Annotated in this window: 51 protein-coding genes, 1 tRNA gene and 2 pseudogenes (2 of these 54 running past the window's edge); 18 read left to right on the top strand and 36 right to left on the bottom strand. The window is 71.1% G+C overall.

The annotated features are described in order from the left end of the window. Together ACZ4TO_RS26130 and ACZ4TO_RS26125 are read left to right on the top strand one after the other, a co-directional pair. Window positions 1-1,235, top strand: the 3' portion of a protein-coding gene (locus tag ACZ4TO_RS26130; protein WP_468025355.1) for a hypothetical protein. The gene continues 400 nt to the left of window position 1, outside the view; only the last 1,235 of its 1,635 coding nucleotides appear in the window; the start codon falls outside the window, past its left edge; the stop codon is at window positions 1,233-1,235. 332 nt (window positions 1,236-1,567) lie between these two features. Next, entirely contained in the window at window positions 1,568-2,095 is a 528-nt protein-coding gene (locus ACZ4TO_RS26125; RefSeq protein ID WP_468025354.1) for a hypothetical protein, read from the top strand. Window positions 2,096-2,110: 15 nt separating this feature from the next. Here ACZ4TO_RS26125 and ACZ4TO_RS26120 read toward each other — a convergent pair. From ACZ4TO_RS26120 to ACZ4TO_RS26110, 3 genes and pseudogenes are all read right to left on the bottom strand, one after another. Next, window positions 2,111-2,586, bottom strand: a pseudogene (locus tag ACZ4TO_RS26120) (IS5 family transposase); the annotation flags it as partial. 992 nt (window positions 2,587-3,578) lie between these two features. Continuing rightward, a complete protein-coding gene (locus ACZ4TO_RS26115; RefSeq protein WP_468025353.1) occupies window positions 3,579-3,887 on the bottom strand; it encodes a hypothetical protein in 309 nt (102 codons plus the stop codon). Between the two features lie 398 nt (window positions 3,888-4,285). Next, a tRNA-Thr gene (locus ACZ4TO_RS26110) sits at window positions 4,286-4,359 on the bottom strand. A 239-nt stretch (window positions 4,360-4,598) separates the two neighbouring features. On the opposite strand from ACZ4TO_RS26110, the gene ACZ4TO_RS26105 reads away from it, so the two are divergent. From ACZ4TO_RS26105 to ACZ4TO_RS26095, 3 genes are all read left to right on the top strand, one after another. Beyond that, on the top strand, window positions 4,599-5,735 hold the full coding sequence (locus tag ACZ4TO_RS26105) for an ABC transporter ATP-binding protein (protein ID WP_382792388.1): 1,137 nt from the start codon (window positions 4,599-4,601) through the stop codon (window positions 5,733-5,735). Between the two features lie 246 nt (window positions 5,736-5,981). After that, window positions 5,982-6,431 carry a hypothetical protein gene (locus tag ACZ4TO_RS26100; protein ID WP_382792386.1) on the top strand — a complete coding sequence of 150 codons (450 nt, stop codon included), beginning with the start codon at window positions 5,982-5,984 and terminating at the stop codon, window positions 6,429-6,431. Window positions 6,432-6,574: 143 nt separating this feature from the next. Beyond that, on the top strand, window positions 6,575-7,306 hold the full coding sequence (locus tag ACZ4TO_RS26095; protein ID WP_261702030.1) for a nucleotidyltransferase family protein: 732 nt from the start codon (window positions 6,575-6,577) through the stop codon (window positions 7,304-7,306). A 273-nt stretch (window positions 7,307-7,579) separates the two neighbouring features. Here the strand turns inward: ACZ4TO_RS26095 and ACZ4TO_RS26090 are convergent, their stop codons facing one another. From ACZ4TO_RS26090 to ACZ4TO_RS26065, 6 genes are all read right to left on the bottom strand, one after another. Further along, window positions 7,580-9,307 carry a DoxX family protein gene (locus ACZ4TO_RS26090; protein WP_468025352.1) on the bottom strand — a complete coding sequence of 576 codons (1,728 nt, stop codon included), beginning with the start codon at window positions 9,305-9,307 and terminating at the stop codon, window positions 7,580-7,582. A 117-nt stretch (window positions 9,308-9,424) separates the two neighbouring features. Then, window positions 9,425-10,366, bottom strand: coding sequence for a 23S rRNA (guanosine(2251)-2'-O)-methyltransferase RlmB (rlmB, locus tag ACZ4TO_RS26085; protein ID WP_382792379.1), 942 nt, complete (start codon window positions 10,364-10,366; stop codon window positions 9,425-9,427). Between the two features lie 120 nt (window positions 10,367-10,486). Beyond that, window positions 10,487-11,887, bottom strand: a complete 1,401-nt coding sequence (gene cysS / locus ACZ4TO_RS26080; protein WP_385042341.1) for a cysteine--tRNA ligase — start codon at window positions 11,885-11,887, stop codon at window positions 10,487-10,489. A gap of 313 nt (window positions 11,888-12,200) precedes the next feature. Further along, window positions 12,201-12,737: a 2-C-methyl-D-erythritol 2,4-cyclodiphosphate synthase gene (gene ispF, locus ACZ4TO_RS26075; RefSeq protein WP_468025552.1), complete on the bottom strand. Its 537-nt coding sequence runs from the start codon at window positions 12,735-12,737 to the stop codon at window positions 12,201-12,203. A 13-nt stretch (window positions 12,738-12,750) separates the two neighbouring features. Then, a complete protein-coding gene (gene ispD, locus ACZ4TO_RS26070; RefSeq protein ID WP_385042339.1) occupies window positions 12,751-13,503 on the bottom strand; it encodes a 2-C-methyl-D-erythritol 4-phosphate cytidylyltransferase in 753 nt (250 codons plus the stop codon). A gap of 355 nt (window positions 13,504-13,858) precedes the next feature. After that, window positions 13,859-14,341: a CarD family transcriptional regulator gene (locus ACZ4TO_RS26065; RefSeq protein ID WP_003953493.1), complete on the bottom strand. Its 483-nt coding sequence runs from the start codon at window positions 14,339-14,341 to the stop codon at window positions 13,859-13,861. A 938-nt stretch (window positions 14,342-15,279) separates the two neighbouring features. Between ACZ4TO_RS26065 and ACZ4TO_RS26060 the strand changes: the two genes are divergently transcribed. Continuing rightward, window positions 15,280-15,951 (top strand): copper chaperone PCu(A)C domain-containing protein, encoded by a 672-nt coding sequence (locus tag ACZ4TO_RS26060; protein WP_382792368.1) that lies wholly within the window; start codon window positions 15,280-15,282, stop codon window positions 15,949-15,951. 186 nt (window positions 15,952-16,137) lie between these two features. On the opposite strand, the gene phoP is transcribed toward ACZ4TO_RS26060, so the two are convergent. Further along, window positions 16,138-16,809 (bottom strand): two-component system response regulator PhoP, encoded by a 672-nt coding sequence (gene phoP, locus ACZ4TO_RS26055; protein WP_466162299.1) that lies wholly within the window; start codon window positions 16,807-16,809, stop codon window positions 16,138-16,140. 5 nt (window positions 16,810-16,814) lie between these two features. After that, on the bottom strand, window positions 16,815-18,095 hold the full coding sequence (gene phoR / locus ACZ4TO_RS26050; protein WP_355759776.1) for a two-component system sensor histidine kinase PhoR: 1,281 nt from the start codon (window positions 18,093-18,095) through the stop codon (window positions 16,815-16,817). Between the two features lie 243 nt (window positions 18,096-18,338). On the opposite strand from phoR, the gene phoU reads away from it, so the two are divergent. From phoU to ACZ4TO_RS26030, 4 genes are all read left to right on the top strand, one after another. After that, a complete protein-coding gene (gene phoU, locus ACZ4TO_RS26045; RefSeq protein WP_382792364.1) occupies window positions 18,339-19,028 on the top strand; it encodes a phosphate signaling complex protein PhoU in 690 nt (229 codons plus the stop codon). Between the two features lie 624 nt (window positions 19,029-19,652). Next, window positions 19,653-19,805 (top strand): hypothetical protein, encoded by a 153-nt coding sequence (locus ACZ4TO_RS26040; protein WP_328451008.1) that lies wholly within the window; start codon window positions 19,653-19,655, stop codon window positions 19,803-19,805. Window positions 19,806-20,105: 300 nt separating this feature from the next. After that, complete coding sequence (locus ACZ4TO_RS26035) at window positions 20,106-23,951, top strand: AAA family ATPase (RefSeq protein WP_468025351.1); 3,846 nt, start codon at window positions 20,106-20,108, stop codon at window positions 23,949-23,951. 90 nt (window positions 23,952-24,041) lie between these two features. Then, window positions 24,042-24,560: an HAD domain-containing protein gene (locus ACZ4TO_RS26030; RefSeq protein ID WP_468025350.1), complete on the top strand. Its 519-nt coding sequence runs from the start codon at window positions 24,042-24,044 to the stop codon at window positions 24,558-24,560. A 58-nt stretch (window positions 24,561-24,618) separates the two neighbouring features. On the opposite strand, the gene ACZ4TO_RS26025 is transcribed toward ACZ4TO_RS26030, so the two are convergent. Both ACZ4TO_RS26025 and ACZ4TO_RS26020 read right to left on the bottom strand, forming a co-directional pair. Further along, on the bottom strand, window positions 24,619-25,191 hold the full coding sequence (locus ACZ4TO_RS26025) for a suppressor of fused domain protein (protein ID WP_468025349.1): 573 nt from the start codon (window positions 25,189-25,191) through the stop codon (window positions 24,619-24,621). 166 nt (window positions 25,192-25,357) lie between these two features. After that, window positions 25,358-26,119, bottom strand: coding sequence for a phosphoglyceromutase (locus tag ACZ4TO_RS26020; protein WP_339130172.1), 762 nt, complete (start codon window positions 26,117-26,119; stop codon window positions 25,358-25,360). A gap of 195 nt (window positions 26,120-26,314) precedes the next feature. On the opposite strand from ACZ4TO_RS26020, the gene ACZ4TO_RS26015 reads away from it, so the two are divergent. Further along, the gene (locus ACZ4TO_RS26015; protein ID WP_468025348.1) at window positions 26,315-27,667 is read left to right on the top strand and encodes an MDR family MFS transporter; all 1,353 of its coding nucleotides are present in this window, start codon (window positions 26,315-26,317) and stop codon (window positions 27,665-27,667) included. A 262-nt stretch (window positions 27,668-27,929) separates the two neighbouring features. Here ACZ4TO_RS26015 and ACZ4TO_RS26010 read toward each other — a convergent pair whose 3' ends face one another. After that, window positions 27,930-28,436, bottom strand: a complete 507-nt coding sequence (locus ACZ4TO_RS26010) for a DUF2000 family protein (RefSeq protein WP_468025551.1) — start codon at window positions 28,434-28,436, stop codon at window positions 27,930-27,932. A 115-nt stretch (window positions 28,437-28,551) separates the two neighbouring features. Between ACZ4TO_RS26010 and ACZ4TO_RS26005 the strand changes: the two genes are divergently transcribed. Next, window positions 28,552-29,343, top strand: a complete 792-nt coding sequence (locus ACZ4TO_RS26005; RefSeq protein ID WP_468025347.1) for a helix-turn-helix transcriptional regulator — start codon at window positions 28,552-28,554, stop codon at window positions 29,341-29,343. Between the two features lie 83 nt (window positions 29,344-29,426). Here ACZ4TO_RS26005 and ACZ4TO_RS26000 read toward each other — a convergent pair whose 3' ends face one another. The 3 genes from ACZ4TO_RS26000 to mshA all read right to left on the bottom strand — a co-directional run bounded on the left by ACZ4TO_RS26000 (window position 29,427) and on the right by mshA (window position 33,315). Next, complete coding sequence (locus ACZ4TO_RS26000; RefSeq protein ID WP_468025346.1) at window positions 29,427-31,154, bottom strand: glycosyl hydrolase family 28-related protein; 1,728 nt, start codon at window positions 31,152-31,154, stop codon at window positions 29,427-29,429. A 199-nt stretch (window positions 31,155-31,353) separates the two neighbouring features. Then, entirely contained in the window at window positions 31,354-31,845 is a 492-nt protein-coding gene (locus ACZ4TO_RS25995) for a type III secretion system chaperone family protein (protein ID WP_467845219.1), read from the bottom strand. Between the two features lie 132 nt (window positions 31,846-31,977). Beyond that, the gene (mshA, locus tag ACZ4TO_RS25990) at window positions 31,978-33,315 is read right to left on the bottom strand and encodes a D-inositol-3-phosphate glycosyltransferase (RefSeq protein ID WP_385042485.1); all 1,338 of its coding nucleotides are present in this window, start codon (window positions 33,313-33,315) and stop codon (window positions 31,978-31,980) included. A 422-nt stretch (window positions 33,316-33,737) separates the two neighbouring features. Between mshA and ACZ4TO_RS25985 the strand changes: the two genes are divergently transcribed. The 3 genes from ACZ4TO_RS25985 to ACZ4TO_RS25975 all read left to right on the top strand — a co-directional run bounded on the left by ACZ4TO_RS25985 (window position 33,738) and on the right by ACZ4TO_RS25975 (window position 37,585). Continuing rightward, a complete protein-coding gene (locus ACZ4TO_RS25985) occupies window positions 33,738-34,523 on the top strand; it encodes a class I SAM-dependent methyltransferase (protein ID WP_385042328.1) in 786 nt (261 codons plus the stop codon). 253 nt (window positions 34,524-34,776) lie between these two features. Then, window positions 34,777-35,919, top strand: a complete 1,143-nt coding sequence (locus ACZ4TO_RS25980) for a C40 family peptidase (RefSeq protein ID WP_468025345.1) — start codon at window positions 34,777-34,779, stop codon at window positions 35,917-35,919. 337 nt (window positions 35,920-36,256) lie between these two features. Then, window positions 36,257-37,585, top strand: a complete 1,329-nt coding sequence (locus ACZ4TO_RS25975; protein ID WP_468025344.1) for a PP2C family protein-serine/threonine phosphatase — start codon at window positions 36,257-36,259, stop codon at window positions 37,583-37,585. A gap of 108 nt (window positions 37,586-37,693) precedes the next feature. Here ACZ4TO_RS25975 and ACZ4TO_RS25970 read toward each other — a convergent pair whose 3' ends face one another. The 8 genes and pseudogenes from ACZ4TO_RS25970 to ACZ4TO_RS25935 all read right to left on the bottom strand — a co-directional run bounded on the left by ACZ4TO_RS25970 (window position 37,694) and on the right by ACZ4TO_RS25935 (window position 45,242). After that, entirely contained in the window at window positions 37,694-38,026 is a 333-nt protein-coding gene (locus ACZ4TO_RS25970; RefSeq protein WP_468025343.1) for a DUF2516 family protein, read from the bottom strand. Window positions 38,027-38,142: 116 nt separating this feature from the next. Then, window positions 38,143-38,730, bottom strand: a complete 588-nt coding sequence (locus tag ACZ4TO_RS25965) for a hypothetical protein (RefSeq protein WP_382792285.1) — start codon at window positions 38,728-38,730, stop codon at window positions 38,143-38,145. A gap of 56 nt (window positions 38,731-38,786) precedes the next feature. Then, entirely contained in the window at window positions 38,787-39,299 is a 513-nt protein-coding gene (locus ACZ4TO_RS25960; protein WP_382792282.1) for a helix-turn-helix domain-containing protein, read from the bottom strand. A gap of 114 nt (window positions 39,300-39,413) precedes the next feature. Continuing rightward, window positions 39,414-41,545 (bottom strand): annotated as a pseudogene (locus tag ACZ4TO_RS25955) (HelD family protein). Window positions 41,546-41,611: 66 nt separating this feature from the next. Next, window positions 41,612-42,265, bottom strand: coding sequence for a TetR/AcrR family transcriptional regulator (locus ACZ4TO_RS25950; protein ID WP_468025342.1), 654 nt, complete (start codon window positions 42,263-42,265; stop codon window positions 41,612-41,614). 39 nt (window positions 42,266-42,304) lie between these two features. Then, window positions 42,305-43,348, bottom strand: coding sequence for a phosphotransferase (locus ACZ4TO_RS25945; protein ID WP_468025341.1), 1,044 nt, complete (start codon window positions 43,346-43,348; stop codon window positions 42,305-42,307). A gap of 272 nt (window positions 43,349-43,620) precedes the next feature. After that, window positions 43,621-44,358, bottom strand: coding sequence for an HAD family hydrolase (locus ACZ4TO_RS25940; RefSeq protein ID WP_382792270.1), 738 nt, complete (start codon window positions 44,356-44,358; stop codon window positions 43,621-43,623). Beyond that, window positions 44,358-45,242: a GntR family transcriptional regulator gene (locus tag ACZ4TO_RS25935; protein WP_382792266.1), complete on the bottom strand. Its 885-nt coding sequence runs from the start codon at window positions 45,240-45,242 to the stop codon at window positions 44,358-44,360. Before ACZ4TO_RS25935 ends, ACZ4TO_RS25940 begins: the two co-directional genes overlap by 1 nt. A gap of 188 nt (window positions 45,243-45,430) precedes the next feature. Here ACZ4TO_RS25935 and ACZ4TO_RS25930 point away from each other — a divergent pair, with 188 nt between their 5' ends. After that, a complete protein-coding gene (locus ACZ4TO_RS25930; protein ID WP_382792264.1) occupies window positions 45,431-45,625 on the top strand; it encodes a hypothetical protein in 195 nt (64 codons plus the stop codon). Here the strand turns inward: ACZ4TO_RS25930 and ACZ4TO_RS25925 are convergent. Further along, entirely contained in the window at window positions 45,615-46,544 is a 930-nt protein-coding gene (locus ACZ4TO_RS25925) for a FadR/GntR family transcriptional regulator (RefSeq protein ID WP_451074986.1), read from the bottom strand. The two genes, ACZ4TO_RS25930 and ACZ4TO_RS25925, sit on opposite strands and share 11 nt — an antisense overlap. A 195-nt stretch (window positions 46,545-46,739) precedes the next feature. On the opposite strand from ACZ4TO_RS25925, the gene ACZ4TO_RS25920 reads away from it, so the two are divergent. Then, window positions 46,740-46,925: a hypothetical protein gene (locus ACZ4TO_RS25920; protein ID WP_037622368.1), complete on the top strand. Its 186-nt coding sequence runs from the start codon at window positions 46,740-46,742 to the stop codon at window positions 46,923-46,925. A gap of 154 nt (window positions 46,926-47,079) precedes the next feature. Here ACZ4TO_RS25920 and ACZ4TO_RS25915 read toward each other — a convergent pair whose 3' ends face one another. The 3 genes from ACZ4TO_RS25915 to ACZ4TO_RS25905 form a co-directional block, all read right to left on the bottom strand. Beyond that, window positions 47,080-48,435: a GNAT family N-acetyltransferase gene (locus ACZ4TO_RS25915; protein WP_385042320.1), complete on the bottom strand. Its 1,356-nt coding sequence runs from the start codon at window positions 48,433-48,435 to the stop codon at window positions 47,080-47,082. Between the two features lie 385 nt (window positions 48,436-48,820). After that, window positions 48,821-49,942, bottom strand: a complete 1,122-nt coding sequence (locus tag ACZ4TO_RS25910) for an asparaginase (protein ID WP_468025340.1) — start codon at window positions 49,940-49,942, stop codon at window positions 48,821-48,823. 146 nt (window positions 49,943-50,088) lie between these two features. Beyond that, window positions 50,089-50,742, bottom strand: coding sequence for an RsiG family protein (locus ACZ4TO_RS25905; RefSeq protein ID WP_382792251.1), 654 nt, complete (start codon window positions 50,740-50,742; stop codon window positions 50,089-50,091). Window positions 50,743-50,936: 194 nt separating this feature from the next. Here ACZ4TO_RS25905 and dtd point away from each other — a divergent pair, with 194 nt between their 5' ends. Continuing rightward, window positions 50,937-51,362, top strand: a complete 426-nt coding sequence (gene dtd / locus ACZ4TO_RS25900) for a D-aminoacyl-tRNA deacylase (RefSeq protein WP_382792248.1) — start codon at window positions 50,937-50,939, stop codon at window positions 51,360-51,362. Between the two features lie 3 nt (window positions 51,363-51,365). On the opposite strand, the gene ygfZ is transcribed toward dtd, so the two are convergent. The 7 genes from ygfZ to ACZ4TO_RS25865 all read right to left on the bottom strand — a co-directional run. Beyond that, complete coding sequence (gene ygfZ, locus ACZ4TO_RS25895; protein ID WP_385042318.1) at window positions 51,366-52,331, bottom strand: CAF17-like 4Fe-4S cluster assembly/insertion protein YgfZ; 966 nt, start codon at window positions 52,329-52,331, stop codon at window positions 51,366-51,368. Between the two features lie 43 nt (window positions 52,332-52,374). Beyond that, a complete protein-coding gene (locus ACZ4TO_RS25890; protein ID WP_355759844.1) occupies window positions 52,375-52,800 on the bottom strand; it encodes a Fur family transcriptional regulator in 426 nt (141 codons plus the stop codon). Window positions 52,801-52,876: 76 nt separating this feature from the next. Next, entirely contained in the window at window positions 52,877-53,452 is a 576-nt protein-coding gene (locus ACZ4TO_RS25885; protein ID WP_037622373.1) for a heme-binding beta-barrel domain-containing protein, read from the bottom strand. A gap of 25 nt (window positions 53,453-53,477) precedes the next feature. After that, on the bottom strand, window positions 53,478-53,618 hold the full coding sequence (locus ACZ4TO_RS25880) for a hypothetical protein (RefSeq protein ID WP_382792901.1): 141 nt from the start codon (window positions 53,616-53,618) through the stop codon (window positions 53,478-53,480). Window positions 53,619-53,714: 96 nt separating this feature from the next. Then, window positions 53,715-54,500, bottom strand: a complete 786-nt coding sequence (locus tag ACZ4TO_RS25875; RefSeq protein ID WP_468025339.1) for a hypothetical protein — start codon at window positions 54,498-54,500, stop codon at window positions 53,715-53,717. 242 nt (window positions 54,501-54,742) lie between these two features. Then, a complete protein-coding gene (locus ACZ4TO_RS25870) occupies window positions 54,743-55,804 on the bottom strand; it encodes a hypothetical protein (protein WP_468025338.1) in 1,062 nt (353 codons plus the stop codon). Continuing rightward, a protein-coding gene (locus ACZ4TO_RS25865; protein WP_382792238.1) for a hypothetical protein crosses the window boundary here: on the bottom strand, window positions 55,801-56,105 show its 3' portion. The gene runs 355 nt beyond the window's last position; 305 of the gene's 660 nt are visible here — the last part of the coding sequence; its start codon lies off the right edge, out of view — the gene reads right to left on this strand; the stop codon is at window positions 55,801-55,803. Before ACZ4TO_RS25865 ends, ACZ4TO_RS25870 begins: the two co-directional genes overlap by 4 nt.

Below are 56,105 nucleotides of genomic sequence, written 5' to 3'. Positions count from 1 at the left end.
AGAACGCCCTCGCGTACGACGCGTACGCCGAGGACGAGGACGAGAACCGCGACAACCGCGAGGACGACGACGAGGACGAGGACGAGGACGACGACGACTTCGACGTGGAGGCGTACACGCTGGAGCAGCAGCGCCGACGGGAGTCGCTGACACCGCCCCCGCCCCCACCCCCGCTCCCCGCCTCGGACCGGGAGGCGGACGCGGACCCGGAGCCGCCCACGGACGCGGGCTCGGACCTGGACCTGGACCTGGACCCTGCCGGCGAGGCCCCCGGATTCGCCGCGGCCTCGAACCGGGAGGCCGGATTCGGCACACCCGCCTCGCGGCTCGTCCGCCGGGCCGGGTCGCGCCAGTCGGACGACGAGTACCGGGGCCCGGGCCTGCTGCACAGACCGCTGGTCGTCGGGCCGGTGGCCCTCGTGGCGGCCGCGCTCGTCATCGTCCCGCTGGTGATGCTGGGCAGCGGCGGGTCGGACGACGGCGGGGGCCGTACCGAAGCCGCCCGGTCGACCGGCGAGACGAGCGCGAGCCCGCAGGCGGAGAGGTCGGGGCCGGTCTCCACCTCGACGGCGAGCGTCCCGCCGCCGAGCCCCTCGACGTCACCGTCGCCCGGACCGAAGGAGTCGAAGGGCGCGAAGAAAGGATCCAAGGGGTCCGGCGGCACGAAGGACGAGGGGAAGGGCGCCGGGCCCGTCGTCACGGTGACCGCCAGGCCGCCGCGGGCCACGGTGACCGCGCGGCCCGCGCAGGACACCGCCGCCACCGCCGTGAACCGGCTCGCCCGCAACGATCCCTCGGGACGGCACATCTGCTATCGCGCCTACGTCTCCGGGCAGGGCTGGCAGAAGCCCGTGTGCGACGGCACGATGGCCGGCACCTCGGGCCGGAACAACCCGATCAAGGCGCTGAACATCGCGGTGTCCGGGGGCGGCGGCTCGGCCGCCAACGCCTTCGTCCACGACCTCGCCTCGACCGACGGCCGGGGCACGTGGGAGCCGCGGTGGACGGCCGTGATCGCCGACGGCAGGAACAACTACATCGGCAGCACGAAGAAGAGCGCGCCCCGGATGTCGGGTTTCGCCATCAACATCGGCAGCGGCCGCGTCTGCCAGACGGCCAAGGTCCACGGCTTCGACTGGGGCGCCCAGGGCTGCGCCGACGCCCGCCCCGGCTACGTCTTCGGCGGCGCCCTGGAGAACGACCGCTGGCTGGAAGCGGTCAAGTTCACCCTCTGACCCCGGCCCCACCCACCCGGAACCCACCCAGGACATCGGGGACCCACCGGGCCCCAGGCCCCTGGAACGCGAAAGCCCAGCTCGGACAAGATCCGAGCTGGGCTTCCCACTGAGCCCCCTGTCGGATCTTGGACCAGGAACGTCCACACGTATCCGCAGAACGATTGACGGGAAGGAACGCCCAGGCCTGAATGCGGAAGCCGTCGGAGACGGTTGCCGCAGCCGCGCCCGCGACCGCCCGCTCTGCGCCGACCCGACACAGCGGCGCCGACGAGCAGCGGCTTGAAGAAAAGGGGCGGCGGGGCTCGGACGGGTGTGCGACCCTCCGGGGCGTGAGTGGATCTTTCAGGGTGCACAGCATCTTCGCGGCGGCGCTCGCCCTCACCCTGCTGCTGTTCGTCGCAGTCACCTGGCTGCCGGGCCCGTCACCGGTGGACGGCATGGGGTGGGCGGCGGCGGTCTTGGTCGGGGTCGTCGTCCTCGTACCGGTGGCCATCGTCGTGCGGCTGCAGCTGAACGACGTGGAGGACGATCTGTGGTCGGTCTTCCGGGACGAGCTGCCGCGGCCCCTGCGTCGGGTGCTCCTCGGGCTGGTGCTGACGGCCGTCGCCTCGTTCGTCCTGTCGTTGGCCCACGGCGACCCGGACCTGTCCAGCCCGAAGTCTTATGGCGACCGGTACTGGGCCGAGTACGGCCGCAACCATCATTCCAGGGAAGTCGCGTTGACCAAGGCCCAGTACGAGGTGGCCGTCGAGGACTCGCAGCGTGACCTGCTCTCGTTCGCGAGCTGCGTCGCCTCCGTCGGTGCCTGTGTGGCGTTCACGGCCCGCGAGAACTTCCGGGTGGATCGGTGGTCCTAGGCCGTTTCTTTCGGATCATCTGTCCGACCGGATGACGATGGCGGCGATGTGGAGTCCAGCGAGGTAGATGGTGGCGGTCTTGTCGTAGCGGATGGCCAGGCCGCGCCACTGCTTGAGCTTGTTGACCCACCGCTCGACGGTGTTGCGCTGCTTGTAGACGTCTCGGTCGAAGGCTGGTGGGCGACCGCCGGAACGGCCTCACTTCTTGCGGTTGGCGATCTGGTCGGAGGGCTGTGGGATCACCGCCCGGATCCCGCGACGGCGAAGGTGGGTCCGGATCGCGCGGGAGGCGTACGCCTCGTCGGCCGAGACCGCTTCCGGCGTGGTCTTGGGCCTGCCGGTCGGCCGGGGCACCCACAAGCGGGCCATGACCTCAGGAAATGTGGGTGCGTCGCCGGCCTGGCCGGGCGGGAGGACGAAGGCAAGCGGTCGGCAGCGGCTGTCCGCGGCAGGTGGATCTTCGTAGTCAGGCCGCCGCGGGACCGTCCGAGGGCATGATGCTCCGGCTCGCCGAGCGGGGCCCCTTTTGACGGGCCCCAGCAGCGTGCTGGTGAGCGCGGACGATGGCTTCCGCAGGCGATTGTGGGCGCCCTTCCAGGAACCGAAGTGCTCCGGCAGATCCATCCACGGCGTGCCGGGCCGATCCGGCAGCAGCGGCTCGATCCTCGCCCACTGGGCGTCAGTCAACGACACACCTGGCAAACGATCGGATGATCCGAAGGCTACTGCTCAACTTCCTTGGCACTGCTGACGATCTCGAAGTCGCTTCACATGCCGGGCGTATTGCCCAGCACGAGACCTCTGGGCGCGATCAATCGAAAGCACCTGGGGATCTGCAGCGTGCTCGTACAGCTCAACCTCGAAAGAGTCTGCGTCCACCTCGACAAGCCGGGCCAGGGCGTCCCGATCCTGCTCAGCTGTCGGACGCGCTCGGACCTCGTCCCTCCACACCTGACCGCTCGCCTCGGCTTCGTCCATCTCGCCAATATATGTGCGGGCAACAGCTTCGAAGTCCGTCCGAACCATGATCCGGAAGAAGCGCCCTACGGGGCGGCGCCCTCGCGGCCGGCATCGGCTACGGCGTAGGCGAGATCGTCAGCGCCGCCGCCGGAATCAGCGGCAGAGCACTCGTCTGGATCGCCGTCATCGTCCTCGCCCTGCGCACCCCGGCCCGCGCGATCAGCGGCGGCAAGGGCAGCACGGTCAACATCCGAAAGGCCGTCATCAAGCAGCCAGTTCCACGGCTGACCGGGACGAGAGCAACGCTCCCTAACCACGACCGCCGGGAGCCCGCCGCCCGATTCGGGAAAGCAACAAGCCCCGGGCCGTCCCTACGACTGCGAGGGCGACGAACTCCATGCCGAAGGCTTTCCCTGCTGCGCTCCAGGTCGGCGCCTGAGCGAGCAGCATCCACCCCAGTGCACCCAGCACGGACAAGATGAAGCCACCCACCACGTTTTGCAGCACGATCCTGCCCACGCCGCTAACCCTGGGCTCCCAGGTCTGCGCCCGCGGGACGCTTGCTCGACCGGATCAGGCTGATGCTGAGAGCCAGGAACAGGACGCCGACTGTTCGTACCGCCTGATGCATCAGATCGTGGGACGCCAGCTCGCCGAACGCCATCAAGGACAGGCCGACGGCAAACACCAGCGTTCCCACGCCGTAGGCGCGCTTGTACCGCACGCCCGGCCGGACGTTGGGAAGCACCCAGCCAAAAGCGAGCGCCGCGATGCCGCCGACGGCGGCCACCAGAGCACACAGGGCAAAGAGTGCTGCGAGGTAGATGGCCATGGGTCCTCTCCGAGTGCCGCATCCAGGACGGACGCCCGCGTGATCTTTACAGCCTCCGCGCCCTACGTCCACACCTGCCCACAGTCCGCCGCCACCCCCTCCGAGCAGCGACTCCCACCTACGCCAAGGGCGGCCCCCGCCTCGCCTTCCTCTCCCCCGAACCGGGGTCCGGGAAATCCCGGGCGCTGGACGTCGTCGAAACGCTCGTGCCGCGTTCCATGGCCGTTGAGATCTTTGACATTGACAAGGCGCGGCGCCGGACTGGCGACACCTGCGGGCCCGCAATGCGTCCCCACTGAGGCCACAACTGAGACCCTCGGTCAACCACGCGACCCACACGGCACCGTCACTGCACGCAAAAGCCCAGCTCAGACGCGTCTGAGCTGGGCCTTCCACTGAGCCCCCTGTCGGATTCGAACCGACGACCTACGCATTACAAGTGCGTTGCTCTGGCCATCTGAGCTAAGGAGGCCTGACGCGCGCCCGGGGCGTGCGTGCCCGTGCAGTGTACCCAGGTCGCCGCGGGGGGCTGTCGAGAGTTTCCGCGAACTTCATCGGCGTCCAGGTGCTGACAGAACACATGAACGCCAGGTAGCGTCCTGACCCGGTTCACTCATCTGGACTACACCACTATGGGCGTTTCCATAGTGGATCACCACCTTTACAACGGATCGTCCGGCACGTTCCTGCCGGTGAAGGGGGCCCATCACCATGGCCACTGTCTCGTTCGACAAGGCGACCCGGATCTACCCGGGTTCCGAGAAGCCCGCCGTCGACGGCCTGGACATCGAGATCGCCGACGGCGAGTTCCTCGTCCTCGTCGGTCCGTCCGGCTGCGGCAAGTCCACCTCGCTCCGCATGCTCGCGGGGCTCGAGGACGTCAACGGCGGCGCCATCCGCATCGGCGACCGCGACGTCACGCACCTGCCGCCCAAGGACCGGGACATCGCGATGGTGTTCCAGAACTACGCGCTGTACCCGCACATGACCGTCGCCGACAACATGGGCTTCGCGCTCAAGATCGCCGGCGTCAACAAGGCCGAGATCCGCCAGAAGGTCGAGGACGCGGCGAAGATCCTCGACCTCACCGAGTACCTCGGCCGCAAGCCGAAGGCCCTCTCCGGCGGTCAGCGCCAGCGTGTCGCCATGGGCCGCGCCATCGTGCGCGAGCCCCAGGTCTTCCTCATGGACGAGCCGCTGTCGAACCTCGACGCCAAGCTCCGCGTCTCCACCCGTACGCAGATCGCCTCGCTGCAGCGCCGCCTCGGCATCACCACGGTGTACGTCACCCACGACCAGGTCGAGGCCATGACCATGGGCGACCGCGTGGCCGTGCTCAAGGACGGTCTGCTCCAGCAGGTCGACTCGCCGCGCAACATGTACGACCGCCCGGCCAACCTCTTCGTCGCCGGCTTCATCGGCTCCCCGGCCATGAACCTGGTCGAGGTCCCGATCACCGACGGCGGCGTGAAGTTCGGCAACAGCGTCGTCCCGGTCAACCGTGAGGCCCTCCAGGCCGCCGCGGACAAGGGCGACCGCACGGTCACCGTCGGCGTGCGCCCCGAGCACTTCGACGTCGTCGAGCACAACGGCGAGGCCGCCAAGTCGCTCTCCAAGGACACCGAGGACGCCCCGGCCGGTCTCGCCGTCTCCGTGAACGTCGTCGAGGAGCTCGGCGCCGACGGCTACGTCTACGGCTCCGCCAAGGTCGGCGACGAGCACAAGGACCTCGTCGTCCGCGTCAGCGGCCGCGCCGTCCCGGACAAGGGCGCCACGCTGCACGTCGTGCCGCGTCCGGGCGAGATCCACGTGTTCTCCACCTCGACGGGCGAGCGCCTGTCCGACTGACGTCCGCGTCATCCGGGCGGAAGAACTCACCCCCGTAAGGGTTGAATTCACCCAAGTTGACGAAGAGGGCCCCGCGGCCGACCGCGGGGCCCTCTTCGTTGTCGACAAATACCCCGGCAGACCGGGCATTTCGATCGCCGTACGGTAGCCGTCCGTCAACCCGCTACCCCGAAATACCAACTTCCTCGTCCCCCGAACCGGTGACTAAATGTCGCCAAATCATCACCCCGCGCTACCCTCACTCGCGTGAAGCACTCCACCACTAACCAGCGGCCCCGGCGTGGCCGTGGCCCCGCCCGCCAGATCGGCCGGACCCTCGCCCTCGTTCTGCCCGTAGTCCTGGTGCTCTCCGGGACGCTCGCGGTCACCCAAGTCAACTGGTCGGGGAACCCTTCGAGCTCGGTGCTCACCGCGTCCTCCGAGGAGGTCTCGACGCGAGCCGTCTCCCGCGCCCCGCAGGACGTCCTGCGCGACAAGCTGCTCCTGGAACTCCAGGAGAAGGACCCGGGCGTGGCCCTCACCCACCTCCAGCAGGCGGTGAACGGCCGCCCGTCGCTCGCGAAGCACTGCGTCTCCATCGCCCGCGCCCTCGGCCGTGCCGCCGTCCGCGCGTACGGGCCGACGCGCGCCCAGTCCTTCGCCCGGCCCGTGTGCGACACGGCGTTCGCCTCGGGGGTCGCGGCCGGCCATCTCTAGCAAGCACAGGCCGGGACACACCGGCCGCCACGCACCGGTTCCGGACCGGCCGGCACGCACCGGTTCGGGGCCGCCCGGTAACAGCCTGTTAAGGAACGGTTGCCGCGGGAAAGCGCGTGCGGGGCGCCACGTACAGTTCGGACATGACCGATCCGAACGCCGCGTCGCGCCCCGTGCAAGCCGTCGTCCTGGCCGGCGGCCAGGGTTCCCGGCTGCGTCCCTACACCGACGACCGGCCCAAGCCGATGGTCGAGATTCCCGGCACCGGGACACCGATCATCGGCCATCAGCTCACCTGGCTCGCCGAAGAGGGCGTCACCGACGTCGTCGTCTCGTGCGGTCACCTCGCCGACGTCCTCCAGAAGTGGCTGGACTCGGCCGACCTCCCGCTCAACGTCACGACCGTCGTCGAGACGGAGCCCCTGGGCCGCGGTGGCGGCCTCAAGTACGCGGCCGCGCACCTGCCGCACCCCGACCTGCCCTGGTACGCGACGAACGGTGACATCTGGACCCGTTTCTCGCTGCGCGACATGGCGGACTTCCACGCCGAGCGCGACGCCGTCGCCACCCTCGCGCTGGCCCGTCCGCGCATCCCGTGGGGCGCCGTCAAGACGGACGGCTTCGGTCACATCACCGACTTCATCGAGGCGCCGCCCTCCACGTTCGAGATCAACGCGGGCGTCTACGTCTTCTCGCCCGAGTTCACCGACATGCTCCCCGAGCGCGGCGACCACGAGCGCACCACCTTCCCCCGCCTGGCCCGCGAGCGCCGGCTGTCGGGCTTCCCGATCCCGCAGGGCGCCTACTGGCGCGCCATCGACACCGCCAAGGACCTCACGGAGGCGGCGAAGGAACTCGCGGCCCTGGGCCGCTAGAAGCCCCCGCACGGCTCCACGAGGCAGGCACCGGGCCCTGCGCACGGCTCCACGAGGCAGGCACTGGGCCCCGCGCACGGCGCCACGAGGCGGAGCCCGGCGCACGCGCACGGTCCCGCGAGACCGTCCTGGCACGCCCGCACGACGACACCACGCACGCCCTCACGACGGCACCACCCCGACAACGCACGACGGCAGGGCCCCGCACATCCCTGTGCGGGGCCCTGCCGTCGTCGCGCCCGGTCGTGCGGGCGGCGTGGGGGCGGTGGGGCGTCAGCCCAGCAGGCCGCCCACCAGACCCGGCTGGCCCGTGGACGAGCTGCCGCCGGTGGAGGTGCCGCTCCCGGTGCCCGTGCCTCCCGTGCCGCCGGTGCCGCCGCCGCCACCGGTCGCCGTGCCGCCGCTGCTGGAAGGACCGGCGCTGGTGCTCGGCGCCCGGTCGACCGGCGAGGACTGCTCGGGCGGGGCCTGGCCGCTGCCCTGGGTCTGACTGGGCTGCTGCCCGCCGCCGGCCGGGTCGGTCTGCCGGGTGGCGCCCGGCGTGCCGGCCGACTGCGACGGGGTCGCGGAGCTGCTGTGGGTCGGCGGCTCGGAGGCCGAGGGGGTGGCCTTCCGGTGCCGTTCACCGGGCGTCTCGGGGAGCGGGGAGCCGGGCAGTTCGTTGCGCGGGGCCTCGCCGGGACCGGGAACCACGATCCGGCTGGAGTCGCGGACGGCACCGCCGAGGAGCGAACCGATGAGCAGGGTCAGGCCGACGACGACGGCCGTGAGCAGCGCGCCCCGCCGCAGCACACGGGCGCGCAGGTCCCAGATGTCGGCGCGCGGACCGAGCGTCCGCCAGGCCTCGCCGGCGAGCCGTCCGTCGGCGGAGTAGACCGGGGCACCCGCGATGATCAGCGGGGACCAGGCGGCGAGGTAGATGATGTCCGGCGTGTCGTACACGGGCACCGTCTTCCAGCTCACGGTGACGATGAGCGCCGCCGACAGCATGGCGCCGACCACGGCCGCCACCCGCTGCCACAGCCCGAGGACGGTCAGGACGCCGACGATGACCTGGAAGAAGGCGATGACGAGTCCGGAGCCGATGGGGTGATGCAGCGCGAACTGCCGCAGCGGCTCGGCGACTTCCCACGGATGCAGCGTGTTGAGCCACTTCACCATGGAGCCGCGCTTGCCGCCGTCGAAGTAGACGGGGTCGCAGAGCTTGCCCATGCCGGCGTAGACGGAGATGAATCCGAGGAAGACGCGCAGCGGGAGCAGCACGACGCCGAGGTTCATCCGGCGCCCGGGATGATAGGCGTGCCGGACCGAGTCGGAGCCGCGCCGCCTGCCGGAGGCCGGGCGGGTCGTCTCCTCGAAGCGTTCCTCGTCCTCGAAGCCGTCCTCGTCCCCGAAGTCGCCGTCCCCGAAGTCGCCGTCCGTGTAAGCGTGTTCGCCGTAGGGCGGGCCGCCGTACCGGGGTTCGTCGTAGGCGCTGCCCACGCTGCGCATCTGGGGCAGCAGTCGCTGCTCCTCGCCGAGGGGGGAGCGCTGGCTGCCGACGAGGGGCGTCTCGACCGTGTCGACGGTCAGATCGCCCGCGTAGCCGGGCTGTTCGCCGATGCGCGGGATGACCTGCGTCGAACCGGCGTCCGCAGTCGGCCCGGTGGAGCCGTGGGGGACGCCCGCGCTCCGTACGGCCTGGAGCAGGCGGTGGGCGCCGGTGTCGTCCGGCGCGGACTTCCCGCTCCAGACGACGGGCGCGCGGCGGCGGGCCCCGCCGGCCGGACCGGCCCCGCCCGCTCGGCCCGGCGCCCCGGCGCCGGGAGAGCCCAAGTGCCGCGCGATGCGCGGGGACTGGCCCCGTGACGCACCCGCCAACTGGACGCGGAAGCTCGCATGGTTGACGATGACCTGCGCCGGATCGCTCGGCACCTTCACCATGCTCAGCGCGGGAACGTCGTCGAATCCCGACGAGCGGTCCCCCGTGGGTGTGCGGGGTGTTCTGGTGTCCACACTCATCTAACCGAGTGACGTGTGGTTAGGACACTGCTTTGACCACGCGGAACTGTCCGGACCGCGTCAAGATCGTTCAGGACACCCCGATCACCCCGCGAGGGTGACCACCCGGACGTCCGTTCAGGCGCGGCGGCGCGCCGCCTCGTACAGCACAACTCCCGCCGCCACACCGGCGTTCAGCGACTCCGCGCCACCGGGCATCGGAATCCGCACCCGGAAGTCGCAGGTCTCGCCGACGAGCCGGGACAGACCCTTGCCCTCGCTGCCGACGACGATGACCACCGGGCCGCCCAGGGCCTCCAGTTCACCGACCTCGACCTCGCCGTCGGCGGCCAGACCGACCACCACGAGACCGGCCTTCTTGTACGACTCCAGGGCGCGCGTCAGGTTCGCGGCGCGCGCGACAGGCGTACGGGCGGCGGCACCGGCCGACGTCTTCCAGGCACCGGCGGTCATGCCGGCCGCGCGCCGCTCGGGCACGACGACACCGTGGCCGCCGAAGGCGGAGGCGGAACGGACGACCGCTCCGAGGTTGCGCGGGTCGGTCACACCGTCGAGGGCGACGATCAGCGGGTCCTGGCCCTCGTCGTACGCGGCGGCGGCGAGGTCCTCGGGGTGCGCGTACTCGTACGGCGGGACCTGGAGGACGAGACCCTGGTGGTTGAGCCCGTTGGTCATGCGGTCCAGCTCGGGACGCGGGGCCTCCATCAGGTGGATGCCGCCGCGCTCGGCGACGAGCTGGAGCGCCTCGCGGACCCGCTCGTCGTTGTCGATGAACTGCTGGACGTAGAGCGTCGTCGCGGGGACGCCCTCGCGCAGCGCCTCGACGACGGGGTTGCGGCCGACGACCATCTCGGACGTGCCCTTGCCGCCGCGGCCGCGCGGCGCGGGGCGGCGGACGGCCTGCTTCGCCTTGGCGCCCGCGATGCGGTTCTTCTTGTGACCCTTGCGCATCTCGGCGGGCGGGGTCGGACCCTTGCCCTCCAGGCCCCGGCGCCGCTGGCCGCCACTGCCGACCTGCGCGCCCTTCTTGCCGGACATGCGGCGGTTGTTAGCAGCCATGACCTACCTGTCTGTGTGAGACGTGCGTGTGTACGTATATGCAGTGTGCCGCCCGGAGGTCCGGGCGGCACAATCGATCAAGGCCGACCGGGGGTCGGCCGGGGTCGCCGGAGCGGGCCGTCAGCGCGGTCCGAGCGTCCAGCGCGGCCCCTGCGGGCTGTCCTCGATGACCAGGCCGGACTGGTTGAGCTGGTCGCGGATGGCGTCCGCGGCGGCCCAGTCCTTGCGGCCGCGGGCGGCCTCGCGCTGGTCGAGGACCAGGTGGACGAGCGTGTCGACGACACCGTGCAGATCGTCGCCGCGGTCCCCGTCCTCGGCCCACTGCGGGTCGAGCGGGTCGAGTCCGAGGACGCCGAGCATGGCCCGCACCTCGGCGAGGCGCGCCACGGCGGCTTCCTTGTCGTCGGCGGCCAGGGCGGAGTTCCCCTGGCGGACCGTCGTGTGCACGATGGCCAGCGCCTGGGGGACGCCCAGGTCGTCGTCCATCGCCTCGGCGAACGCGGGCGGCACCTCGGCGGCCGGCTCGACGACGCCTCCCGCCTTCTCGACGACGCGCTGCACGAAGCCCTCGATGCGCGCGAACGCCGACTCGGCGTCGCGCAGGGCGCCTTCGCTGTACTCGATCATCGAGCGGTAGTGCGGGGTGCCGAGGTAGTAGCGCAGCACGATGGGACGCCACACCTTGGTCATCGTGGACACGAGGACCGAGTTCCCGAGGGACTTCGACATCTTCTCGCCGCTCAGGGTGACCCAGGCGTTGTGCACCCAGTACTTCGCGAACTCGTCCCCGAAGGCCTTGGCCTGCGCGATCTCGTTCTCGTGGTGCGGGAAGATCAGGTCGATCCCGCCGCCGTGGATGTCGAAGGCGCTGCCCAGGTACTTGTGGGCCATCGCGGAGCACTCCAGGTGCCAGCCCGGACGGCCGCGGCCCCAGGGCGTCTCCCAGCTCGGCTCGCCCGGCTTCACGGACTTCCACATGGCGAAGTCACGCGGGTCGCGCTTGCCGGTCTCGCCCTCGCCCGAGGGCTGGAGCAGGTTCTCGAGCTCCTGGTTGGAGAGCTCCAGATAGCCGTCGTACGAGCGCACGTCGAAGTAGACGTTCCCGTCGGCCTCGTAGGCGTGACCGCGCTCGATGAGACCCTGCATCATCTCGATCATCTCGGGGACATGACCGGTCGCCCGGGGCTCGTACGTGGGCGGCAGGCAGCCGAGCGCGTCGTAACCCTCGTTGAAGGCACGCTCGTTCTCGTAGCCGATGGCCCACCAGGGGCGGCCCTGGGCGGCCGACTTGGCGATGATCTTGTCGTCGATGTCCGTGACGTTCCTGATGAACGTCACGTCGTAGCCGCGGTACGCGAACCAGCGGCGCATGATGTCGAAGTTGAGGCCCGAGCGGATGTGCCCGATGTGCGGTGCGGCCTGCACGGTCGCGCCACAGAGGTAGATCGAGACGCAACCCGGCACGAGCGGGGTGAAGTCACGGATCTGCCGGGCGCTGGTGTCGTACAGGCGAATAGTCACCACTCCAGGGTAGTGGGCCCCGGGCAGTGCCCCGCGCCCCTTCCCCCAGCATGGCCACGTATTCGTGACAAACGGGGGAGCCAGGGGGTGCAGGGGGGAGCGTCGGGGGGACCACCGGGGGCTTCCGGCGCTCCGGAGGCCGGTACTCCGGGCCGCCGAGGGCCGGTGCGCGGGTCCTCCGGGCCGGCCTGCTCCAAGGCGGCCCGGACGCCGGGCGAACCGGTGCTTCCGACGGTCCGGACGGGCAGTGTCTCCCGCCGCCCGGACAGCCGGTGCCCGCGTCCGTTCCGGTCGGCTCGTACGACCCGTTCGGTCAGCTCGTACGACTTGTTCGGTCCGCTCGTACGACCAGTGCCGTGGCGATCGCCATCAGACCCTCGTCGCGGCCGGGGAAACCGAGGCCGTCCGTCGTGGCGCCCGACACCGAGACCGGCGCGCCCACCGCGTCGGACAGGATCTTCTGGGCCTCGTCCCGCCGCTTGCCGATCTTCGGGCGGGGGCCGACGACCTGGACCGCGACGTTGCCGACGACGAAACCGGCCTCGCGGACGATCCGCGCCGCCTCCGTCAGCAGCACGACCCCCGGCGCCCCGGACCACTCCGGGCGCCCGGTGCCGAAGTGGGCACCGAGGTCACCGAGGCCCGCGGCCGAGAAGAGCGCGTTGCACGCGGCGTGCGCGACGACGTCGGCGTCCGAGTGCCCGGCGAGCCCGGGCCCCTGCCCCTCCCACTTCAGGCCGGCGCACCACAGCTCCCGGCCTTCCTCGAAGGCGTGGATGTCGGTGCCGATCCCGACCAGCGGGAGCACCAGACCCTGGACCGCGGCCCGACCCGGCTCCGGTACGGCCATCGCCTCCGGTGTCTCAGAACCCATCGTTGAGCCTCCGCCGCGCCAGAACGGCCTCCGCCAGCACCAGGTCCAGCGGGCGCGTCACCTTGAACGCCTCCTCGTGGCCCGGCACCACCACGACCCGCACGCCCAACTGCTCGACCATGCTCGCGTCGTCGGTCACGTCGTCGGTGACGGTCTCGTGGGCCCGCAGCAGCGTCTCGCGGTCGAAGCCCTGGGGCGTCTGGACGGCACGCAGCCGGGCCCGCTCCGGGGTGGCCACGACCGGCTCGGTCTCCCCGGCGACGGCCGCGGGCTCGACCTCCTTGACGGTGTCGGCGAGCGGCAGCGCCGGTACGACGGCGGGAGCGCCGTCCCGTACGGCCTCGATCACGGCGTCCACCGTGTCGACGGGGACGAGCGGCCGGGCCGCGTCGTGCACCAGGACGATGTCGACGCCGGGGGGCAGCGCGTCGAGGCCGTACTTCACGGACTCCTGGCGGCTGTCACCGCCCGGGACGACCAGGAAGTCGGTGCGCTCGGGCAGCGCGTGCGCGTCGAGCAGCGTCTTGACCTCGGCCGTGCCGTCCGGCGGAGCCACGACGACGACCAGCGAGACGGCACGCGAGGCGGCCATCGCGCGGACGGCGTGGATGAGCATGGGCGTGCCGTTCAGCGCGCGGAGCGCCTTGGGGGCGCCCGGACCGAGGCGCACACCTCGTCCGGCGGCCGGGATCACGGCGGCGGTACGGGCCTCCGGCGGCGAAGGGAGCGAAACGTCAGACATCGGTTCCTGTCAGGTTTGTGTGCTCGACCGGGATGGGTATGGCCTGGGGGTACCCCCTGCTCGGGGAGCTGGGGGAGCACCGGGCGCGACGCCTTGACCGGACCCTTCCGTGACATCCGGTCAAGTCGACTGCCCGGCCAGGCATCCCAAGTATCGGATACGCCGGTATACCGCGGGAAAGCCGATGCCGGGTGAACGGCCGGTTTACCGATTGGGTGCGGGTACGAACATGCCGCAGCGCCCGGCGACAGCAATACGGTAATTGCGTCATCGGGCACCGCGGCATTTTCATTGCGCTTCTGCGCGGGCTTGGGCGTACGTCAAGACGGCTCGCGTCTCGGCGACTGAGCCGGCGTCAGGACGCGAGAACCTCGTCGAGCAGGGCCTCGGCCTTGTCCTCGTTGGTGTTCTCCGCGAGGGCGAGCTCGCTCACCAGGATCTGGCGCGCCTTGGCGAGCATGCGCTTCTCACCTGCGGAGAGTCCGCGCTCGCGCTCACGACGCCACAGGTCACGCACGACTTCCGCGACCTTGATGACATCGCCGGAGGCGAGCTTCTCCAGATTTGCCTTGTAGCGACGCGACCAGTTCGTGGGCTCCTCGGCGTACGGCGCACGCAGCACCTCGAAGACCCGGTCCAGCCCGTCCTGACCGACCACATCACGCACGCCGACGAACTCCGCATTGTCCGCTGGCACACGTACCGTCAGGTCACCCTGGGCGACCTTCAGCACCAAGTAGGTCTTGTCCACGCCTTTGATCTGGCGAGTTTCGATGGCCTCGATCAGCGCGGCCCCGTGATGGGGATAGACCACGGTGTCGCCAACCTTGAACGTCATGTGACAGGTACCCCTTCCGTGGCTATCCAGAGTAACACGGAAACGGCGTCTTCTGAATGGCGTTTTCGCAGGTCAGGGCATATCTCGGGGCTTGACAACCGCAACAGGAACGTGCTGCGAGGGGCGAGCGGAAGAGGGTATTCGCAGGTGGGAGCGGCTGTCCATGCGGAGTGAAACGCGTACGTTACACACACCCGGAGCCCGTCGCCAGGGTCCGAACATCCCGTTTTGTCCTGCTCCAAGAGCGCGAGTTCCGCTACTCCGTTCGATGGACGGAGCCGAGTACGAGACGAATCCGGAATTGATCAAGGCGAACGATGATCACGTACTCGACGCCCCTGATGACACGGTGATCCTTTTCCCGGAGAGCCGGGCATTCATTCCTCGAAATGCGCAAGCCTAAGTCCGCGGAACTTATGTGAATGACGGACCGGCGCGCACGACAAAGGGGTGGGCGCACACCGGCGCACGGCGTGTCGGACGGCGGTCCGGAGGCGCACACGGGTCGCACAGAAGCCCACCCCCACACCCTGTCCACCCCCGCCACGGCACACCAGCAGTCGGCATCCGGCGGAAGGGGCCGTGCCGGTCCATCGATGCCCGTCGCCACCAACGGTCACGTCTCCGTCCAACAACGACGGGCTGATGCACCGGCACGGCCCCGCCCCCCACCGGACCGGAGCGCCACCCGCGGACGCCCACCGGACAGACCCCCGCTCCGGGCAGCCGAGCCGGACCCGGAGAGCCCCCGGACCCGGCGCCGGCCGCCCCGACCCCGCCCCGTTGTTTCACCCGGGTGAGCAAAGTCGGGGGCTTGGGGAGGGTCGGGTGCGGTCGGGCGGGAACGGATCGGTAACCTAAGGCCGCTGACAGACCCTTAGGGCGGCTTTACACAGAGGTCGCCCTGCTTCGCCCACGTTCAAGGAGTTGCCGCCGCCGTGAGCAGCAGCCTTCGACGCGGCTCTCTCGCCGCCGCCGTCATCGCCTTCTCGATCGCCTCGCTCGCCGCGTGCGGCGCCGGCACCGACGCCCAGACGAACGAGATCAAGCCGGACAACGCGGCCACCTCCGTGGGCGTGATCAAGGTCCAGAACGCCCTCGTGATCACCCAGCCCGACGTGAAGGCCACCGGCCCGGCCGTGGTCTCCGCGACGCTGTACAACAACGGCACCAGCGCCCAGACCGTGGACTCGATCAAGGTCGAGGGCGAGGGCACCGCCCAGCTCAAGGCCGCCGACGGCAAGAGCAAGCTGACCGTCCCGGCCGGCGGCTCGATCGTCCTCGGCGGCAAGGGCAACGCCTCCGCGGTGCTGTCCAGCCCCTCCCAGACCGTCCTGAACGGCAGCGTCCAGAAGGTGACCTTCGCCTTCAGCGAGACCGGTGACGTGAGCCTGGGCGCCTACGTCGTCCCGGCCGAGAGCTACTTCTCCGACTGGGGCCCGAGCGACATCCCCTCCGCGCCGGCCACCTCCTCGGCCCCGGCCACCTCGCCGTCCGAGTCGGCCACGGGCTCCCCGTCCACGTCCGCGTCCGCCTCCGAGGCGGGCCAGGCCGGCACGAGCGCGTCGTCGAGCGCGACGGCCACCGCGTCGGCGTCCGCCGGCCAGTGACACCGGCCGCACGCTAGACGCGGCCGGTCCCCGGCCCCGTACCCGGCCGGCGCCCACCGCGGCCGTACGCACACGGCAGTCCAGCACGCGCGCGGAAGTCCAGTACGCCGAAGGGCGGGACCCCCACTCCGGGGGTCCCGCCCTTCGGCGTACTGCCGTGTCGTACCGCCCTGTGGCGAGGCCGGTCTACGGCTCGAACTTGTAGCCGAGGCCGCGGACCGTCACCAGGTAGCGGGGCGCGCCCGGGTCGGGCTCGATCTTCGCGCGCAGGCGCTTGACGTGGACGTCGAGGGTCTTGGTGTCACCGACGTAGTCGGCACCCCAGACCCGGTCGATGAGCTGCATGCGGGTCAGCACGCGGCCCGCGTTGCGCAGCAGCATCTCCAGGAGGTCGAACTCCTTCAGCGGGAGGTCGACCTTGCCGCCGGAGACGGTGACGACGTGACGGTCGACGTCCATCCGGACGGGACCGGCCTCCAGGGCGGCCGGGGCGACCTCCTCCGGCTCCCCGCGACGCCGCAGGACGGCCCGGATACGGGCGACCAGCTCACGGGAGGAGAAGGGCTTGGTGACGTAGTCGTCGGCTCCTATTTCGAGTCCGACCACCTTGTCGATCTCGCTGTCCTTGGCGGTGACCATGATCACCGGGACGTTGGAGCGGCCGCGCAGCTGACGGCAGACCTCCGTGCCGGGCAGCCCCGGCAGCATCAGGTCGAGGAGGACGAGGTCGGCGCCGTTGCGCTCGAACTCGTCCAGTCCGTCGGGCCCGGTGGTCGCGATGGCGACCTCGAAGCCCTCCTTGCGAAGCATGTACGACAGGGCGTCGGAGAACGACTCCTCGTCCTCGACGACGAGCACACGGGTCACGGAAGGACCTCCGGGGCAGGAAGCGGTTCGTACGGGGATGTGACGGTGGTCGTCCCGTCGGGCTGCCCGGTCTCGTCCTCTTCGTCGAGTCCGGGCATGTGGTGATCGGTGGTGACACGGTCGCGGGCCGCACTCGCCTCCGGCAGCCGCAGGGTGAACGTGGAGCCCTGACCCTCGGAGCTCCACACCGTGACCTCCCCGCCGTGCGAGGCGGCCACGTGCTTGACGATCGCCAATCCGAGGCCCGTACCGCCGGTGGCACGGGAGCGGGCCGGATCGACACGGTAGAAGCGCTCGAAGATGCGCTCCTTGTCCTTGTCCGAGATGCCGATGCCCTGGTCGGTCACGGCGATCTCGATGTGCTCGCCACCGGGTGCGGTCACCCGGCGGGCGGCTATGCCGACGCGGGTGCGGGCGGGCGAGTAGTTGACGGCGTTCTCGACGAGGTTGCCGAGGGCGGCGGCGAGCTGGCCCCGGTTCCCCCACAGGCTGAGGTCGGCGGTGCCGCCGGCGGCCATGGTGATCTGCTTCGCACCGGCCTGGTGGCGGCAGCGGTCGATCGCCTCGGCGACCAGCTCGTCGACCCGGACCGGTTCGGCGTCCTCGAGAGGATCGTCGTTCTGGACCCTCGACAGGTCGATGAGCTCCTGCACGAGGTTGGTGAGCCGGGTGGCCTCTATCTGCATGCGTCCGGCGAAGCGCTCGACGGCCTCCGGGTCGTCCGACGCGTCCATGACGGCCTCGGAGAGAAGGGAGAGCGCTCCGACGGGAGTCTTCAGTTCATGGCTGACGTTCGCCACGAAGTCCCGCCGCACGGCCTCGATGCGGCGCGCCTCCGTCAGGTCCTCCACGAGAAGGAGGACGAGCCTGGATCCGAGGGGAGCCACTCTCGCCGAGACGGCGAGGGCCTCTCCCCGTCCCGTGCCCCTTCTCGGCAGGTCCAGCTCCACCTGACGTATCTCCCCGTCACGACGGGTGTCACGCGCCATGTGGAGCATCGGTTCGACGGCGAGCTTGCCGCCGCGCACCAGTCCGAGGGCGTACGCCGCCGAGCTGGCCTTGACCACGGCGTCCGCTTCGTCGAGTACGACCGCGGACGACCTGAGCACGGAGAGCACGGTGTCGACGCCGGGCGGAAGCACGGCGTCCGTGTGCAGGGAAGTGCGGGTCGGGCGTTTCTGGTCGCGCTCGCTCCAGCGGAACGCCAGCATGGCGATGACACCGGTGAGCACTCCGGCGATCGCTGCCGCTGCGGCGACCGCCGCGTTCACGTCCATGCACCCAGGTTAGGCATGGCGTAGCTCCTGGCCACAGCCATCCGAGTGCGAGCTCGAACACTCGTCGCCCAGAGTTCACCCAGGAGCCAGTACTGATTCACTTGAGATGTCGGAAACGGACGCGTACGGGCCCGAACGTGGGAGCGTGGGGTTCCAGGGTCCCTCCGGCGGCCGGCCGGCGGCCGGAACAGGCAGGTCCCGGACCCCGGACCCCGAAAGCTGACGTACGAGAGGGACGACCACATGCGTGACGCGTATCACGAGGAACTTGACTCGATCGGCGACGGCCTGGTCGAGATGGCCCGGCTCGTCGGGTCGGCGATCGGGCGCGCCACGACGGCCATCCTCGACTCCGACCTGAAGCTGGCCGAGAGCGTGATCGCCGCCGACCAGAAGGTCGACGATCTCCAGCACGAGCTCGAGGCCCGCGCGATAGCCCTGCTGGCCCGCCAGCAGCCGGTGGCGACGGATCTCCGTATCGTCGTGACGTCGCTGCGGATGTCGGCCGACCTGGAGCGCTCCGGGGACCTCGCCCAGCACGTGGCCAAGCTGGCCCGGCTGCGCTTCCCCGACCGCGCGGTCCCGCACGACCTGCACGCCACGATCCTGGAGATGGGCCAGCTCGCCCAGCGCCTGATGGCCAAGGCCGCCGAGGTCATCATCACCAAGGACGTCGACCTGGCGATGCAGCTCGAGCAGGACGACGACGACATGGACATGCTGCACCGCACGCTCTTCCAGCACCTGCTGGACGACAAGTGGCAGCACGGCATCGAGACCGCGGTCGACGTGACCCTCCTCGGCCGCTACTACGAGCGCTTCGCCGACCACGCCGTGTCGGTCGCCAAGCGCGTCGTGTACCTGGTCACCGGAGAGCACGCGGACGAGCTCCAGGCGGACATCCAGCCGGTCACGGGGGTGGAGGGCGCATAGCCCTGCCGGGCGGGAACCAGGCCTGAATCCGGCCGGAACCGGCCATGGAGAGAAGTCTGACGGGCCCGGCCGCTCCCAACGAGGGAGCGACCGGGCTCGGCCACGTTCCGGGGCGTCGGTTCCGCCGCGGGGGCGGGTTTCGGCTCCGCCGCGGGGGCGGGGCTCAGCTTCCGCCGCGTGCGCAGGGCGTCGGCTCATCCTCGTGGGCGGGGTTTCGGCCCAGCCACGGGGGGACGGGGCCTCAGATCAGCCGCATGCGCATGGCGTCGGCTCCGCCGCGGAGGCGGGATTTCGGCTCCGCGGCGTGGGCGGGGCTTCAGCTCCACCGCGGAAGCGGGGTTCGGCTCCACCGCGGAAGCGGGGTTCGGCTCCGCCGCTTGGGCGGGGCCTCGGCTCCGCCGCTTGGGCGGGGTTCGGCTCCGCCGCTTGGGCGGGGTTCGGCTCCGCCGCGTGGGTGGGGCAGCGCGACCTCGTGGTGGTCCGCCCCGCGCGGGATTCGCGCCCTGGGCGCGTGAGACGCCTCAGTGCGCCGTTGATGCGCCCACCGGGCTGGGCATGAGATGGGCGACGGAAGCCGTGCGGCGCGGTGTGCGCCGGACGTCTTCGTGCCTGAAGGAGGGACCCATGGCCGAATCCCCCAGCACGCCCGACCCGACCCAGGACCGCGACACCCAACAGCCCGCCGAGATCAAGAACCTCCCTTTGTTCGGCGCCTGCGGCTGCGGCTCAGGCTGCGGCTGCGGCTGCCAGTCGGGCAATCCCTGCCAGTGCGGCTGATCACGCACGTACGTACGTCCCGAAGGGCCCCGTCACCACGACGGGGCCCTTCGTCCTTGCCGGGCAACTCCCCTCGCCCCTGTCCACAGCCGGCCCCGCCGCTCGATCCCGGCCTCCGGCCACCGCACGAACACGTACACGCAAGGACCGGATACGTTCGGCCCCGACCGATATCTGCTCGATTGTGGTGCTGTTGTCCGATTGACCGTGGTCTGACCGGCGAACTCTGCTACCTCTGAGACAGGGGAGGCGGGCCCTGGCCCGCGGCGGCGCGAAGGGCGTCGCCAGGAGGGGACACACGTGAGCACGACACCACGGAACGCGGTCATCGCCATCGAACAGAAGGCCGTCGACCGCGCCTACGACTGCTACGAGGCCAGGCTCGCTGAGATGACGTCGCCGTCGGCGGCCTCGGCCTCCGCGAGCGCCAAGGACGGCATCGCGGTCCGCGAGAAGGCGGCGACCACCGCGGAGGAGTACGGCGGACTCGGCGGCGAGGCCCTGGTCATCAGCCGTGTCGACGTCCAGGAGGCGGGCGACGCCGAGCCGGAGACGTTCTACATCGGACGACGCCATGTCTTCGACACCGAGACCCGCGATCAGGTGGTCGTCTCCTGGACGAACCCGATCGCCGTGAGCTGGTACAACGCCCGGCCGGAGACACCGGGTGACGTCCTCCTGAGACGCCAGTTGCGCTGCGCCGGGCGCCTGGTCGAGGACTTCATGGACGAGATCGGCCCGGCCGCGGGGCCGTACCCCGGCGCGTCGGGTGCCGGGCGGGAGGGCGTCCTGCCGGCGGCCTTCACGGACGAGTCCGGGCCGTTCGAGGCCCTGGACCTTGCGGGAACCCCCGGACCCTCCGAAGCCCTCGAAGGTTCCGCCTTCCTGGACACCACTGACACCACCGACGCCCCTGACACCACCGACGCCCTGGACGGCGAGGAATCCCCGGAGGACGCGGACGGCACGACCGCCCCGCCCGCCGGCGGCCGCCACGCACGGCCGCGGACGATCCCGGCACAGCGGCAGCCCCCCGGCCGACGCCGTCAGAAGCCGCAGCCGGTCGACGAGTTCCTGCTGCGGGAGCTGCGCCGCTCCCGCAGCGGCCGGATGCGCGACATCGTCGAGACGATCAGGCGCGACCAGATGGCCCTGGTCACCGGTTCCCCCTCGGACATCCTCGTCATCCAGGGCGGCCCCGGCACCGGTAAGTCCGCGGTGGGTCTGCACCGGGTGACCTGGCTTGTCAACAACGACCACTTCCGCGCGCAGGACATCCTCGTCGTGGGCCCGCACCGGAACTTCCTGGAGTACGTGGGGCGCGTACTGCCGACCCTCGGCACCCGGAACGTCACCGCCGTACAGCTCGCCCGCCTCTGGGAAGGCGAGGTCCGGGGCACGGACTCCCCCGCCGCCCGGCTGGTGAAGTCCGACGAACGCATGGCGGCCGTGCTGCGCAGGCGCGTGGAGAGCGAGTGCCGTCCCGAGGCCCTCGACACCGTCGTCTCCGCCCCCTCCCACGCCCAGGACGAACCGGCCTTCGTCGTCGTCGTGGGTGGCACCTCGCTGCGTCTGGCGCGCTCGGACGTGCTCGGTCTCCTGATGGACGCCCGCGAGGGAGCCGAGGGCCACCGTGCGCGCCGGGACCGGTTCCGCACCCTGCTGGTGGACCGGCTGCTGGGTGAGCTCGTGGGCATCGCCCCGCACCGCAGCAGGGACGCGACGGTACGCCGTGAGCTGGAGCGCAACCGGCAGGTCATCACCCTCGTGGACCGGATCTGGCCCGCGCTGAGCGCCGAGGAGGCCCTGCGCGGTCTGCTCAACTCCCCCACCAGACTGCGCGAGTGCGCCGAGGGGATCCTCGATCAGGGCGAACAGGCCTCCTTGCAGCGGCCGAAGGCCGACAGCGCGGCCGAAGAACCCTGGACGACCGACGACTTGGTCTGCCTCGAAGAGCTGCGCTTCCTCATCGCGGGCGAGAGTCCCCGGCGGTACCGGCACATCGTGGTCGACGAGGCGCAGGACCTCACCCCGATGCAGGCGAGGTCGCTGCGCAGGCGGTGTCCGACCGGCTCGATGACCGTGCTCGGCGATCTGGCCCAGGCCACCGGACCGCACTCCTACACCAGTTGGAAACGGCTGGGCGGGATTCTGTCCGGCCAGGGCGACTGGCGCGTGGCCGAGCTGAACACCAGCTACCGCGTCCCCGCGGAGATCATGGAGTTCGTGGCACCCCTGGCCCGGGCCATCGCCCCGTCCCTTCCCTACCCCACGGCCGTACGAAGGGCAGGCGACGGCGCCGTACGACTCGTCCCCACCACCCCGTGGGAACTGCTGGACGAGGCGGCGACCCGTACGGCGCTCCTCGCGGGCACGAACGACGGCCGCACCCCCAGGTCGATCGCCGTCGTCGTCCCCGACGACTCCGGCTGGATGGAGGAGGTCCGGCGGCGCGTCGACCTCGTGGACGGCATGACCGAGGAGACCCTGCGGACCGTGTCCGTGCTCCCCGCCGCCCAGGCCAAGGGCATGGAGTTCGACCACGTCCTGGTGCTGGAGCCCACGGCCATGGCCGACCAAGGTCCGGTCGGGCTGCGCCAGTTGTACGTCGCCCTGTCCCGCAGCACCCAGACGCTGACGGTCCTCCACACGACACCGCTGCCGCCGGAACTGGGTAGGCCGGACGACGACGGGGCCGGTGACGTCAGCTCCGGGTACGCCTACTTGGCGCCCACGGGGACGCAGTCGCCGAACGGGACCCCACCCGGTGGTTCCGACGCCGACGCGTCCGGCGCGAACGGCTCCGCCGGCGACGATCTGCCGGTGGGCACGCCCGTCGAGGTACGGGTGCTCGGTCCCGGCCCCGGCTCCCATCTCAAGGTGAAGGTCCTCGCGCCCGCCACCGAGCGAACCGTCCTCCTCGTCCCGCGCCACGGCGAGCCCACCCCGGCCACCGGTTCCCGGCTGGAGGGCTGGGTGACCCGGAACGAGGGCCAGTTGAGCCTGGTCTCGGCCGGCGACTTCGGCCGCCGCCCCATCTCCTCCCGCATGGCGCCCCGTTACGAGGCCGCGCTCGGCGTCCTGCGGGACATCGCCCACGGGGACGGTCCGCCCCCGCCGGAGGCGACGGCGCTGCTCTCCGAGCTGAAGGGCATGGCCGCCCGGTGTCTGAGACGCGACCGGGTCGACTGGCTGAGCGTCTGGCGTCTGCTGGGGTCCGCCGACCGCGACCGGCTGAGCGAGCTGGCGGACCTCGCCCAGCACACCCGGCAGGCGATCGCGTCGGACGCTCCCGGCCTGCGGGCCGCCCTGACGGAGGACCCGGCGTTCCGCCAGTGGACCGACGTCCTCGACCGGGCCCGGGACGAACTCCGCCATCGGCTCCACACCGGCCCGGAAACGGGAACGCCCACCGAGCCCCTCCCCCAGACCGAGACGGGAACGCAAACGGAAATGCCGACCGAAATGCCGACTGAGACGAACGCGGAAACGGAAACGAACGCGGACGCGGACACGGACACCGCCACCACCACCGCCAAAACACCCCCCGTGACGATCACGCCGGTCACGCCGATCCGGCCAGTCACGCCGATCGGGCCGATCGGGCCGCTCACTCCGCCACCACCCACCGACCCGCGCAGCACATTCGAACCGAAGGACACCGCCCCCATGAACACTGCCGCCCTCCTGGAGATCGAGCCCGCCCCGTCCGAGGGAGGGACGGCGTGGAGCGAGGCACTCACACGGCGACTGGACGTCGAGGCTCAGACCGACCGGGACTGCAACACGCACGAGGCCGTGCGCTACGAACTGAAGGCTGCGCTCCTGCGAGCGGGGCTTCGCCCCTCGGACTCCAGGGTCTCGGACGCGACCCTGGAGGGCCCGGAAGGCTTCGTCCGCTACGAGGTGCTCGGCGCCGACCGTTCCGGCTACCCGCAGTTGCGCGCGGGAGCCGCCCGCCTCATGGAACTCGACCGGGTGGAGACCCGCACCGCGGACACCCGGTACCTGGTCCTGTCCGAACCGCCCACGGACGACTGGGCTCCCGAAGCGATCCGGGAGGCCTTCGGAGTACACGTCGTATGGCGCACCGAGTCCGGCTGGCAGGGCCAGGAGGCACGAACGGCCCTACGCCTGACGGACTGACCGGTTGCGGGGCTGCCCGCTGGGCCGATTGACTGCACCGCCGGGGATGGCACCCGCCACCCCGGCGGTACGGAAAGGAGCCAGGCACCGATGGAACGCCCCCTCCTCTTCCTGGACGTCGACGGCCCTTTGATCCCGTTCGGCACATCTCCGCTCCGCCCCACAACCTCCGACGCCGGCTACGAAGCACTCCCGGACGGGGAGAACCCACTGCTGAGCCGGCTCGACCCGACCGTGGGCCCCCGTCTGATGGCGCTGGGATGCGATCTGGTGTGGGCCACGACGTGGATGGAGGAGGCGAACGAATCGGTGGGCCCGGCGATCGGACTGCCCCGGCTCCCCGTGCTGGAGTGGCCCGAGACCCCCGAGCCGGGTCCCCGGGGCCTGCACTGGAAGACCCGCCCGATCGTCGAACGGGCCGAGGGCCGCCCCTTCATCTGGATCGACGACGAGATCGGCCCCGTGGACCACCTATGGGTGGCAGCACAGCACGATCCCCCCTACTTGCTGCACCACGTCCCCGCATCCAAGGGCCTGACCGACACCGACTTCACCACCCTCACCGACTGGCTCCACACCACGCCACATTGGGGGCTTTACGGGCGCTGACGTGCGTGAGGGGCTGGGGCGCTTGAGGGCCGGCGCGTTGGTCAGACCTTGGGCGGTGCTATAGGTCGAGTTCGGGACGATTGGAATCGAGAAGGTCGGGGTCCTGGCGGCTCAGCGCGTTTTCGAAGGCTCCCCAGCCCTCGTTGCGGATGTAGGCGGTCTCCGATGTGGTGATGGGGATCAGCCAGACGACAGCGACATCGCTGCCGTTCTCCACAGTGACCGAGAAGAAGTCCTCGTCGAAGTAAACAGGCAAGGCTGCGTAGAGGGCTGTCATGGTTCCGCCGGGCAGCGGTACGGGAAGCGGGACGACGTCACCGCGCAATATCGCCTCGCCGCTCGCCACCAGCCGCCCCGCGACGTAGTCCAGTACGTCCGGGAAGTGCCCATAGCCTTCCGAGCGGTTGGCGTACTCGCAGGTCAGGAGTTCCAGGTGGAAGTGGCGGTCCGTGGTCGGCTGCCACAACGGGATACGAGAGAGGCCGATCGTGGCGAACGCCTGCGCGCCCGGGATCTTGCCGTCACGAAAGTGTGCGACCTGAGGAGTGCCTGGCGCAGCTCCTGGGGGCGGGGACCAGGCCCCGAGCATGCGCCCGAGGCGGCTCTCAAGATGGTCTATGAGCTCCGTCACGAGGCTCCCTTGTCCGACGTCCTTGTGCCCGGCCGTTCACACGATGGCCTCTGGACAGTAGCGACCGAGCCAGGCCGTGAGCGAGTCAGCCCCCAGACGGCCCCAGCACAGCAACAAGCCCCCTACCAGCGGAGAACCCGCAGGCAGGGGGCTTGATCAGTTCGTCTTACTTCTTCTTGCCCTGGTTCTTGACCGCCTCGATCGCCGCCGCTGCCGCGTCCGGGTCGAGGTAGGTGCCGCCCGGGTTCAGGGGCTTGAAGTCGGCGTCCAGCTCGTAGGAGAGGGGGATGCCGGTGGGGATGTTCAGGCCCGCGATGTCGGCGTCGGAGATGCCGTCGAGGTGCTTGACCAGGGCGCGCAGCGAGTTGCCGTGGGCCGCGACCAGGACCGTACGGCCGGTCAGCAGGTCCGGGACGATGCCGTCGAACCAGTACGGGAGCATGCGGACGACGACGTCCTTGAGGCATTCCGTCTGGGGGCGCAGCTCGGGCGGCAGGGCCGCGTAGCGCGCGTCGTCGAACTGGGAGTACTCGGCGTCGCGGTCGAGCGCCGGCGGCGGGGTGTCGTACGAGCGGCGCCACAGCATGAACTGCTCCTCGCCGAACTCGGCGAGCGTCTGGGCCTTGTCCTTGCCCTGGAGGGCGCCGTAGTGACGCTCGTTCAGGCGCCAGCTCCGGTGGACCGGGATCCAGTGACGGTCCGCGGCCTCCAGCGCGAGCTGCGCGGTGCGGATCGCGCGCTTCTGGAGCGAGGTGTGGACCACGTCGGGCAGCAGGCCGGCGTCCTTGAGCAGCTCACCGCCGCGGACTGCCTCCTTCTCGCCCTTCTCGTTGAGGTTGACGTCCACCCAACCGGTGAACAGATTCTTCGCGTTCCATTCGCTCTCGCCGTGGCGGAGGAGGATCAGCTTGTACGGTGCGTCGGCCATGGCTCCGAGCGTAATCGAACCCCGCGACCGCTCGCGCCCTCGGCCATCAGTCGGACACCGGAGCCCCCGGACGGCCGTCCCTCGCCCACTCCGGAGACCGTCAGTTGACGGCATCTGTTAATTGAGTGGCTCTCGGAGGCCGGCGGCTCGTAAGTTGTGCTCACCGCCCGAGCCGCTTACATCCGTGGGGGATCCATGCCTGCCGCCGTCATGAGACGTGCCGTCCGAGAGACCGTCTCAGGGCTCCCCCGCGAGTTCTGGTGGCTGTGGACGAGCACACTCGTCAACCGGCTCGGGGCCTTCGTCGCCACCTTCATGGCCCTGTATCTGACCCTCGACCGCGGCTACTCCGCCTCGTACGCGGGCCTGGTCGCCTCCCTGCACGGCCTCGGCGGTGTCATCTCCTCGCTGGTCGCGGGTGTCATGACCGACCGTTTCGGACGGCGCCCCACGCTGCTGGTCGCGCAGGTGTCGACGGCCGCCTCGGTCGCCCTGCTCGGCTTCATGCACGACCCCATGGCCATCGCCGCCGTCGCCTTCCTCGTCGGGATGGCCAGCAACGCCTCCCGGCCCGCCGTGCAGGCGATGATGGCCGACATCGTCCGGCCCGAGGACCGCGTCCGCGCCTTCTCGCTCAACTACTGGGCCATCAACCTCGGCTTCGCCGTCTCCTCCATGGGCGCCGGCTTCATCGCCGAGTACAGCTACCTCGCGGGCTTCGTCATCGAGGCGGCCATGACCCTCGTCTGCGCGATCGTCGTCTTCGCGAAGCTCCCGGAGTCCAAGCCGGTGCAGGCCGCCAAGGAGGCGGAGGCCCCGGTCGGACTCGGGACCGTGCTGCGCGACGGCCGGTTCATGAGCGTGGTCGGGCTGTCGTTCCTCGTCGCCCTGGTCTTCCAGCAGGGCTCCGTCGGACTGCCGGTCGCCATGGGCCGGGCCGGATTCACCCCGGCCGACTACGGCACGGCGATCGCCGTCAACGGCTTCATGATCGTCGCGCTCCAGATCCCCGTGGGCCGTTTCATCGAGCACCGGGACCCCAAGTCGCTGCTCGTCGTCTCGTCGCTGCTCGCCGGATACGGGTTCGGGCTCACCGCCTTCGCCGGGTCGGTCGGGGTCTTCACCCTCACCGTCTGCGTGTGGACGCTCGCCGAGATCGTCAACGCCCCGACGCAGACCGGTCTCGTCGTCCGCCTCTCCCCCGTCCACGGGCGTGGCCGCTACCAGGGCATGTACACCCTCTCCTGGGCGCTGGCCTCGCTCATCGCCCCGGTCATGTCCGGTGTCGTCATCGACCGCTTCGGCGCGCCTTGGTTGTGGGGCCTGTGCGCGGTGGTCGGCACGGCGGCCGGTCTCGGATACGGGCTGCTCATGCGGCGGCTCCCGGCGGAGGAGTCCGTCCGGGAGGCCGGTTCGGTCCCCGACTCCGCCCAGGACCCGGTACGGGAGGCAGTGCTGGAATCGGTACGGGAGTCGCTGCCCGGCTCCGTGCGGGAGCCGGCCCAGGGCGCCGGAACCGGAGCCGCGGCCGGGGTCACCTCCGCCTGAGCCCCGGCCCGAACCCTCGTCCGAGCCGGTCCGAACCCCGGTCCCAGAGCTGATCCGAGAGCCGGCCCGGACCCCGTTCCGAGCGCTGGTCCGAGAGCCGGTCCGAACCCCAGTCCCAGAACTGGTCCGAGAGTCGGTCCGAACCCCGGCCGGAGCCCCGGTCAGAGAGACGGTCCGAACCCCTGCCGGAGCCCCGGTCCGAGAGCCGGCCCGCGTCGAAGCACTCCGGCCCAGAAGTCCTCCGCGCGGATGCGTCCGCACCTCACGGGTGCATCCGCGCCCCCTTCACCACCTTGTCCACCGCGTTCCGCGGCCCGTACACCGCGAGTCCCACCAGGTCGAGCCCGCCGGTCGGCACCGCTCGTACGGCCGCGCGGTTGTCCCGGTCGTTGCCCGTGGCGAAGAGGTCCGAGGTGAAGACCGCCCGCGGCAGTGCCCGGGACAGCGCCCGGCCGTGGGCAGCGGTCAGCGTCTCCTTCGAGGCTTCGAGGACCAGCACCGGCTGCCGGAACATCGGCAGGTAGGAGACCGCGTCGGCGTCCTCGTACGGCTCCCCGATCACCTCGGGGACGACCGTCCCCAGGCCGCTGACGAGGAAGGCGGTCACGTTGAGCCGCTGCCAGGGCTCGAGGTCGTCCCGCAGGACGACGGTGATCTTGGTGTCGAAGCGCACGGGCGCCGCGTCCGGAAAGCTCGCGCCGCCGGCGCCGGACGGGGTCACGTCGGTCCCACCGGATGCGTTCGTCCCGGTTCCGCCGGACGGGTTCATGTCGGCCCCGGCGGACGGGTTCATGTCGGCCCCGCCGGACGGGTTCGTGTCGGTCTCGCTGCTCATGCGAGAAGACTGCCGAGCCTCGTACCCCCTCGTCTTGTACGTTCTTTGCATGGCCCCCCAGCGTGAGACGTCCGCCTGGCGCCCCGGCGTCCCGGGCATCGTCGAGGTCTTTCACGCGCACTACACCGAGTACGCGTACCCGATGCACGTGCACGAGGCCTGGACCCTGCTGATCGTCGACGACGGAGCCGTCCGCTACGACCTCGACCGGCACGAGCACGGCACCCCGCGCGACACGGTGACCCTGCTGCCGCCGCACATCCCGCACAACGGCGCGCCCGCCACCGCGCGCGGATTCCGCAAGCGGGTCCTCTACCTCGACGGCTCACGCCTCGCCGACGACCTCATCGGCCCCGCGGTGGACGGCCCCGATCTCGCGGATCCCGTACTGCGGGCCCGGGTCGCCCAGGTGCACACGGCGCTCGCACGCCCCGGCGACGAGCTGGAGGCCGACAGCAGGCTGACGCTGATCTCGGACCGGCTGCGCGGGCTGCTCCTCCCCCGGTCGGCGCCGGGACTCCCGCCCGCCGACCGTCCGCTCGCCCGCCGGCTGCGCGAACTCCTCGACGAGCGGGTGGTGGAGGGCATCGCCTTGGACGAGGCCGCGCGGCTCGTGAACGCCCACCCGGCGCACCTGGTCCGGGCGTTCAGCGGCGCGTTCGGCATCGCCCCGCACCAGTACCTGATGTCCCGCCGCGTGGACCGCGCCCGCCGCCTGCTCCTCGACGGACGCCCCCCGGGCGAGGTGGCCGCGCTGACCGGCTTCTACGACCAGTCCCATCTCACCCGTCATTTCCGGCGGTTGGTGGGGGTGACTCCGGGGCGGTACGCGCGGTCGTGACGGGACGGGTCCGCGCGTGCGACGGCGACGGTATGCGCGATCGTGAGCCGGGGGCCGCCGCGCCGACCCCGGAGCCCCACGCCCTAGTGGTCCCGCTGGGCCTCGTAGAGATTGCGCGGCCGTACGACGTCGGTCGTCCCGTACAGCTCCAGCCGGGCATGCAGGTCGCCGGCGAAGTCGGGTACGTCGATCTGGTCGAACTCGGTGACCTCGTTGACGCCGACGGTGGCGCTGTAGGGGGCGAGGCCGTCGATCTTCATGAGACCGGCCCGGCCGTTGGTGACCCGGATGTTCCAGTGGGTGAAGCGCGCCCCGAAGAGCGGTCCCGCCGAGGCGTCGCCGCCGTGCCGGCCGTCGTTGTCGACGGTGATGTCGGTGCGGACGTTCGCGAAGGGCAGTCCGCGGTGGGAGTCGAACGTGCCCATGCGCATGTCGCCGCGCGACCAGACGTTGTACGAGGACAGGCCCTCGACGTTGATGCCGTGCAGTTGGGTTCCGGCGGGCGCGGGAACGGTGCGCTCCTCGACGGTGAAATGCTCGATCAGGTTGTCGTGCGAGCCCTCGCGGCAGAAGTACGGGTGGTGCGAGCCGCGTCCGGCGACGGTCGTACGGCGCAGGGTGCAGGCGGAGGCGGCGACGAGCCCGAATCCGTTGTCGACGTGGCGGACCGTGACGTCATCCACCCAGCAGTCGTAGGCGCACTGAAGGACGACTCCGTTGTAGCCCTTGTCGAGGAGGTGCGGGGACTGCGGAGTCTCCACGGCCTCCAGGGTGAGCCCCTCCACCCCCGAGCCGGTCAGCTCCTCGACGTGCGTGGTCAGCCGGGGGTCCCACTCCGGGCGTACGTCGAGCGGGAGGGGGCGTTCGAGTGTCACCCTGCGGCCGCGCACATGGGCGACGCGGACGGGCCACTCGTAGGGGACGTACGAGGTCAGCTTGGTCTTGTCGTCCCAGAAGTACGCCTCCGGTCCCGGTCCGCCGCCGGACATGTGCTCCAGGAGCGTGTGACCGGCGTCGTCGGCGAGGCGCAGCAGGACGAGCGACCCGGGGCGCAGTGCGGAGGCGTCCGCGACGGTCACCGTCCACGACCCCTGCCGCGCGGGCTCGACGGTCGTGAGGGTGCGCCAGGCGTCGCGCGTGTTGCCGGTCCAGCCCTCGAAGGGCCACGCCTTCGCCTTGACGGCGGCGACGAGGGAGTCCCAACGGGCGGTGGGCGCCAGCCAGATGAGGCCACCGGCCCAGGACCAGGACGACTTGTCGCCGCCGTACCGTGATCCGTAGGCACCGATCAGTTCGGTGAGGTTCCTGGTCGCGTACAGCGTCGTACGGCCGCTGCCGGCGCCCCGGAGGACCACGTTCGAGTGGCCGATGCGGATCAGGTCGTCGATGCGGAACGTCCCGGGAGGGATGGTGACCGTGCCACCGCCGGCCCTTCCGGCGGCGGCGATGGCACGGTTGATCGCGGGGGCGCAGTCCGTCGTGCCGTCGGCGGCGACGGCGCCGTGGTCGCGGATGTCGGTCACGACGGGCCGGCGGGGCAGCCGGGCGGCCCCTCGGTACGCGCCCGACCTGCCGACGTACGGGATCTGCGGATGGGTGAACGGGGTGCGGACGAACTCCCGCCAGAGCGCCGGCACTTCCCCGGACCGGGCGGAGGTGCCCGGCGCGCCGCCTGACGGGGCGGTGCCCGTGCCCCGGGCGGGCGGCAGGGCCGGCCCGGCGGTCCCCGGTGCCGCCGCGGCGGCCGTCGTGCCGGTGACGGCGGTGGCCGCCACGGCCGTGGCGCCGCCGAGCAGGGTCCGCCTGGTCATCCCCGTGTTCCCGTGCCTGCTGTTCATGCCCGTCCGCCCTTCCATGCGCTTCCCGTTTCCGCGTGCATTTCATGGATGTGAACGACGTTCAGATCTGCGTCGGCGGTGAGCATGCCACGGGGACCCCGGGTGGGGAAAGGGTCCTGCACAGGCTTGTTGGCGGAGGGTGAATCCGGGCGGAGCTACCGAACGTCGAGCGTCAGGGAGCAGGCTTCCGAGTCAGATGCGTGAACGCTTCGAGGTTGCGCGTCGACTCGCCGCGCGACACCCGCCAGGCGTACTCCTTGCGGATCGCGGAGGCGAAACCGAGTTCCAGGAGGGTGTTGAAGGAGCCGTCGGCGGCTTCGAGGACGGACCCGAGGAGACGGTCGACCTCCTCCGGGGTCACGGCGGTCAGCGGCAGCTTGCCGACCAGGTACACGTCTCCGAGGGGATCGACCGCGTAGGCGACCCCGTAGAGCTTGAGATTGCGCTCCAGCAGCCAGCGGTGGACCGCTTCGTGGTTCTCGTCGGGGTGGCGGATCACGAACGCGTTCAGCGACAGCGAGTGCTTGCCGACGATCAGCGAGACCGTCGTCGACAGCTTGCGGGTGCCGGGCAGTTTCACGACGTACGAGCCCGCGCCGGGACTCTCCCACTCCAGCTCGGCCTCGGTGAGGACCTGCTCGATGATCGACGCTGCGTCAGCCATGCGGCGAGCGTACGTGACCAGGTCACGGGGAGACGCGTCGGGCACGGAGGCGTGACGAGACGAGGGGTCCGCGCTTCGGGATCGGTGGACGCCACGGGACGGTGAGTCCGCACGTCGGGACCGGCAGGCGCGTCAGGCGTGGTGGGCGCGCAGGCGGCGCCGGTGGTCCTGGGTCGCCGCCGTGTACACGTCCGCCGTCGCCGCCGCCGCGGTGTCCCAGCCGAAGCGCTCCGCGTGACGTGCCGCGGCGGCGCCCATCTTGGCCACGAGGGTCTCGTCGTCGGCGAATTCGCGCAGCACGCGCGCGTAGTCGGCGGGATGGTGACCCTGCACGAGGAAACCGGTCTCCCGGTGGCGCACGGCCACCGGCAGGCCTCCGACCTCGGCCGCGAGCACCGGCGTACCGGCCGCCTGCGCCTCGATGGCGACCAGCCCGAAGGACTCGCTGTACGAGGGCATGACCAGCACGCTCGCGGCCCGGAACCAGTCCGCTAGCTGGTCCTGCCCGACGGGCGGGCGGAACCGTACGACGTCGGCGATGCCCAGGCGCGCGGCCAGCTTCTGGAGCCCTTCGGGCTTGGCGAGCCCGCTGCCGCTCGGGCCGCCCACCACGGGGACGACGATCCGGCGGCGCAGCTCGGGCCGCTCGTCGAGCAGCACGGCGACCGCGCGCAGCAGCACGTCGGGGGCCTTGAGGGGCTGTATGCGGCCCGCGAAGAGGGGGATCAGGGCGTCCTGCGGGAGGCCGAGCCGCGCGCGGGCGGCGGCACGGCCGTCGGCGGGACGGAAGCGGTCGAGGTTGACCCCGGGGTGGACGACGGCGACGTGGCCGGCGTCCGCGCCGTAGTGGCGTACGAGTTCGTCCGCCTCCTCGGCGGTGTTCGCGATGAGGCGGTCGGCGGCGCGCACGATCTGGGTCTCGCCGATGACACGCGCGGCGGGCTCGGGGGTGTCGCCCTCGGCCAGCGCCGCGTTCTTGACCTTGGCCATGGTGTGCATCGCGTGGACCAGGGGGGCGCCCCAGCGTTCGGCGGCCAGCCAGCCGACGTGGCCGGAGAGCCAGTAGTGCGAGTGCACGAGGTCGTAGTAGCCGGGGCGGTGACCGGCCCAGGCCTGCATGACGCCGTGGGTGAAGGCGCAGAGCTGCGCGGGGAGGTCTTCCTTGGCGAGGCCTTCGTAGGGGCCCGCGTCGACGTGCCGGACGAGGACACCGGGAGCCAGCTCGACGGCCGGCGGGAGCGCTCCGGTGGTCGCCCGCGTGAAGATCTCGACCTCGATGTTGATCGCGGCCAGCCGCTGGGCGAGCTCGACGATGTACACGTTCATGCCGCCCGCGTCGCCCGTGCCGGGCTGGTGCAGGGGCGAGGTGTGCACGGAGAGCATCGCCACGCGCCGGGGCCTGCGGTGCAGCCTGAGCCGCGAGGAAGTCGCCGGGGAGCGACGCCCGAGCCTGCTCACGTACTGGCTCACGTGGCGATCCTCCTTGCTGCGGGCATGCCGGTCGGAGGACGTGTTCACGCCCTCCAGGAGGTGGAACGCCGGACGGGTCCGCTCCATTTCCCCTTTGCCGAATCATTACCCCTGGTCGCTCAACCGTTCGATCGCGGGGTGCGTCTGCTTCCCCGGTCCGTCCGCCCCTGGTCTCCGCACTCGCTGCCGCACCGGCAGTCGCCCGGCCGCCGCACTGGCCCGTCGCCGGGCCGTCGCACCGGCCGTCCAAGGCCCACCTCGGGCCGGGTCCGGCAGGGTTTTCCACAGCGGGGTGGGGGGTGGCCGCCGGTTGTCCACAGGGTCACCCGGGCCGCTGCCGGGCGCCTAGTCTCGTACGCATGACAGCCCGCCCAGCGCCCCTCCCCCACTCTCGGCTCCGCTCGAGCGGGAGCACCCCCGTCGTGGGCACGGTGACGCGCGGGACGACGAACCCCAACCGCCTGCGCCGCATGGACCGCTGGATCGCGGCCACGCACGGCGCCGAACTCCGCCGGGCAGCGGAGCCGGTGGCCGTGGACCTCGGCTACGGCGCCGCGCCGTGGACCGCGGTCGAACTGCTGGCCCGGCTGCGCACCGCCGCCCCCCGCACCCACGTCTTCGGCGTCGAGATCGAACCGGCGCGGGTCGCCGCCGCCCGCCCGTACGAACGCGAGGGCCTCGCCTTCCGGCACGGCGGCTTCGAGGTGCCGGTGCCGGGCCGGCCGCATCTGATCCGGGCGGCCAACGTGCTGCGCCAGTACGACGAGGAGCAGGTCGCCGAGGTCTGGCGGCGGCTCTGCGCACGGCTCGCGCCCGCCGGCCCCGGCTCCCGGGGCGGGCTGCTCGTCGAGGGCACCTGCGACGAGATCGGCCGCCGGCACGTCTGGGTCGCCCTCGGCCCGGACGGCCCGCGCACGGTCACCTTCGCCACCCGGCTCGGCTCCCTGGACCGCCCGTCCGACCTGGCCGAGCGGCTGCCCAAGGCCCTCATCCACCGCAACGTGCCGGGCGAGCCCGTGCACGCGTTCCTGCGCGACTTCGACCGCGCGTGGGCGGCCGCCGCGCCGTACGCCGCGTACGGCGCGAGACAGCGCTGGATACGCACGGTCCGCGATCTGACGGCCGACTGGCCGGTCGTGGACGGACCCGCCCGCTGGCGCCAGGGAGAAGTGACGGTGCGCTGGGAGGCGTTGGCGCCCCGCGCCTGACGGAGCGTGGGGGTCCGGCGACCGGGAGGCGACCAGTGGGTGGCCTGAGGGGAACGATCTCGGTGAGTCGCACGTCACACAGGCGGGAGGGTGAGATCGTCATGCCGACGCGGGCTCCGGGGAAGGGAGTTCCTGCCTGCCTCGCGCGCGAGGGAAGGGAGTTCTTGCCCGGCTCTGTCGCATTGCGCGCCGACATGGCACGATCCCTCAGGCGTCCGTAAGTTACTGACGGTAAATCAGGTGGGGGGCGGAGATGGGATCCGGCAAGTGGAGTCTGACCACGGCGGCCGTGGCCCTGGCCTGCGCGTGCGCCTGCGTGGTGCTGGCGCCGTCAGGGACGGCCTACGCGAGCCCGGCACCGAAACCGGCGCCGACCAGGACCTCCGCGGCCACCCCGACACCCGTGAGCAACAAGGACCTTGAAGCGGTCCGCAAGAAGCTCGACAAGCTCTACCACGAAGCGGCGGTCGCCACGGACGCGTACAACGCCGCCGAGGAGAAGACCCAGAAGCAGTCCGCCGAGATCGTCGGGCTGGCCCGGCAGATCGTCAAGCAGCAGGCGAAACTGGACGCGTTGAAGGATCGCGCGGGTGCCGCGGCCCGCGCTCAGTACCGCGGCGGCGGGCTGCCGCCCGAGGCCCGGCTGTGGCTGAGCGACGACCCGCAGGAGTTCCTGGACGGCGCCGGCCGGGTGCGGCAGGGCGAGCACGCCACCAAGGGACTGCTGGACGAGATGGCGCGCACCCAGCAGGACTTGCGGCAGTACGCGAAGGACGCCTCCGCGCAGTGGCGGAAGCTGGAGGCCGACCGCGAGGACAGGGCCGAGGCCCAGAAGAAGATCAAGCAGCGGATCTCCGACGCCGAGAAGCTGGAGTCCCGGCTGGAGAAGAAGGAGAAGGAGCGGCTCGCGAAGCTGGAGGAGGAGGCCGCCCACCAGGCGCAGTCGGCCTGGCTGAGCTCCGGCGTCCTCGCCGACATCAAGAGCGACGCGTCCGAACAGGGCAAGAAGGCCGTGAAGTACGCGACCGACCAGATCGGCAAGCCGTATGAGTGGGGCGCCGAGGGTCCGAAGACGTTCGACTGCTCGGGGCTCACCTCGCAGGCCTGGGCGGCCGCCGGGCATCCCATCCCCCGCACCTCGCAGGAGCAGTGGCGCCAGCTCAAGCACGTCGACATCAAGGACATGCGCCCCGGCGACCTGATCATCTACTTCGACGACGCCAGCCATGTCGGGATGTACATAGGGGACGGCGCGATCGTGCACGCCCCGCGCCCCGGGCGCACGGTGACGATCACCGGCGCGGGTTCGATGCGGATCCTGGGCGTCGTACGGCCGGACGGGGACGCTCCTTCGTCGGGCGCCGACGCCACGAAAGAGGTACGGGGTCACTCGTGATGGCGTGATGGCGTCATGGCAGGACGGCTTGGCGACGTGACGACCTGGCGGTGGTCCGTCCCGGGTTCGTGGGGGCACGGCTCCGCGTGACCCACCGCACGTGACCCACCGCACGGTTGCCCCGGCCACCCGAACCCGGGGACGTGACCTTCGTCATCCCCGGTGGGACCGCGTCCTGTCCAAATGCGTTACGGGATGCGGCATATGACGGTGGCCCTTTGCCCGGCGGGCCGCCGTCGGCCATTCCGCTGCGGCACCGGCGGGCGCTATGGTCCCCGTCGGTGGGTCGAGGTCCTTCGCCCACCACGCCCTCGGGGGGAGGGAAGGAACCCAGACGATGCCCGTACCCGTACCGCGGCAGAGAGCGATCCCGGCCGTGGAAAGTGGTCAGGCTCAAGCCGTGTTCTCACCCGGCGGCCCGTCCGGCGACATCACCGGCGGCCCCGCCGGCACGACACCGGAAGCCCGCACCACGACCCCGAACCCCGGCACCGGCCAGCTGACCCTCCTGGTCATCGAGGACGACCCGGCAGGTTCGCTCGGCGTGCCCGAGATGCTCGACGCGACCGGCAAGCCGGTCCGGGTCCGCACCGCCCGCAACCTCACCGAGGCCGAGCGGCTCCTCACCGACGACGTCCACTGCATCCTGCTCGACCTCGCGCTGCCCGCGCCGGGCCGGGCGGCGGAGAGCGCCGACGAGCTGGCGACGCTCAAGCACGTCCTGCAGCTCGCGCCCGGCCACGCCGTCCTCGCGCTCACCGCGTCCGGTGACGCCGAGCGCGGCACGGAGGCGGTGCGTGTCGGCGCCCAGGACTATCTCTTCCGTGACGAGCTGGACAGCCGGCTGCTGAGCCGCGCGATCCGGTACGCGGTGGAGCGGAAACGTTCCGACAAGGCCGAACGCCGGCTCACCGAGTCCAAGCTCCGCGCTCAGGAGAACGCCCGCCTGGAGCGCGGGCTGCTGCCGACGCCGCTGCTGGAGGGCTCCCCTCTGCGGTTCGCCGCGCGCTACCGCCCGGGACGCTCCCGCGCGCTGCTCGGCGGCGACTTCTACGACACCGTGCGCACGTCCGACGGCACGGTGCACGCGATGATCGGCGACGTCTGCGGGCACGGGCCCGACGAGGCGGCACTCGGCGTGGAGCTGCGTATCGCCTGGCGCGCGCTGACGTTCGCGGGGCTGTGCGGTGACGAGCTGCTGTCCACGTTGCAGCAGGTCCTGGAGCACGAGCGCGAGAACGACGAGATCTTCGCGACGCTGTGCACGGTGGACATCGCGCCGGACGGGCGCCGGGCCGGGCTCTGCCTGGCCGGTCACCCGTCCCCGCTGATCGCCCGTCCGGGGCGGCCCGCCGAACTGCTGCCGTACGACAACAACGGACCCGCGCTCGGTCTGCTGCCGAACGCCCGCTGGCCGCGGATGCAGGTCGAGCTGGGTGCCGCGTGGAGCCTGATGCTCTACACCGACGGCCTGATCGAGGGTCACACCGGTGTGGGCAAGGAACGCCTGGGCCTGGACGGCATGGTGGACATGGTCCGGCGGCAGCTTGCCACGGGGCTCCAGGGGGAGGACCTGCTGCGGGCGACGGTGAACGAGGCGCGCGAACTCAACGGTGGGGAGTTGGCGGACGACGTGGCGGTGCTGCTGCTGGACCGGGCGCCCTAGCCTGCCGCTACGCCGGCTGTCGCGGTGTCGGTCCGGTGGGGGCGGGGTCCGGGACGGAGGGGCGTAGGGGCCTGAGGTTCCGGAGAATGGCTTCCGGAGGCGGGAGGGTTACCTGCCGCCGTTGTACGGGCCGTACGGGCCGTCGCTGCTGCTGCCGCCTCGGCGGCCTCCGCCGGAGACCTGGCGCAGCGCGGGGCGCACGTCGACGAAGAAGACGATCGTGGCGACCAGACCCGCGAGCTGGAGGAAGAGCATCGGCACCAGCAGGTTCACCGCCACGGTGATGCCGAGGATGATCAGCCAGAACACCTTGTTCTGCTTGTCCGCGGCGCGGTAGGCGTCCTCGCGGGCGATCGCGGCCAGCACCAGCGCCATCACGGCGAGCACGAGCATGGCTGTGAAGATCAGCCACATCAGACCGCCGAATGCCGTCATCAGCACAATGTCCACCGCCCGGTTCGAGTCGTCTCTACGGCCACCGTACCCGGAGAACGGGCCGGGAACTCGGAGAGTGCCCGGCCCGTCCGCGCACGGCGGAATCGTGGTGCTCCGCTCGGCTACTTCGCGGGCGGAGTGGTCTTCTTGGCGACCGGCTTGCGCACGGAGGCCTTCTTCGCCGGGGTCTTCTTCGAGGCGGAGTCCTCGGCGGCGACCGCCGGCTTCACCTCTTCCTTGACCTCGACCGGCTCGGCCTTCGGCTCGACGACGATGGCGAAGTCCTCGATCTCCTCGGCGGCCTCGCCGCGCCAGGTCCGCACGGTCTGCTCGCCGTGCTCGGCGACCTTCTCGTACGTCTCGCGCGCCTTGACGGCGTACTCGGCGGCGACGCCGACACCGCGCAGGGCGAGGTCCTGGGCGGACTCGCCGAGCTTCTTCAGGTCGGTGTCGAGGGTGCTGAGGATCTCCGTCACCTTGGCCTGCAGGTTCTCCTGCGCCACCTTGGCGCGGGCGGTGGCCTTCTCCTGCACGGCGTTGGGGTCGATGTTCTTCACGGTGTCGATCCGGCCCGGGGCCTCGGCGCGGATCTGCTCCACGATGCCGGGGACCTTCTTCGCCTGCTGAACGGCCAGGTCGGCGGTGCCGGCGAGGAAGTAGAGCGGGGTCGGGTCCGTGGCGGCCTTGCGGATGTCGTCGGTGATGGCCATGACGATGGTCCTCCCGTAATCGCTATCAGCTGAGGGTTTTGGTGATCCGCATGCGGTCAGCTCGCGCTCTGCTGCGGACCGGCATCGCTGCCGTCGGCCGTGCGGGGGCCGCGGACTGCGCTGTCCTGTGAAGGCTGGGCGTCCGGTATGTCCTGAGCCTCGGGTGCGTCGGTGCCGGGCACCTCGTCGCCGTGACCGGTCTCGTCCGCCGGCGCGATCTCGAATCCGTTCTCCTTGCGGAAGGACTCGTAGATCTGGAGCAGCACCTGCTTCTGCCGCTCGTTCAGCGTGGGATCGGCGAGGATGACGGCACGTGTCTCCACCTCGTCCCGGTCCCTCTCGGCGTCGAGGATGCCGGCGCGCACGTACAGCGTCTCGGCGGAGATCCGCAGGGCCTTGGCGACCTGCTGGAGCACCTCCGCGCTCGGCTTGCGCAGCCCGCGCTCGATCTGGCTCAGATACGGATTGGACACCCCGGCGGCGTCGGCGAGCTGCCGCAGCGACAACTGCGCGGTGCGCCGTTGTTCCCGCAGGTACTCACCGAGATTGCCGACGTTGAGCGATGCCATGACTCCACCTTGCCCCATCCTCGCTAACTATTGCAAGCACCCGCTTGCAAAAGTGCGCCTCGCCACAGAGGTGCGGCCCGTCGGTCGATCACGACGGCGGCATCGCAGCCGGGGTCACCAGGGCAGCGGGCGGGTGTGGATCACGTCCAGGCGGGACACCGCGCGGGTCAGCACCACGTAGAGCCGGTGCAGGCCCCGTGCCTCGGCCTCCGCCATCGCCGCCGGTTCCACGGCCACCACGTGGTCGTACTCCAGACCCTTGGCCAGACTCGCGGGCAGCACGGCGATCCGGGCGCCGAGTTCGTCGACTCCGGCGACGTCCATCCCGGCGGCGCACAGCGCTTCCCGCACCTGCGCGACATCCGCGTCCGCGGCAATGACCCCGATGGACCCCTCGTGCGCGAGCGCCTCCCGTACGGCCGCGACCGTCTCGGCCGAGAGGTCGGCGGCCGGCCGGATCCTCAACTCGCCATCCCTGCGCAGGGACCGGGCCGCAGGGACGTCCACGTCCAGACGGCCGAGCACCTGGTTGGCGAGTTCGACGACCGCCCCGGGCACCGGAACCCGACCGTCAGCGGGACGACGGCGGCATCCGGCTTGCCCAGGTGGGCCAGGAGCTCGCCCCACTCCCGGGCCGCCCAGGGGGTCGTGCCCTGCGCGAGGTCCCCGAGCACGGTCAGCGACCCGAAGGAGGCCCGCCGCGCGATGGCCCGGCACTCCATCGGCGACAGGTCCTGCGCCTCGTCGATCACCAAGTGGCCGTATCCCTCGGGGTGTTCGATCAGCCCGGCGATCTCGTCGAGGAGGACGAGATCGGCGGCCGACCAGCGCGCCGACTTCCACGACCGGGGCGGCTTCGCCCACAGGAGCGCCTTCCGCTCCTCGGCGTCGAGGATCCCCTCGGCCACCCGCTCCAGCGCCTCGGCGTCGGTGAGCAGCCGGGCGAGCAGTTCCTCGGGGCGCACCTTCGGCCAGACCGCGTCGACGTACGCGCCGACCGGCCGGGCCCGCGAGATCCGCTGCGCCCAGGCGTTCGTCTGCGGACCGGACCGCAGTTCGGCCTTCTGCCGCACATGACGCACGACCCGCGTCCGCACCCGCTCCCGCCCCACGTCGTACGGCGGTTCCTCGGCTCGTACGTCGTCCACGATGCGGCGCAGTACGGCGACGGGGACCCGCCAGCGGTAGGTGCCGTCCGGCACCGCGAGGTCGTCGTCCGGCACGCCGATGTTCCCGTACAGCGCCCGGTGCAGCACCCGCGCCATCCGGGCGTCGTGCTTGACGGCCGCGGCACGTTCGCCGTCCTCCCCGGTCACCGGACGGCGGGCGATCTCCTCGCCGACGGTCGACTGGCGCACGCCGGTCTCGCCGAGCGCGGGCAGGACCTCGGCGATGTACGACAGGAAGGTGCGGTTGGGGCCGAGGATCAGCAGTCCGCCGCGCCGGACGCGCTGGGGATGCGTGTAGAGGAGATAGGCGGCCCGGTGCAGGCCGACGGCCGTCTTGCCGGTGCCCGGGGCGCCCTGCACGCAGACCGAGGCCGCCGGATCGGCCCGTACGAGATCGTCCTGTTCGGGCTGGATGGTGGCGGCGATGTCCCGCATGGGGCCGACGCGGGGGCGCTCGATCTCCTCGGTGAGGATCGAGCCTCCCCGGGCGGCCCCGTCCTCCGCGCTCCCGGCGCCGGCCGGCTCCTGACGGGCCGGGCCTGATGACTGCCGCTCCATCCCGATGGGCTCGTCCTCGAGACCCGTGAGGTCGGCGGAGTCGCCGCGGCTGCCGGGGGCCCAGCCGAACCGGCGGCGGACGGCGACGCCCTGGGGGTCGCGGGCGCCGGCCTGGTAGAAGGCGCGCGAGACGGGGGCCCGCCAGTCGACGACGAGGGGCGGGGCGGCGGGGTGCTCCCTGATCCGCAGCCGCCCGATGTGGTAGCTCTGCCCGGCGTGATCGCCGGCGGCCGCCACGGAGTCCTGGAAGTCCAGCCGGCCGAAGAACAGGGGGCCTTGGGGCAGCTCCCGCATCTCCTTGGCCCGGCTGCGCAGCCCGTACCCGAGCACTTCGGCGTCGGCCCCGGAGGCGGAGACGTCCTCGCCCGCGACGACCTGTTCCTCGGCGCCGTCGACCATCGCGGCGAGGGCGGCGCGACAGGTGTCGTGGAAGGCGCGTTCGCGGGCGAGGGAGCGGGTCAGCGAACGGGCGGGCGGCAGGTCCGGGGCAGGCCGTCGGGCGGGGTCGGGGTGCGTCATTCCATCCAGGGTACCGGAATAACGTAACCGAGTAACATTTTTAACTCAGGCACGACCATGGGGCGGTCACCGGCTCGCGTGAGCCGGACGGGCCGCCAGCCCGGGAAACGCGGCCGCGAGCTGCGCGAAGGCCCGCTCGGCCGCCGCCACCGCGTCCGGCCGTACGGCCGCCACCCGCTCCCCCTCCGCGATCCGCCGCAGGTTGTCCTCGGCGAGGATGCGGCGCACGGCCGTGATCTGTCCGGCCGCGAGCCGCGCGTCGAGTCCGGCGCCCAGCGGCTCGGCGAGGGCGTCGGCGAGCGCGGCCTCGGACCGCTCCAGGTACCCGTACATCCGCGCCACCAGCGAGGGCGTCCCGTAGAGCAGCCGGTGGAAGGCGAGGGTGCCGGGATGCTCGTTGAGCCCGGTGACGGGGTCCTCCCGGCGCAGACCGTCCAGGAAGTGCTCGCGGAGCGCGTCGATCGCGGACCGCCCGGCCGCCCGGCCCTCCTCGACGACCCGCGCGGCCTCGGTCTCGTGGTCCGCGAACCGGTGCAGGACCAGGTCCTCCTTGGACGGGAAGTACCGGAACAGCGTCGGCTTGGAGATCTCGGCGGCGGCCGCGACCTCGGCGACGGACACGGCGTCGAACCCCTTCTCCAGGAAGAGGCCGATGGCGGTGTCGGAGACGGACTGGTACATCCGTCGCCTCTTGCGTTCACGCAGTCCGGTGTCACTCATGGTCACGAGCCTACGCAGGGGCGGGGGCCGGTGACCGAGTCATGGCCGGCGCTTGCCGCCGACCGGCGTGTAGCTCTTGAAGTACCACTTCTCGAGCGAGGTCGTGACGTCCTCCACGGTCGGCGACTCGATCCCCAGCGGTTCCGTCGCGGCGTGCAGCACCTGCTGCAGGCCGCCGCCCGCGCGGACCAGGAGACGCTCGTCGACCTCCGGCTCCTCAGTCAGCGACAGAGCCGTCCGGATGACGTCGGTGAAGACGGACTGCGCCCGCTTGTAGGCGAGCAGCTTGGGCAGGTCCGTCTCCCAGCCTGCCGAGCTGCCGGGGGCGACGCCCTCGACGGTCTCGCACCACCGCTCGGCCATCCGGCGTTCCTGGTCATCTGGATACCGCATCAGGTAGAGGTGGGTGGCCAGGTCGTAGAGCGGGTCGCCGAACATCGCCAGTTCCCAGTCGATCGTCCAGAGCCGGCCGGCTCCGTCGACCACGAAATTCTCGCGGTGCAGATCGGCGTGCAGCAGACAGAAAGGGCGCGGGGTCAGTCCCGACACATGCCGCCGAAGATTCCTGAAGGAAGCGGGGCGCAGATTGAGGTCGCGGAACAGGCCGTCGAACCTGTGCATATTCCGCTGGTACACCCGCCTCTCCGTGAACAGGACGAGCCGCTCCAAAAACCCGGCGGTATCACCTTCGGCCGCCCGGTCGTCTGACGTGCATGTCCGTTCCGCGGCCAGGGAATCCGGCTTCACGAGGGCCAACTGCCCGAAAAGGGAAACGATTTGTCCGAAGAGGGACGAGGGGATCCGGCCGCCGGATCCGTACCGCGCCCCCAGCGTCTCACCCTCGATGAACCGCTGGAGGCGGGTGGGGGCCACCGCGATGAGGTCGGGGATGCCCGCGATGCGCCCCTGCAGCGCACCGAGTACTTCCTCCTCGGACGCGAAACAGCGCCGGTCGAACCACAGCAGCCCGGGTCTCGGCTCCCGGCACTTCCAGCGGACCTGTTCGCCCGGCAGCGGAACGACATACGTCTCGTGGTGGTAGCCGTGGAGTGGTCCTTCGACCGCTGCCTCGTCGCCACTCACCTCAACGGCTCGTCGCCAAGCCAAAGAAGCCGATTCGGGTGCCATTGACCGCTCTCACGTGACCGCAAACCGATGAGAAAAGAGGAGAGAAACGTACTCCTCAGCTCCTCGTAAATGGGCATAGTTCCAGAAGACCCGCTGCACATACCGCTGATCCGCCGAGCGGACGGACGAGCCGGATCCGGAAAGCGGCCGCTGAGCAGCGAGTACGCCACCGTGGGCCACGATGCGACCTCTTTCCGGTTCACACGGTCGGGGCACAGCGCACGCGCTCAGTGCTGACCCCACAAAGCCCGCAGCACCGTCTTCATCGACGTCACCACATGCTCGGCCCCGGCGTCCCGGAGCTGCTTCTCCTTGTCCTCGTGACGCGCGTAGCCGAGGAACGGGACCCCGGCCCGCTGGGCCGCGTACAGGTCCGAGGGGGCGTCGCCGATCATGAGTGCCTTCGACGGCTCCGCGCCGAAGGCCTTCAGGGCCCGGTTGAGACAGTCGGGGTCCGGTTTGAGGTGGCGCAGATCCTGGGTGCGGCCGTAGATGTGGGGCGCGAAGCATTCGGCCAGGCCGCGGCCCTCCAGGTAACGGGCGGCCGTGCGGGGCGAGTTGTTGGTGGTGACCGCCAGCCGGGCACCGACGGCCGTCCAGGTCCGTATCACCGCGTCGGCGTACTCGGTGGGCCAGGCCTTGGGCACCGCCTTGAGTTCCTGCTGGGTGAACCGTGCCTCCAGCTCGGCCACCAGGTCGCTGCGCGGACGCCGCCGGTCGACCGCGTGCAGGACCTCGAGCGGATCGGGGTGTCTGCTCTCCTCCGGGGTCAACAGCCCGCGCATCCCCTGTCGTTCGAGCCAGTCGACCAGATCCCTTGCCACCGTCTCGGCGGCGTGCCCCGCGTACAGCCGGCAGATCGGCCCGTCGAAGTCGAAGAGCACGAAGCGCGCCCGGGTGATCGTGTCCCGCAGGTTCTCCGTCTGAGTCGCCACCGCATCAGTCTGCGTCGTATCAGAAGTCACTAGTTGAGTTTCAGGTCGGTGGTGATGGTTTCCCAGAGGGCGTTGAACCACTTCTGGGACTCGTCCACGAACGCGGTGTCCCGCGCGCCCGACCGCTTCTCGAAGGAGAAGAGCAAGGACTCCGTGCCCAGGGCGTCGTACATGTCCAGCGTCTCGTCGTCCGAGATCTCCTCCTCCCGCCTGGCGATCATGTAGTAGGCGATCAGCGCCTCCGTCCCGTTGAGCAGGTACAGCTTCACGGGCGGTGTGAAGGGCAGGGCCCGGAAGGTCACATGGACGTCGATGCCGTGCGAGGAGCGCAGGGCATGGAGGTTGTGGCGCAGGACGTGGCCCTGGGCGTTGCGCTGCTCCAGCCAGCGCCGGTGGACCGGGTCGTCGTCACCGCGGTCGTCGACGGAGATGGGGAACGCCAGGTTGATCTCGCGGCTGGGCAGCAGGATCCGGAAGTCGATGCGCTCCGGGCGGATCCTGCCGTCGTGGATCTGCCGCACCGGCTCGCTGAGCGCCAGCATCAGCGTCTCCGCGGTGAGACAGGCCGCGTCGATCCGCACATGGGGGACGGAGAACGCCTCGGCGAGACGCGGGGCCAGGCCCACCATGGTCGGCTGCGGTCCGTTGCGGGTGGGAGCGACCTGCGCGATCCGGGGTGGACTGCCCTTGCTGACGTTGCTGAGCAGGCCGCCCTCCTGGAGTTCGCGCAGGGCGAGGCGGACCGTGCCGCGCTCGACGCCGAACTCGTCGGCCAGCTCCGCCTGGGTGGGCAGACGGTCTCCGGCCTTCAGCTCGCCAGTGCGGATGCGCTCCCGCAGGACCTCGGCGATCTCCTGCGGCGAAAGCCTTCTGCTGCTGTCACTCACCACAACGTTCTCCTGAGTCACGACCAAACGGTACAACTCTCTCCCATCTTTGGGGAGTTACTCGAAAGTTGTTTATGGACACTTACCAAGTGGGGACAACCTAACCAGAGTTGGTTACCAACTTGGCCAAGATGGCGGAAGTTTTGCCTCCTCTCACCCATCCACGGCACCCAGCACCCCGAGCAGGTCACCGAAGAGAAGCAGGAGGAACCACCATGCCCGCCATCGCCCTCCTCTCCGCCGTCTTCGTCGTCGGCTTCGAGCAACTCGTCCAATGGCAGTACGGACCGACGGGCATCGTCGGTCTGCTGCTGCTCACCATCGGGATCAAGGCGAAGAACCCCACGTGCAGCTCCATCGGAGCCGTCGTCCTGGCCCTGCTGGTGGCGGGACCGGCCGTCAGTTCGTGATCAGCGGTTCCGAACTGATCGTCTCCCACAGCGCGTCGAACCAGAGGTGGGACTGTTCCACGAACGTGGTGTCCCGCAGTCCCACCCCCCGCCTGAACGGGAACAGCATCGACTGCGTGCCCTCGGCGTCGTACGTCTCCAGGTACTCGTGGTCGATCTCCTCGCCCCGCCGCGCCAGCGTGTAGTACGCGAAGAGCGCCTCCGCCTCGTTGAGCAGGTAGAGCTTCACGGGCGGTGTGAAGGGCAGCGCGCGGAAGGAAACCCGCACGTCGACGCCGTGTGTGGTCCGCAGCGCCAGCAGATTGTGCCGCAGCACCTGCACCTGGGCGTTGCGCTGGGCCAGCCAGCGACGCCGCGGCCGGTCGTCCGCCAGGCCGTCGACCGGCGTGGGAAACGCGAGGTCGATGTCGCGGCTGGGAAGCAGCACCCGGACGTCGACCCTGGCCGGTTTTAGGCGTCCCGCGTGAATCTCGCGCAACGGCTCGCCCATCGCGAGGGTGAGCGACACCGCGGTCAGACACAGCGCGTCGACCGCCACGTGCGGGACCTCGAAGGCCGCCGTGATCCGCGGGGCGAGCGCCACCATGGTCGACTGCGGCCACGCCTGTGGCCCGGTCAGAGCCCTCTCGGGGTGGTCCGCGACCGTCGCCGGGCTCCCCTTGGACACGTTGACGAGCAGGTGCTCCGACTGCAGGATGCGCAGCGCCTGGCGCACCGCGCCGCGCTCGACGCCGAACTCGTCGGCCAGTCTGGCCTGGGTCGGCATGCGCTCGCCGGCCCGCAGCTCACCGGACCTGATCCGGCTGCGCAGCTCGTCGGCCACCTCGCGGTGTGACCTCGGCGGCCGTGGTGACCTGTTCCGTCCGTTGACGACGGCATGCTTCGGCTCCACAACCAGAACCCTACAACTTCCCGCCATCTTTGGGCAGTTGCCGGATAGGTGGTTATGAGTCGTCCCAACCCGGAGATAACTAAGGATGAGTTGGTCGCCAACTTGCACAACATGGTCAAACTTCCGGAGGGTTGGCCGCCGAAGTTCCACCCGGACGCCGGGTGGCCGGGGCGGACGGTCCTCAGCGGGGGTCCGCCTCCCCGTCCCCAAGGAGGGACCGTCATGCCGCTCGTCGCCCTCGCCGTCGCCGCCCTGGCCATCGGATTCGAGCAACTCATCCAGTGGGAGTACGGGCCGATGGGCATCATCGCGTTCGTCGCGCTGTCCGTCGGGCTCAAGGCCCGGAACACCACCGTCAGCGGCATCGGGGCCGTGATCCTCGTGATGCTGCTCGCCCAGTCCGGCTGAACGGACGACACCGTCCGCCAGTCCGGCTGACCGCGCTCCCTTCCGGAGGGGAGCCGGGAGCACGGTCAGTCAGCACCACACAACTGAATCGCTACGGATCGGCAGCCGCCCGCCACCCGCACGGAAGGAGAACGCCCTTACAGACAGCGACCGTTCAGAAGATGTCCGGGCACCACGGTCGCCTGGACGTCCGCAGCAGGGCGTCGGCCAGAGCGGCGGCGCCCTCTTGCCGTTCCCGGACCCGGCCCAGCGCCGCGAGCCGCACCGCGGACTCGTCCCCGAGCCACAGCGTGGCCAGATCGGCGATGGACAGCGACAGGTCCGCCTCCTCGGTCACCGGCTCGCAGGTCGCCGTGCCGTCCGGGGCGGCCCGGAGCCGGAAGCGGCCTCCGTCCGGTCCGCCCTCGTCCCTCACGTCCAGCACGAGCGTCCCGGCGGTGCCGTACGTCCGCGCCTCCAGGGCCCGTACGACGTCCAGGATCCGCACCCAGAGCCAGTCCGTGTGGCTGGTGACACGGGCGCCGCGCGGGTCGGGCAGGAACTGCGGCAGCAGGTCGTCGGGGGCGCGGCGGCCGGTCTTGACCCGGGTGATCCAGTCGATCGAGCAGAGGTAGCTCCACAGGGCACGCTCGGCCGCCGGCGTCGCCGCGAGCAGCCACTTCACCTCCGCCGTGTTGTGGGGCTGGTTGGAGTCTCCCCAGTCGTCGTCGGCGGTGTAGGAGACAAGTCCCTCGATCTCGCCCGACGCCGAGCGGTAGGCGGCGTAGAACGGTTCCTTCCAGGGGAAGCCGGCGAAGCGCAGCAGGCCGGTGTTCATCTGCCACCAGCGGGCGTCGCGGTTGATCATTCCTGGCCGGCCGCGCCGGACCCGCTCGTGCAGCTCGGGTCCCGCCTTGCGGACGTCGTCGGCGTCCAGGAGGTCGATACGGCCGCCGTCGGCCGGGCCCGCCCAGCGCGGGTCGAGACCGGTGCGCGGCACGTCCACCGTCCACTCGGTGGAGGTGGTAGCCGGGCCGAAGCCGAACCGGCCGTAGATCGGGTACTCGGCCGCGATGAGCGTCGCGACGACGTCGCCCCGCTCCCTCGCCGCCGCCAGGTCGGCCGCCATCATGCGGGTGAGCAGGCCCCGGCGGCGGTGCGTGGGGGTCACGGTCACGTTCGAGATGGCGTCCGCGGGGACGACCGCACCGCCGACCGCGGTGACCTCCTGCGGGAACGACCGGAACGTCGCCACACAGCGGGAGCCGTCGAAGGCGCCCAGGGTCCTGCCCAGGATGAACGCCGTCCGGCGGTTCTCGACGTCCTCGTCCGAGACGGCCGGCTCCTGAAGGAACCCCGTCTTCACGGCGCGCAGCCAGTCGCGGAGGTCGGGGGCGGCGATCGGCCGTACGTCGATCACGTCGGCGGCCGCGCCCGTACCGCCGGCGTCCGCGCCTCCGGCGCCTCCGGTGTCTCCGGCATCTGCGACGGCTTGGGCGTCCTGGGCGGCGAGAGCTTCGTGCGGGGTCATGGAGCCACGCTAGGCGGACCCCGGCCGGGGTGTCGCGCGGATTTCCGCGCGACCCCGCGCGGCCGGTCCCGGCGGTCCCCACCCGGGATCCCGGGTCACGAGGGCCCACACGGATCCCGGGCCGGAAGGCCCCCGGGATCCCGGGGCAGAGAGCCGCGCGGATCCCGGGGCGGAAAGCCGCGCGGATCCCAGGGCGGAAAGCCTTCCGGCCCGGGCCGGAAAGCCGCACGGCCCCTCGCGGCGCCCCTCGCGGCCGGTCCCGGCGGCCCCCACCCGGGATCCCGGGGTCACGAGGGCCCACACGGATCCCAGGGCGGAAAGCCCCCGGGATCCCGGGGCGGAGAGCCGCACGGATCCCGCGTCGGAAAGCCGCCCGGAGCCCGGGTCAGAATGCCGCCCGGATCTCCCCCACCTCGCGGCCGCCGCCGAGCAGGGGGGCCGCGCCGATCCGTGTCACCACCGGGCCGGTCACGCCCAGCAGGTCCAGGCCGCGGGCCAGGACGGGGCCCAGGGCACGGCCCCCGCCGTCGTCGATCTTGAAGGCCAGGGCGCGGCCGTCGGGCAGCGCGACCGCCTGGACGGCCTCGGCGCCCATCTTGGACAGGGCGCCCGGGACCTCGCGCATCAGCCACGTGTCGGGGCGGCGGGTGCCGGCGACGTACTCGGGGTGGGCGCGCATGGCGTCGGCCACCCGGCGCTCGGCGGAGCCGGGGGCCGCGAGCACGAAGGAGCGGAAGGCGCGGGCGAGACCCGTGAGGGTGATGGCCATCAGGGGTGCCCCGCAGCCGTCCGTGCCGACCGCCGCGACGCGCTCCCCGGCGGCCTCCTCGACCACGGTGTGGATGAGCTGCTGGAGGGGGTGCCCGGGGTCGAGGTAGGACTCGGTGGACCAGCCGCGCAGCGCGCACACCGCCAGCATCGCCGTGTGCTTGCCGGAGCAGTTCATGGTGACCCGGTCGCGGACGGCGCCGGAGGCGAGGTACGTCTCGGCCTCGACGGCGTCCAGCGGCAGGTCCGGCGGGCACTGGAGCTGTCCGGCGTCCAGCCCGTGCTCGACGAGCATCTTCTGGACCAGATCACGGTGGAAGACCTCGCCGGAGTGGCTCGCGGCGGCCAGGGCCAGACGCTCCCCGGCCAGGTCCAGGCCCGCGCGCAGGATGCCCGCGGCCTGCATCGGCTTGTTGGACGAACGCGGGAAGACCGGGGCCGTCACGTCGCCGAGCGCCAGCTCGACCGTCCCGTCCGCGGCCAGGACGACCAGGCTGCCGCGGTGGTGCCCCTCGGCGAAGCCGGAACGCACGACCTCGGCGAGCACCGGGAGCGCCCCGGACCCGCCGCTCGCACCGGACGTGCCGGACCGGGGGCTCCCCTCGGGACCGGGAGCCGAGCCGGGTGTACGAGCCGTACGGGGCGTGCTCGGGACGCCGGGTGCACCGGGCTCACCCGGTGTGCCCGGGGTGCCGTCGGATATGGGCGGGCCTTCGGGCGTGCGGGGAGCTGCGGACATCGGCGGTGGCCTTCCGGGAACGGGGACCCGCTCCGAAGGCGGCGGCCGGGTCGTGCCCCGGACGGCGCCCTCGCCCGCGCGGAGCGGAAGCGCGCCTCCTGGATGCCGGCGCGCCCCTCGGCCCCGGGATCGCCGGGGCCGCCACGTCACATGAGCAGGTCGTCTACTTGTGCTTCCCCTTCACGGTACCTGCGGGCGATCTCGGCGCTGCAATCGTCGGCCGTGCGCTGGAGCTGCTGGCGCCGCCCGGACACCTGCCGCTCGTACCGGACGAGACGGCCGAGCCCGGCGCCCAGCTCGTCGTCCGTGCGGGCCTCCAGGTCCGACAGCTCCACCTCGGCGAGCATGTCGGCGGCCAGTGCCCGGTACTCCTCGCCGTGCGGGGTGCCGACGGTGACGTGGCGGGCCGAGGAGCGGTACCGGGCCGGCGCGTCCGTCAGGATCTCCGAGAGCCGCTCCACGACCGAGGGCTTCCCGCCGTCCACGGACGCGAGGTGCCCGGAGGCGGGAGCGGGCATCCGGTGCTCCCCGCGGCGGGCGAGCTCCGCGCGCAGGATGTCGATGCGCCCCTGGAGCAGCCGCCGGACGTAGCTGAGGTCGGCCTCGTCCCGCTGGGCGTCCCGGCGCAGTGTCCGCAGTTCGGGCAGGCGGAGCACGGCGATGCCGGCCGGGGCCGGATCGGCCGCCAGCGGGCCGCTGTCGGTGCGCTGCACCGGCGTCCGGGCCGTCATCGCCTCTGCCCGTGCGCTCGTACGGGTCAATGACACGGCTCCGGTCCGCCCGGTCCTCGATGTGCTCATGTACCTCAACCGTCCCCTCGACCGGCGCGGTCCGCCCAACGGCCGGACCGCAACACCCCGCATGGTGCCACCCCAGATGGCCGCTATGTGACCGAGTGACCCGATCGGCCCCAGATGGCGGGTTGGTTACCCCGGAAAATCACGCGAAGGGCCCGCACGGCACGACGCAGCCATGACACGGCATCATGGTCCGCATGCGTGCGGTGGTGCAGAGAGTGGACGGCGCGAGCGTCGTCGTGGACGGCGAGACGGTCGGCGAGATCAGCGGCGAGGGCCTGTGCGTCCTGGTCGGGGTCACCCACGAGGACACCAAGGAGAAGGCGGCCCAACTCGCCCGCAAGCTCTGGTCGCTGCGGATGCTGACCGACGAACGGTCCTGCTCCGACGTCGACGCGCCGCTGCTCGTCATCAGCCAGTTCACGCTGTACGGCGACGCCCGCAAGGGCCGCCGCCCCACGTGGAACGCGGCCGCCCCCGGCGATGTGGCCGAGCCCCTGGTCGACGAGGTGGTCGCCCGGCTCCGCGAGCTGGGCGCCACGGTGGCCACGGGCCGGTTCGGCGCCCAGATGCGCGTCTCGCTGACGAACGACGGCCCGTTCACCGTCCTTCTGGAGATGTGAGCCCTACGGCTCGACCACGACCTCCTGTGCCGCCGCCGTCGAGTCCGCCATCAGCGGGGCGTCCACCGGCACGTTGCGCTTCACGAGGGCCAGGGCGATCGGACCGAGTTCGTGGTGGCGTACGGACGTGGTGATGAAGCCGATCGTGCGGCCTGCGGGGTCCTCGCCCGCGAGGCGCAGCTCCGTGCCGTGCGGGGGCAGGACGACCTCGCTGCCGTCGAGGTGGAGGAAGACCAGGCGGCGCGGGGGCTTGCCCAGGTTCTGGACGCGGGCGACCGTCTCCTGGCCGCGGTAGCAGCCCTTCTGGAGGTGCACGGCGGTGCCGATCCAGCCCAGCTCGTGCGGGATGGTGCGGTGGTCGGTCTCGAAGCCGAGGCGGGGCCGGTGCTGCTCGACGCGCAGGGCCTCGTGGGCGAGGAGTCCGGCGGGCGGTCCGGCCTTCTCCGCGAAGGACTCCAGGTCCGCGCGCGGCAGGAAGAGATCACGGCCGTACGGCGTCTCGCGGACGACGACGCCCTCGGGGACCTCGGCGATCGAACCGGCGGGCAGCTCGACGACCGCGAAGTCGGCGGTGCGGTCGGCGACTTCGACGCGGTAGAAGAACTTCATCGACTCCAGGTAGGCGATCAGCGCGTCCTGGGTGTCGGGCTCCGTGTGCATCCACACCGTCGTGCCGTCGTCCACGAGGTACAGCGCGTGCTCGATGTGGCCGTTCGCGGAGAGGATCAGCGCCTCGGTGGCCTGGCCGGCCGGGAGGTCGGTGACGTGCTGGGTGAGCAGCAGGTGCAGCCAGACCAGCCGGTCGTCCCCGGTGACCGTGACGACACCGCGGTGCGAGAGGTCCACGAAGCCGACGCCGTCGGCGAGGGCGCGCTGCTCACGGAACAGGTCGCCGTAGTGGGCGGCGACGCCTTCGTCCACGCCTTCGGCGGGAACGGCGCCGGGCAGGGCCAGGAGGGAACTCTTCATGGACATACACACTACGACGGAGCGGTCGCCGATTTTATTTCTGTCACTTCTGCAGGTCCTGGCAGTCCTTGCAGCGGCCGAAGATGGCGAAGTGCTTCATCTCCGTCTCGAAGCCGAAGGATTCCCGGAGCTTGGCGGTGAACTCGGCGGCGACCGAGACGTCGGCCTCGATGACGTTCGAGCAGTCGCGGCAGACGAGGTGGATGTGGTGGTGCCGGTCGGCCAGGTGGTAGGTCGGGGCGCCGTGTCCCAGATGGGCGTGGCTGACCAGCCCGAGCTCCTCCAGGAGCTCCAGGGTCCGGTAGACCGTGGAAATGTTGACCCCCGACGCCGTCTTCCTCACTTCGCCGAGGATGTCGTCGGGGGTCGCGTGCTCCAGGGTGTCCACTGCTTCGAGGACAAGCTGGCGCTGAGGCGTCAGCCGGTAGCCGCGCTGCCTGAGGTCGCTCTTCCAATCGGTGCTCACCACACTGGAAGTCTAGGACCATTCCCGTGGAGGCCGCCCTGGGGAACGGCAGGGCGGCCCGGGAGCGCGCGGCGGGGTCCTACTTGAAGAAGGCGATCCCGTCGTCCGGCATGTCGTCGGGCAGGGCCTTGGCCCAGCGCTCGACGTCCTCCGGGGTGACGACCTTCTTCAGGTGGCCGGACATGTAGGGGCGCAGCTCGACCTCGGGGGTCTGCTTCTCGCCGACCCACATGAGGTCGCTGTTCACGTAGCCGTACAGGCGCTTGCCGCCGCTGTAGGGGCCGGAGGCGGCCGTACGGGCCACGGCGTCGGTGACCAGGTCGATCTGCGGCTTCTTGTCGGCGATCTCGCCGTACCAGATCTCGACGACGCCGTCGTCGCGGGTCATCACGACCTCGACCTTGCGGTCGGCGTCGACGCGCCAGAAGCCGGTCTCCGTCTCCAGCGGCCGGACCTTCTCGCCGTTCTCGTCGAGCACCCAGCTGTGCGAGCGGTATTCGAGGAAGTCCCGCCCGTCGTGCGTGAAGCTGACCTCCTGCCCGAAGTTGCACTTCTCGGAGCCGGGGAAGTCGTGGACACCGACTCCGGCCCAGTCGCCGAGCAGGAAGACAAGGGGGACCAGGTCCTTGTGGAGGTCCGACGGGATCTCGATCATGAGCTGAACAGTTCCTTGGTGGGGGTCAGCGCTGGCCCTGGTACAGCTTCTTCACGGTCAGCGCGGCGAAGGCGAGCACGCCGACGCAGACCAGGGCCAGCAGGGTTTCGAAGAAGATCTCCACGGGGTGCTCCTCGATGAGCGGAACGGGTCCCCGCTCGGGCACAGCCGAGATGGGGGAGTACACAAAAGGCCGGGCCCCAGCTTACGCGGCTGGGGCCCGGCCTTCTCTTCCAGGTGGGTCCCTCCGGACCCGTCGCGCTCAGCCGAGGAGTTGGCTCTGCAGGACGACGGTCTGCTGGAAGGGGATCTTCCGCGCGCCGCCCTTGCGGGACTGCACGACCAGGGCGAGGGTGTCCCCGGCCACCAGGTACGCCTGCCTGACCTGCTCGGCGCCGTACGGCTTGGCCTCCTCGTACACGTAGTGGGGGACGTTCTCCACCTGGGTGGACTGCGGGAGGCTCTCGTCGCTGTGCACGTCGGCAGCGCCCCGCAGCGCGAAGTTCGGGCTGTCCCAGCTCGTGAGCTCGTCCTGCTGGAGCGTGTCCACGATGGTGGCGGAGTCGAACCGGAGCAGATAGATCCGGGTGTGGGTGCCGTCCGGGCTGGTCCAGCCGCGTGCCGCGATGTGCCGCAGGGCGTAGTCGGTCAGCAGCCGGCCGACGTGATCGCGGTCGTCCTTCGAGGCGTACGCGTCGAGGAAGTCCTTCTTCGCCAGCCAGCCGTCCGTACCGCGCAGGTCCTTGTCGGCCTTCGCGCCCTCGGGAACGGGCAGCAGGAGCTTGCGCAGGTCGGCGTAGTGGACGTTCGCCTTGTTCGTCTCGGCGAAGGCCCTCGGGCTGCCCGACGGCAGCGGGGGCAACTGGATCTCGGGGTAGTTCCAGCGCCCGTCGGACGCGGTGGCGAGGCCCGGGACGTCGGTGCGCCGCATGTCGGTGATGCCGTACGCGGCGGCTGCGCCGACCGTCGCGAACACCACGGTGGCCGCGGTCCAGCGCAGCACGGCACGAAGGATCCGGCGGTCCTTCTTGACCCGGGGTGCCGCCACGAGCGGCTCGGCGGGCGCTTCCCCGGCTGCTGCCGGCGCCGCCTCCGGGACTGTTTCCGGGACTGTTTCCGTCGCTGTCTGCGTGGCTGCATCCACGACGGCTTCCGGCGACGCTTCCACGGATGCCTTCGGGGCTGCTTCCGGGGCTACGTGCGGCGAAGCGTTCGGTGCCGCTTCCACGGCTGCCTCCGCTGCGGTTTCCACGGGCGCCTCCGGGGCGTCGGGCGTGGCAAGGTTCTCGGTCATACGGCCTCCCCCGGGTCCGTGATCCGGTCGAGCTGGGCGGCCAGGAAGCGCGTGACGGTCGGGCCGTCGAGCGGCTTGATGCCGGAAACGGTGGCGCTCACCAGGACGTCGCCCACGTACGCGGAGCAGAACATCATGTCGAGCTTCTCGGTCTTGTCCTTGGGCGGCAGGAAGCACCCGGCGTTCTTGTGGCCCTCGATCTTCGGGCCCTTGCGGAAGATGCCGAGCGATTCGAGCAGCGCGTTGTGCGACTTGGAGATCTCCCGCACGGTCCGCTGGTTCTCCATCTGGGACAGCGTGATGCTCGCGGTGAAGGTCTGCTTCTTGTAGACCGCGTACGAGTCCGCGCTGGCGTAACTGCGCATGACCACACCCTTGATGTGCTCTTCGTCGATCTCCTTCTCCAGCCGCCGCCGCTGGGTGCGGGGCAGGTCGCGGAGGGACTCCTTGCGCAGCGCGGTGGCCTGACGGCCGTTCAGCTCGGCGTCGTTGCCGAACTCGCCGAGGTCGGGACCGGGCGTGTAGGCCTTGTCGAAGGGCAGGAGCATGCCGGCGAGGCCCTTGGCGGACTTCGCCTCCTGGTCCTTGGCCTTCGCGGGCTTCGGGAAACGCCAGGTGGGCGCCCCGGGATCGCGGTCGGCGGCGTTCACGGTCGCGGAGGTCCAGCCGACCCCGCCGACGACGGCGGCGACGAGCAGGACGGCACCGGAGACGGCGACGACACGGCGGGCACGCAGCCGCTTCCTGGGCGCGACGACCTCGCCGACGGCCACGTCGACGGCCTCACCGGAGGACTCGGCGACGCCCTGAGCGGGGTCGGAGCCCGGCGCGGGGGCATCGGCGGGGGTCTCGGCCGGGGTCTCGGTGGAAGTCTCGGCCGGGGGCTCGGCGGAGGTGACGGGAGACTCGGCGGAGGCTTCGACGGGGGCCTCGGCCTGGGCTTCGACGGAAGTCTCGGCCGGGATCTCGGAGACGCCCTGCGCGGGGTTCCCGGTGTCACCCTCGGCGCGGACCTCGGCAGGGACCTCGGTGGGGTTCTCGGTCGGGTTCTCGCTCACAGTCGTCCCACCTGCCGCTTGGCCAGATCCATGATCTTGTCCTTGGAGATCGGCCGGGTGTCGTAGACCCAGATCTCCATGGCGATGTCGCCGCGCCAGGCGTGCGCCTCCGCCGAGTACACGGGGAGATAGCCCGGCTTCGTCTCGGGACGGGTGTGGACGTACGCCATACCGTCACCGGTGCCGGGGACGGACCAACTGCGGGTGCCGCCCTTCTTCTCCGCCCAGTAGTAGTTGTTCTCGCTGTCCTCGGCGGCCTTCAGGCTCTCCTCCTGGCGGAACTGCACCAGGCGGATCTCCA

The sequence above is a fragment of the Streptomyces sp. NPDC028298 genome, assembly GCF_055565895.1.
This window is presented reverse-complemented; position numbering and strand designations above follow the sequence as displayed.

What these genes read in the sequence shown, in the direction of transcription:
- ACZ4TO_RS26115 (WP_468025353.1), bottom strand. Translation starts at nt 3,887, where the DNA reads ATGGCCATCTACCTCGCAGCACTCTTTGCCCTGTGTGCTCTGGTGGCC.
- ACZ4TO_RS26105 (WP_382792388.1), top strand. Translation starts at nt 4,599, where the DNA reads ATGGCCACTGTCTCGTTCGACAAGGCGACCCGGATCTACCCGGGTTCC.
- ACZ4TO_RS26095 (WP_261702030.1), top strand. Translation starts at nt 6,575, where the DNA reads ATGACCGATCCGAACGCCGCGTCGCGCCCCGTGCAAGCCGTCGTCCTG.
- ACZ4TO_RS26090 (WP_468025352.1), bottom strand. Translation starts at nt 9,307, where the DNA reads ATGAGTGTGGACACCAGAACACCCCGCACACCCACGGGGGACCGCTCG.
- rlmB (WP_382792379.1), bottom strand. Translation starts at nt 10,366, where the DNA reads ATGGCTGCTAACAACCGCCGCATGTCCGGCAAGAAGGGCGCGCAGGTC.
- ispF (WP_468025552.1), bottom strand. Translation starts at nt 12,737, where the DNA reads ATGGCCGTACCGGAGCCGGGTCGGGCCGCGGTCCAGGGTCTGGTGCTC.
- ispD (WP_385042339.1), bottom strand. Translation starts at nt 13,503, where the DNA reads ATGTCTGACGTTTCGCTCCCTTCGCCGCCGGAGGCCCGTACCGCCGCC.
- ACZ4TO_RS26065 (WP_003953493.1), bottom strand. Translation starts at nt 14,341, where the DNA reads ATGACGTTCAAGGTTGGCGACACCGTGGTCTATCCCCATCACGGGGCC.
- phoR (WP_355759776.1), bottom strand. Translation starts at nt 18,095, where the DNA reads ATGGACGTGAACGCGGCGGTCGCCGCAGCGGCAGCGATCGCCGGAGTG.
- phoU (WP_382792364.1), top strand. Translation starts at nt 18,339, where the DNA reads ATGCGTGACGCGTATCACGAGGAACTTGACTCGATCGGCGACGGCCTG.
- ACZ4TO_RS26040 (WP_328451008.1), top strand. Translation starts at nt 19,653, where the DNA reads ATGGCCGAATCCCCCAGCACGCCCGACCCGACCCAGGACCGCGACACC.
- ACZ4TO_RS26030 (WP_468025350.1), top strand. Translation starts at nt 24,042, where the DNA reads ATGGAACGCCCCCTCCTCTTCCTGGACGTCGACGGCCCTTTGATCCCG.
- ACZ4TO_RS26020 (WP_339130172.1), bottom strand. Translation starts at nt 26,119, where the DNA reads ATGGCCGACGCACCGTACAAGCTGATCCTCCTCCGCCACGGCGAGAGC.
- ACZ4TO_RS26015 (WP_468025348.1), top strand. Translation starts at nt 26,315, where the DNA reads ATGCCTGCCGCCGTCATGAGACGTGCCGTCCGAGAGACCGTCTCAGGG.
- ACZ4TO_RS26010 (WP_468025551.1), bottom strand. Translation starts at nt 28,436, where the DNA reads ATGAACCCGTCCGGCGGAACCGGGACGAACGCATCCGGTGGGACCGAC.
- ACZ4TO_RS26005 (WP_468025347.1), top strand. Translation starts at nt 28,552, where the DNA reads ATGGCCCCCCAGCGTGAGACGTCCGCCTGGCGCCCCGGCGTCCCGGGC.
- ACZ4TO_RS26000 (WP_468025346.1), bottom strand. Translation starts at nt 31,154, where the DNA reads ATGACCAGGCGGACCCTGCTCGGCGGCGCCACGGCCGTGGCGGCCACC.
- ACZ4TO_RS25995 (WP_467845219.1), bottom strand. Translation starts at nt 31,845, where the DNA reads ATGGCTGACGCAGCGTCGATCATCGAGCAGGTCCTCACCGAGGCCGAG.
- ACZ4TO_RS25980 (WP_468025345.1), top strand. Translation starts at nt 34,777, where the DNA reads ATGGGATCCGGCAAGTGGAGTCTGACCACGGCGGCCGTGGCCCTGGCC.
- ACZ4TO_RS25975 (WP_468025344.1), top strand. Translation starts at nt 36,257, where the DNA reads ATGCCCGTACCCGTACCGCGGCAGAGAGCGATCCCGGCCGTGGAAAGT.
- ACZ4TO_RS25965 (WP_382792285.1), bottom strand. Translation starts at nt 38,730, where the DNA reads ATGGCCATCACCGACGACATCCGCAAGGCCGCCACGGACCCGACCCCG.
- ACZ4TO_RS25960 (WP_382792282.1), bottom strand. Translation starts at nt 39,299, where the DNA reads ATGGCATCGCTCAACGTCGGCAATCTCGGTGAGTACCTGCGGGAACAA.
- ACZ4TO_RS25950 (WP_468025342.1), bottom strand. Translation starts at nt 42,265, where the DNA reads ATGAGTGACACCGGACTGCGTGAACGCAAGAGGCGACGGATGTACCAG.
- ACZ4TO_RS25930 (WP_382792264.1), top strand. Translation starts at nt 45,431, where the DNA reads ATGCCCGCCATCGCCCTCCTCTCCGCCGTCTTCGTCGTCGGCTTCGAG.
- ACZ4TO_RS25925 (WP_451074986.1), bottom strand. Translation starts at nt 46,544, where the DNA reads ATGGCGGGAAGTTGTAGGGTTCTGGTTGTGGAGCCGAAGCATGCCGTC.
- ACZ4TO_RS25920 (WP_037622368.1), top strand. Translation starts at nt 46,740, where the DNA reads ATGCCGCTCGTCGCCCTCGCCGTCGCCGCCCTGGCCATCGGATTCGAG.
- ACZ4TO_RS25915 (WP_385042320.1), bottom strand. Translation starts at nt 48,435, where the DNA reads ATGACCCCGCACGAAGCTCTCGCCGCCCAGGACGCCCAAGCCGTCGCA.
- ACZ4TO_RS25910 (WP_468025340.1), bottom strand. Translation starts at nt 49,942, where the DNA reads ATGTCCGCAGCTCCCCGCACGCCCGAAGGCCCGCCCATATCCGACGGC.
- ACZ4TO_RS25905 (WP_382792251.1), bottom strand. Translation starts at nt 50,742, where the DNA reads ATGAGCACATCGAGGACCGGGCGGACCGGAGCCGTGTCATTGACCCGT.
- dtd (WP_382792248.1), top strand. Translation starts at nt 50,937, where the DNA reads ATGCGTGCGGTGGTGCAGAGAGTGGACGGCGCGAGCGTCGTCGTGGAC.
- ygfZ (WP_385042318.1), bottom strand. Translation starts at nt 52,331, where the DNA reads ATGAAGAGTTCCCTCCTGGCCCTGCCCGGCGCCGTTCCCGCCGAAGGC.
- ACZ4TO_RS25885 (WP_037622373.1), bottom strand. Translation starts at nt 53,452, where the DNA reads ATGATCGAGATCCCGTCGGACCTCCACAAGGACCTGGTCCCCCTTGTC.